This is a genomic window from Pseudomonas sp. UBA4617, assembly GCF_002386445.1.
GTDB lineage: Bacteria > Pseudomonadota > Gammaproteobacteria > Pseudomonadales > Pseudomonadaceae > Aquipseudomonas.
The window spans coordinates 225,564-281,590 of record NZ_DGIR01000021.1; the positions used below are offsets into that span (position 1 = coordinate 225,564).

54 protein-coding genes, 4 tRNA genes and 1 pseudogene (2 of these 59 cut by a window edge) are annotated in these 56,027 nt (G+C 61.3%); 22 read left to right on the forward strand and 37 right to left on the reverse strand.

The window, feature by feature from the left end; all coding sequences use genetic code 11:
• From B4L76_RS08920 to B4L76_RS08935, 4 genes are all read left to right on the forward strand, one after another.
• Positions 1–3,257, forward strand: partial view of a sensor domain-containing protein gene (locus tag B4L76_RS08920; protein WP_296231886.1) — the 3' portion only. It extends 571 nt beyond the left edge of the window; the window shows 3,257 of its 3,828 coding nt (coding positions 572–3,828); its start codon lies beyond the left edge, outside the window; it ends in the stop codon at positions 3,255–3,257.
• Between the two features lie 231 nt (positions 3,258–3,488).
• Complete coding sequence (gene glyA, locus B4L76_RS08925) at positions 3,489–4,742, forward strand: serine hydroxymethyltransferase (protein ID WP_296231888.1); 1,254 nt, start codon at positions 3,489–3,491, stop codon at positions 4,740–4,742.
• Positions 4,743–4,890: 148 nt separating this feature from the next.
• Entirely contained in the window at positions 4,891–5,478 is a 588-nt protein-coding gene (locus B4L76_RS08930; protein ID WP_296231889.1) for a hypothetical protein, read from the forward strand.
• Positions 5,479–5,761: 283 nt separating this feature from the next.
• Positions 5,762–6,709, forward strand: a complete 948-nt coding sequence (locus B4L76_RS08935; protein WP_296231890.1) for an arsenic resistance protein — start codon at positions 5,762–5,764, stop codon at positions 6,707–6,709.
• 65 nt (positions 6,710–6,774) lie between these two features.
• Here the strand turns inward: B4L76_RS08935 and B4L76_RS24235 are convergent.
• Together B4L76_RS24235 and B4L76_RS08940 are read right to left on the reverse strand one after the other, a co-directional pair.
• Positions 6,775–6,949 (reverse strand): annotated as a pseudogene (locus tag B4L76_RS24235) (RidA family protein); the annotation flags it as partial.
• A 73-nt stretch (positions 6,950–7,022) separates the two neighbouring features.
• Positions 7,023–7,907 carry a homocysteine S-methyltransferase family protein gene (locus B4L76_RS08940; protein WP_296231946.1) on the reverse strand — a complete coding sequence of 295 codons (885 nt, stop codon included), beginning with the start codon at positions 7,905–7,907 and terminating at the stop codon, positions 7,023–7,025.
• Between the two features lie 118 nt (positions 7,908–8,025).
• Between B4L76_RS08940 and B4L76_RS08945 the strand changes: the two genes are divergently transcribed.
• Positions 8,026–8,847 carry an ABC transporter substrate-binding protein gene (locus B4L76_RS08945; protein ID WP_296231891.1) on the forward strand — a complete coding sequence of 274 codons (822 nt, stop codon included), beginning with the start codon at positions 8,026–8,028 and terminating at the stop codon, positions 8,845–8,847.
• A complete protein-coding gene (locus B4L76_RS08950; protein WP_296231893.1) occupies positions 8,844–9,665 on the forward strand; it encodes an amino acid ABC transporter permease in 822 nt (273 codons plus the stop codon). The genes B4L76_RS08945 and B4L76_RS08950 overlap by 4 nt, the downstream gene beginning before the upstream one ends.
• 58 nt (positions 9,666–9,723) lie before the next feature.
• Here B4L76_RS08950 and B4L76_RS08955 read toward each other — a convergent pair whose 3' ends face one another.
• The 3 genes from B4L76_RS08955 to B4L76_RS08970 all read right to left on the reverse strand — a co-directional run bounded on the left by B4L76_RS08955 (position 9,724) and on the right by B4L76_RS08970 (position 12,144).
• Positions 9,724–10,653, reverse strand: a complete 930-nt coding sequence (locus B4L76_RS08955; RefSeq protein ID WP_296231895.1) for a malate dehydrogenase — start codon at positions 10,651–10,653, stop codon at positions 9,724–9,726.
• Positions 10,654–10,972: 319 nt separating this feature from the next.
• The gene (locus B4L76_RS08965; RefSeq protein WP_296231898.1) at positions 10,973–11,707 is read right to left on the reverse strand and encodes a TraX family protein; all 735 of its coding nucleotides are present in this window, start codon (positions 11,705–11,707) and stop codon (positions 10,973–10,975) included.
• Positions 11,704–12,144: a YqaA family protein gene (locus tag B4L76_RS08970; RefSeq protein WP_296231900.1), complete on the reverse strand. Its 441-nt coding sequence runs from the start codon at positions 12,142–12,144 to the stop codon at positions 11,704–11,706. The genes B4L76_RS08965 and B4L76_RS08970 overlap by 4 nt, the downstream gene beginning before the upstream one ends.
• 288 nt (positions 12,145–12,432) lie before the next feature.
• On the opposite strand from B4L76_RS08970, the gene chrA reads away from it, so the two are divergent.
• The 3 genes from chrA to B4L76_RS08985 all read left to right on the forward strand — a co-directional run bounded on the left by chrA (position 12,433) and on the right by B4L76_RS08985 (position 14,555).
• Positions 12,433–13,803, forward strand: coding sequence for a chromate efflux transporter (chrA, locus tag B4L76_RS08975; protein WP_296231901.1), 1,371 nt, complete (start codon positions 12,433–12,435; stop codon positions 13,801–13,803).
• An 84-nt stretch (positions 13,804–13,887) separates the two neighbouring features.
• Entirely contained in the window at positions 13,888–14,250 is a 363-nt protein-coding gene (locus B4L76_RS08980) for a hypothetical protein (RefSeq protein ID WP_296231949.1), read from the forward strand.
• 77 nt (positions 14,251–14,327) lie between these two features.
• Complete coding sequence (locus tag B4L76_RS08985) at positions 14,328–14,555, forward strand: GNAT family N-acetyltransferase (RefSeq protein WP_296231947.1); 228 nt, start codon at positions 14,328–14,330, stop codon at positions 14,553–14,555.
• Positions 14,556–14,561: 6 nt separating this feature from the next.
• Here B4L76_RS08985 and B4L76_RS08990 read toward each other — a convergent pair whose 3' ends face one another.
• From B4L76_RS08990 to B4L76_RS09010, 5 genes are all read right to left on the reverse strand, one after another.
• Positions 14,562–14,858, reverse strand: coding sequence for an Lrp/AsnC family transcriptional regulator (locus B4L76_RS08990; protein ID WP_296231902.1), 297 nt, complete (start codon positions 14,856–14,858; stop codon positions 14,562–14,564).
• A gap of 202 nt (positions 14,859–15,060) precedes the next feature.
• Positions 15,061–15,531 carry a helix-turn-helix domain-containing protein gene (locus B4L76_RS08995; protein WP_296231903.1) on the reverse strand — a complete coding sequence of 157 codons (471 nt, stop codon included), beginning with the start codon at positions 15,529–15,531 and terminating at the stop codon, positions 15,061–15,063.
• Complete coding sequence (locus B4L76_RS09000) at positions 15,528–16,883, reverse strand: type II toxin-antitoxin system HipA family toxin (protein ID WP_296231904.1); 1,356 nt, start codon at positions 16,881–16,883, stop codon at positions 15,528–15,530. The genes B4L76_RS08995 and B4L76_RS09000 overlap by 4 nt, the downstream gene beginning before the upstream one ends.
• An 826-nt stretch (positions 16,884–17,709) precedes the next feature.
• Positions 17,710–21,015, reverse strand: a complete 3,306-nt coding sequence (locus B4L76_RS09005; RefSeq protein ID WP_296231906.1) for a UvrD-helicase domain-containing protein — start codon at positions 21,013–21,015, stop codon at positions 17,710–17,712.
• A 2-nt stretch (positions 21,016–21,017) separates the two neighbouring features.
• Positions 21,018–22,094 (reverse strand): hypothetical protein, encoded by a 1,077-nt coding sequence (locus B4L76_RS09010; RefSeq protein WP_296231907.1) that lies wholly within the window; start codon positions 22,092–22,094, stop codon positions 21,018–21,020.
• 88 nt (positions 22,095–22,182) lie between these two features.
• On the opposite strand from B4L76_RS09010, the gene B4L76_RS09015 reads away from it, so the two are divergent.
• On the forward strand, positions 22,183–23,214 hold the full coding sequence (locus tag B4L76_RS09015) for a TauD/TfdA family dioxygenase (protein ID WP_296231908.1): 1,032 nt from the start codon (positions 22,183–22,185) through the stop codon (positions 23,212–23,214).
• A 66-nt stretch (positions 23,215–23,280) separates the two neighbouring features.
• Here the strand turns inward: B4L76_RS09015 and B4L76_RS09020 are convergent, their stop codons facing one another.
• Positions 23,281–24,525 (reverse strand): RES family NAD+ phosphorylase, encoded by a 1,245-nt coding sequence (locus B4L76_RS09020; RefSeq protein ID WP_296231948.1) that lies wholly within the window; start codon positions 24,523–24,525, stop codon positions 23,281–23,283.
• Between the two features lie 164 nt (positions 24,526–24,689).
• On the opposite strand from B4L76_RS09020, the gene B4L76_RS09025 reads away from it, so the two are divergent.
• The gene (locus tag B4L76_RS09025; RefSeq protein WP_296231909.1) at positions 24,690–25,433 is read left to right on the forward strand and encodes a hypothetical protein; all 744 of its coding nucleotides are present in this window, start codon (positions 24,690–24,692) and stop codon (positions 25,431–25,433) included.
• 130 nt (positions 25,434–25,563) lie between these two features.
• The gene (locus B4L76_RS09030) at positions 25,564–26,943 is read left to right on the forward strand and encodes a DUF6035 family protein (RefSeq protein ID WP_296231910.1); all 1,380 of its coding nucleotides are present in this window, start codon (positions 25,564–25,566) and stop codon (positions 26,941–26,943) included.
• 332 nt (positions 26,944–27,275) lie between these two features.
• Here the strand turns inward: B4L76_RS09030 and B4L76_RS09035 are convergent, their stop codons facing one another.
• The 8 genes from B4L76_RS09035 to B4L76_RS09070 all read right to left on the reverse strand — a co-directional run bounded on the left by B4L76_RS09035 (position 27,276) and on the right by B4L76_RS09070 (position 33,174).
• Entirely contained in the window at positions 27,276–27,821 is a 546-nt protein-coding gene (locus tag B4L76_RS09035; RefSeq protein WP_296231911.1) for a hypothetical protein, read from the reverse strand.
• Positions 27,822–27,831: 10 nt separating this feature from the next.
• Entirely contained in the window at positions 27,832–28,692 is an 861-nt protein-coding gene (locus B4L76_RS09040; RefSeq protein ID WP_296231912.1) for a GTPase domain-containing protein, read from the reverse strand.
• 278 nt (positions 28,693–28,970) lie between these two features.
• On the reverse strand, positions 28,971–29,258 hold the full coding sequence (locus B4L76_RS09045) for a hypothetical protein (RefSeq protein ID WP_296231913.1): 288 nt from the start codon (positions 29,256–29,258) through the stop codon (positions 28,971–28,973).
• Positions 29,255–30,235, reverse strand: a complete 981-nt coding sequence (locus B4L76_RS09050) for an integrase domain-containing protein (RefSeq protein WP_296231914.1) — start codon at positions 30,233–30,235, stop codon at positions 29,255–29,257. Before B4L76_RS09050 ends, B4L76_RS09045 begins: the two co-directional genes overlap by 4 nt.
• 283 nt (positions 30,236–30,518) lie before the next feature.
• Complete coding sequence (locus tag B4L76_RS09055) at positions 30,519–30,716, reverse strand: hypothetical protein (RefSeq protein WP_232857351.1); 198 nt, start codon at positions 30,714–30,716, stop codon at positions 30,519–30,521.
• A gap of 416 nt (positions 30,717–31,132) precedes the next feature.
• Complete coding sequence (locus B4L76_RS09060; protein ID WP_296231916.1) at positions 31,133–32,455, reverse strand: tyrosine-type recombinase/integrase; 1,323 nt, start codon at positions 32,453–32,455, stop codon at positions 31,133–31,135.
• 161 nt (positions 32,456–32,616) lie between these two features.
• A tRNA-Thr gene (locus tag B4L76_RS09065) sits at positions 32,617–32,692 on the reverse strand.
• A 71-nt stretch (positions 32,693–32,763) separates the two neighbouring features.
• Positions 32,764–33,174 carry a pilin gene (locus tag B4L76_RS09070; RefSeq protein ID WP_296231918.1) on the reverse strand — a complete coding sequence of 137 codons (411 nt, stop codon included), beginning with the start codon at positions 33,172–33,174 and terminating at the stop codon, positions 32,764–32,766.
• Between the two features lie 216 nt (positions 33,175–33,390).
• Here B4L76_RS09070 and B4L76_RS09075 point away from each other — a divergent pair, with 216 nt between their 5' ends.
• From B4L76_RS09075 to yacG, 4 genes are read left to right on the forward strand one after another with little or no spacing between them, the layout of a single operon-like run.
• Positions 33,391–34,599 carry a type II secretion system F family protein gene (locus B4L76_RS09075; protein WP_296231919.1) on the forward strand — a complete coding sequence of 403 codons (1,209 nt, stop codon included), beginning with the start codon at positions 33,391–33,393 and terminating at the stop codon, positions 34,597–34,599.
• A gap of 2 nt (positions 34,600–34,601) precedes the next feature.
• On the forward strand, positions 34,602–35,468 hold the full coding sequence (locus B4L76_RS09080) for a prepilin peptidase (RefSeq protein ID WP_296231920.1): 867 nt from the start codon (positions 34,602–34,604) through the stop codon (positions 35,466–35,468).
• A complete protein-coding gene (coaE, locus tag B4L76_RS09085) occupies positions 35,468–36,091 on the forward strand; it encodes a dephospho-CoA kinase (protein ID WP_296231921.1) in 624 nt (207 codons plus the stop codon). Before B4L76_RS09080 ends, coaE begins: the two co-directional genes overlap by 1 nt.
• Positions 36,088–36,288, forward strand: a complete 201-nt coding sequence (yacG, locus tag B4L76_RS09090) for a DNA gyrase inhibitor YacG (RefSeq protein WP_170028160.1) — start codon at positions 36,088–36,090, stop codon at positions 36,286–36,288. Before coaE ends, yacG begins: the two co-directional genes overlap by 4 nt.
• A 197-nt stretch (positions 36,289–36,485) precedes the next feature.
• On the opposite strand, the gene B4L76_RS09095 is transcribed toward yacG, so the two are convergent.
• Entirely contained in the window at positions 36,486–37,178 is a 693-nt protein-coding gene (locus B4L76_RS09095; RefSeq protein ID WP_296231922.1) for an energy-coupling factor ABC transporter permease, read from the reverse strand.
• 204 nt (positions 37,179–37,382) lie between these two features.
• Here B4L76_RS09095 and B4L76_RS09100 point away from each other — a divergent pair, with 204 nt between their 5' ends.
• The 3 genes from B4L76_RS09100 to B4L76_RS09110 all read left to right on the forward strand — a co-directional run bounded on the left by B4L76_RS09100 (position 37,383) and on the right by B4L76_RS09110 (position 39,699).
• The gene (locus tag B4L76_RS09100; RefSeq protein ID WP_013970766.1) at positions 37,383–38,012 is read left to right on the forward strand and encodes a DUF1780 domain-containing protein; all 630 of its coding nucleotides are present in this window, start codon (positions 37,383–37,385) and stop codon (positions 38,010–38,012) included.
• Between the two features lie 133 nt (positions 38,013–38,145).
• Positions 38,146–38,319 carry a DUF3094 family protein gene (locus B4L76_RS09105; protein WP_013970765.1) on the forward strand — a complete coding sequence of 58 codons (174 nt, stop codon included), beginning with the start codon at positions 38,146–38,148 and terminating at the stop codon, positions 38,317–38,319.
• A gap of 84 nt (positions 38,320–38,403) precedes the next feature.
• Positions 38,404–39,699: an NAD(P)/FAD-dependent oxidoreductase gene (locus tag B4L76_RS09110; protein ID WP_225780299.1), complete on the forward strand. Its 1,296-nt coding sequence runs from the start codon at positions 38,404–38,406 to the stop codon at positions 39,697–39,699.
• Positions 39,700–40,089: 390 nt separating this feature from the next.
• Here the strand turns inward: B4L76_RS09110 and B4L76_RS09115 are convergent.
• The 6 genes from B4L76_RS09115 to rluD form a co-directional block, all read right to left on the reverse strand.
• A tRNA-Lys gene (locus tag B4L76_RS09115) sits at positions 40,090–40,165 on the reverse strand.
• A gap of 6 nt (positions 40,166–40,171) precedes the next feature.
• Positions 40,172–40,248: transfer RNA gene (locus B4L76_RS09120), tRNA-Pro, on the reverse strand.
• A gap of 4 nt (positions 40,249–40,252) precedes the next feature.
• Positions 40,253–40,328 (reverse strand) — tRNA-Asn (locus B4L76_RS09125).
• Positions 40,329–40,652: 324 nt separating this feature from the next.
• Entirely contained in the window at positions 40,653–43,217 is a 2,565-nt protein-coding gene (gene clpB, locus B4L76_RS09130) for an ATP-dependent chaperone ClpB (RefSeq protein WP_296231923.1), read from the reverse strand.
• Between the two features lie 189 nt (positions 43,218–43,406).
• On the reverse strand, positions 43,407–44,147 hold the full coding sequence (pgeF, locus tag B4L76_RS09135) for a peptidoglycan editing factor PgeF (RefSeq protein ID WP_296231924.1): 741 nt from the start codon (positions 44,145–44,147) through the stop codon (positions 43,407–43,409).
• Positions 44,144–45,106: a 23S rRNA pseudouridine(1911/1915/1917) synthase RluD gene (rluD, locus tag B4L76_RS09140; protein ID WP_170028155.1), complete on the reverse strand. Its 963-nt coding sequence runs from the start codon at positions 45,104–45,106 to the stop codon at positions 44,144–44,146. Before rluD ends, pgeF begins: the two co-directional genes overlap by 4 nt.
• Positions 45,107–45,253: 147 nt before the next feature.
• Between rluD and B4L76_RS09145 the strand changes: the two genes are divergently transcribed.
• Both B4L76_RS09145 and B4L76_RS09150 read left to right on the forward strand, forming a co-directional pair.
• Positions 45,254–46,273 (forward strand): outer membrane protein assembly factor BamD, encoded by a 1,020-nt coding sequence (locus B4L76_RS09145; RefSeq protein ID WP_225780296.1) that lies wholly within the window; start codon positions 45,254–45,256, stop codon positions 46,271–46,273.
• Between the two features lie 94 nt (positions 46,274–46,367).
• Positions 46,368–46,598, forward strand: coding sequence for a PP0621 family protein (locus B4L76_RS09150; RefSeq protein ID WP_296231925.1), 231 nt, complete (start codon positions 46,368–46,370; stop codon positions 46,596–46,598).
• Between the two features lie 32 nt (positions 46,599–46,630).
• On the opposite strand, the gene thiO is transcribed toward B4L76_RS09150, so the two are convergent.
• From thiO to B4L76_RS09175, 5 genes are read right to left on the reverse strand one after another with little or no spacing between them, the layout of a single operon-like run.
• Positions 46,631–47,728: a glycine oxidase ThiO gene (thiO, locus tag B4L76_RS09155; protein WP_296231926.1), complete on the reverse strand. Its 1,098-nt coding sequence runs from the start codon at positions 47,726–47,728 to the stop codon at positions 46,631–46,633.
• Positions 47,729–47,782: 54 nt separating this feature from the next.
• A complete protein-coding gene (locus B4L76_RS09160; RefSeq protein ID WP_296231927.1) occupies positions 47,783–48,172 on the reverse strand; it encodes a type IV pilin protein in 390 nt (129 codons plus the stop codon).
• 1 nt (position 48,173) lies between these two features.
• Positions 48,174–48,638 carry a hypothetical protein gene (locus tag B4L76_RS09165; protein WP_296231928.1) on the reverse strand — a complete coding sequence of 155 codons (465 nt, stop codon included), beginning with the start codon at positions 48,636–48,638 and terminating at the stop codon, positions 48,174–48,176.
• On the reverse strand, positions 48,635–49,285 hold the full coding sequence (locus B4L76_RS09170) for a PilW family protein (protein WP_296231929.1): 651 nt from the start codon (positions 49,283–49,285) through the stop codon (positions 48,635–48,637). The genes B4L76_RS09165 and B4L76_RS09170 overlap by 4 nt, the downstream gene beginning before the upstream one ends.
• Positions 49,282–49,464, reverse strand: a complete 183-nt coding sequence (locus tag B4L76_RS09175; protein ID WP_296231931.1) for a prepilin-type N-terminal cleavage/methylation domain-containing protein — start codon at positions 49,462–49,464, stop codon at positions 49,282–49,284. Before B4L76_RS09175 ends, B4L76_RS09170 begins: the two co-directional genes overlap by 4 nt.
• 109 nt (positions 49,465–49,573) lie before the next feature.
• Between B4L76_RS09175 and B4L76_RS09180 the strand changes: the two genes are divergently transcribed.
• Positions 49,574–50,071, forward strand: coding sequence for a GspH/FimT family pseudopilin (locus B4L76_RS09180; RefSeq protein WP_296231934.1), 498 nt, complete (start codon positions 49,574–49,576; stop codon positions 50,069–50,071).
• Between the two features lie 49 nt (positions 50,072–50,120).
• Here the strand turns inward: B4L76_RS09180 and ispH are convergent, their stop codons facing one another.
• From ispH to murJ, 6 genes are all read right to left on the reverse strand, one after another.
• Entirely contained in the window at positions 50,121–51,068 is a 948-nt protein-coding gene (ispH, locus tag B4L76_RS09185) for a 4-hydroxy-3-methylbut-2-enyl diphosphate reductase (RefSeq protein WP_186674026.1), read from the reverse strand.
• 14 nt (positions 51,069–51,082) lie between these two features.
• Entirely contained in the window at positions 51,083–51,520 is a 438-nt protein-coding gene (gene fkpB / locus B4L76_RS09190) for an FKBP-type peptidyl-prolyl cis-trans isomerase (protein WP_186674028.1), read from the reverse strand.
• On the reverse strand, positions 51,513–52,028 hold the full coding sequence (gene lspA, locus B4L76_RS09195) for a signal peptidase II (protein WP_296231936.1): 516 nt from the start codon (positions 52,026–52,028) through the stop codon (positions 51,513–51,515). The genes fkpB and lspA overlap by 8 nt, the downstream gene beginning before the upstream one ends.
• Positions 52,021–54,852, reverse strand: a complete 2,832-nt coding sequence (gene ileS / locus B4L76_RS09200; protein WP_296231937.1) for an isoleucine--tRNA ligase — start codon at positions 54,850–54,852, stop codon at positions 52,021–52,023. Before ileS ends, lspA begins: the two co-directional genes overlap by 8 nt.
• Positions 54,849–55,799: a bifunctional riboflavin kinase/FAD synthetase gene (gene ribF, locus B4L76_RS09205; RefSeq protein WP_296231938.1), complete on the reverse strand. Its 951-nt coding sequence runs from the start codon at positions 55,797–55,799 to the stop codon at positions 54,849–54,851. The genes ileS and ribF overlap by 4 nt, the downstream gene beginning before the upstream one ends.
• Positions 55,800–55,917: 118 nt before the next feature.
• A protein-coding gene (gene murJ, locus B4L76_RS09210; protein ID WP_296231939.1) for a murein biosynthesis integral membrane protein MurJ crosses the window boundary here: on the reverse strand, positions 55,918–56,027 show its 3' portion. It continues 1,429 nt past the right edge of the window; 110 of the gene's 1,539 nt are visible here — the last part of the coding sequence; its start codon lies beyond the right edge, outside the window; it ends in the stop codon at positions 55,918–55,920.

A 56,027-nucleotide genomic window follows, 5' to 3' on the forward strand; every position in this document is an offset into this window, starting at 1 on the left:
ATGGCTCTGGCCGGCCGTTATGGCTGCTGGAAAACAGCCGCAGCGGCGAGATACTGCAACGCCATGCGCCAACCCCGACCAGCAACGCGCCACTGCAGAGCGTGATGCTGGCCTTCGTCGACAACAGCACCTGGCAATTGCGCGGCCTGTTCGACGCCAAGCTGGCGCGCCAGACGCTGCTGCCCGCGCTGCTGGGCAAATGCCTGTTGGTGCTGCTCTGCGCAATGCTGCCGGTTCTGGCGCTGGTCAACATGCGCCGTCGCCAACGGGCGCTGCAGGAAGACCGCCGGCGCTACCAGGAAATCTTCGAAGGCACTGGCGTGGCCTTGTGCGTGCTCGACCTGTCCAGCCTGCCCGGTCAACTCGACCGCTACCACCTGCGCAACCGCGCCGCGCTCAAGCACAGCCTGGCCCTTGACCCAAGCCTGCGCCGCTCGCTGCTGCTGGAGTTGAAGATCACCGAGATCAACCAGGTGGCACGCCAGTTGTTGAACATCGAGTGCCATGAAGGGGCCTGGCAGCGCCTGATCGAAGGCAGCGGCGACGGGCGCGACAGCGTGGGCATGCAGCTGATCGATGCGCTGATCGAGCAACGCCCGTCGCTGGAGCTGGAAGTACGCCTGGCGGCCCCGCTGGGCGGCGAGCTGCACCTGTGGCTGATGGCCCGCTTGCCGCAACAGCGCAATGATTACCAGGCAGTGATCCTCAGCATCAGCGACATCACCAGCCGCAAGCAGGTGGAGCTGTCGCTGCTGGAGCGTGAGAGTTTCTGGTCGGACGTCGTGCGCACCGTGCCCGACCAGCTGTACGTGCAAGATGTGCTCAGCCAGCGGATGATCTTCAGCAACCGTCATCTCGGCCAGACCCTGGGCTACGACCGTACCGAGCTGGCGCAGATGGGCGACCGCTTCTGGGAGTTGCTGCTGCACCCCGAAGACGCCACGCACTACCAGGCGCTGCGCCAACAACAGCGCGACAGCGGCCATGACCAGCCACTGCACTGCCAGCTGCGCTTCCGCCACCGCGATGGCGGCTGGCGCTGCTACGACATTCGCGAACAGGTGCTGACCCGTGACGCCGATGGCCAAGTCACACGCATCATTGGCGTGGGCAAGGACGTGACGGTACAGATCGAGGCCAGCCAGTCGCTGCGCGACAGCGAGCAGCGCTACCGCATGCTCGCCGAAAGCATCAGCGACGTGATCTTCTCCACCGACAACCGGCTCCAGCTCAACTACGTCAGCCCCTCGGTGCAGAACGTGCTGGGCTACCAGGCCGACTGGATCTTCACCAACGGCTGGCAGTCGATCATCGCCAACCCGGCCCAGCTCACCGGCATCTACAGCCTGATGGAGCGTGTCAGCAAGGCCATGGGCGACCCCGCGCAGCTGGCCCTGCTGCGCAGCCAGTTGCCGACCCAGCTATTCCTGTTCGACTGCCTGCGCGCCGATGGTCGCAAGATCCCCATCGAATTGCGCCTGGTGCTGGTGTGGGACGATGACCAGCACTTCGAAGGCGTGCTCGGGGTGGGCCGCGACATCAGCCAGCAACGCCGCGCCGAAAAAGACCTGCGCATGGCTGCGACGGTATTCGAGCACTCGACCTCGGCCATTATCATCACTGACCCGGCCGGCTATATCGTCCAGGCCAACGAGGCGTTCAGCCGCGTCAGTGGCTACGCCGTCAGCGAGGTGCTCGACCAGCTGCCGGGCATGCTCACCGTCGACGAGCAGCAGGAAGGCCACCTGCGCTATGTGGTCAAGCAGCTGCACCAGCGCGGCAGCTGGGAAGGTGAAGTGTGGCTCAAGCGCCGTGACGGCGACCATTACCCGGCCTGGGTCGGCATCACTGCGGTGCTCGACGACGAGGGCGACCTGGCCAGCTACGTGTGCTTCTTCACCGACATCAGCGAGCGCAAGGCCAGCGAACAGCGCATTCACCGCCTGGCCTACTACGATGCCCTCACCCACCTGCCTAACCGCACGCTGTTCCAGGACCGCCTGTACAACGCCCTGCAGCAGGCCGAGCGGCAGAAGGCCTGGGTGGTGCTGATGTTCCTCGACCTGGACCGCTTCAAGCCGATCAACGACTCCCTCGGCCACGCCGCCGGCGACCGCATGCTCAAGGACATGGCCCAACGCCTGCTGGCCTGCGTGGATGACGACGATACCGTGGCGCGCATGGGCGGCGACGAGTTCACCCTGCTGCTGCAACCGCGCGCTACCCGCGAGATGGCGCTCAACCGCGCGATTCATGTGGCCGAGAACATCCTCGCCAGCCTGGTGCGGCCGTTCGTGCTGGAGAACCGCGAGTTCTTCGTCACCGCCAGTGTCGGCATCGCCCTCAGCCCACAGGACGGCAGCGAACTGAGCCAGCTGATGAAAAACGCCGACACCGCCATGTACCACGCCAAGGAACGCGGCAAGAACAACTTCCAGTTCTACCAGGCCGAGATGAACGCCAGCGCCCTGGAGCGCCTGGAACTGGAAAGCGACCTGCGCCACGCCATGGAGCAGAACGAGTTCATCCTCTACTACCAACCGCAGTTCAGCGGCGACGGCAAGCGCCTGACCGGCGCCGAAGCCCTGCTGCGCTGGCGCCACCCGACTCGCGGCCTGGTGCCGCCGGGCGACTTCATCCCGGTGATCGAGGAACTGGGCCTGGTGGTCGACGTGGGCGACTGGGTGCTGCGTGAAGCCAGCCGCCAGCTCAATGCCTGGCACAAGGCCAAGGTGCGCGTGCCGAAGGTTTCGGTGAACATTTCCGCACGGCAGTTTTCCGACGGCCAGCTGGGTACGCGCATCGCCAGGGTCCTGGAAGAAACCGGCCTGCCACCGGCGTGCCTGGAGCTGGAACTGACTGAAAGCATCCTGATGCGCGAGGTGAATGAAGCACTGCAGATTCTGGCCGGCCTGAAAAACCTCGGCCTGAGCATTGCGGTGGACGATTTCGGCACCGGCTACTCGTCGCTGAACTACCTCAAGCAGTTCCCCATCGACGTGCTGAAGATCGACCGCACCTTCGTCGACGGCCTGCCGGAAGGCGAGCAGGATGCGCAGATTGCCCGGGCGATCATCGCCATGGCCCACAGCCTCAACCTGGCGGTGATCGCCGAAGGCGTGGAAACCCACGAGCAACTGGAATTCCTCCGCGAGCATGGCTGTGACGAGGTGCAGGGCTACCTGTTCGGGCGGCCGATGCCAGCGCATCAGTTCGAGGCGCAGTTCGCCAACGAGACGTTGTTCATGTTCAATTGAGCCTGCCCTCTCCCGGCATACCCGGGCACTTGCAGGAGCGGCCCGTGCCGCGCCTGGGACCTGGGCCTGAAAACGGACCTGAGAGTCAACTCCGACCCCCGCCCAGCCCAGACACGGCGCGGGATACAACATGAAGCCCATTGGTCCGCGACTTGATGCCACTTCATATGCCAGCGGCGAATCAATCGGTTAGAATGCCCCCCCAATTCACCCCGATCCTTGAGGACCGCCATGTTCAGCCGTGATTTGACCATTGCCAAGTACGACGCCGAGCTCTTCGAAGCCATGCAGCAAGAAGCTCTGCGCCAGGAAGAGCATATCGAGCTGATCGCTTCGGAAAACTACACCAGCCCGGCAGTCATGGAAGCCCAGGGCTCGGTCCTGACCAACAAGTACGCCGAAGGCTACCCGGGCAAGCGCTACTACGGTGGTTGCGAGTACGTCGACGTCGTCGAGCAACTGGCCATCGACCGTGCCAAGCAGCTGTTCGGCGCCGACTACGCCAACGTTCAGCCGCACGCCGGCTCCCAGGCCAACGCCGCTGTCTACCTGGCCCTGCTGTCGGCCGGTGACACCATCCTGGGCATGAGCCTGGCCCACGGTGGTCACCTGACCCACGGTGCTTCGGTCAGCTCTTCGGGCAAACTGTACAACGCCATCCAGTACGGCATCGATGCCAACGGCCTGATCGACTACGACGAAGTCGAGCGCCTGGCGGTCGAGCACAAGCCGAAGATGATCGTTGCCGGCTTCTCGGCCTACTCGCAGGTTCTGGACTTCGCCCGCTTCCGCGCCATCGCCGACAAGGTCGGTGCCTACCTGTTCGTCGACATGGCCCACGTTGCCGGCCTGGTTGCCGCTGGCGTGTACCCGAACCCGGTGCCGTTCGCCGACGTGGTCACCACCACCACCCACAAGACCCTGCGCGGCCCGCGCGGCGGCCTGATCCTCGCTCGCAAGAACGAAGAGGTCGAGAAGAAGCTGAACTCCGCCGTCTTCCCGGGCGCCCAGGGCGGCCCGCTGGAGCACGTCATCGCGGCCAAGGCCATCTGCTTCAAGGAAGCCCTGCAGCCTGAGTTCAAGGCTTACCAGCAGCAGGTGGTGAAGAACGCCCAGGCCATGGCCAGCGTGTTCATCGAGCGTGGTTTCGACGTGGTTTCCGGTGGCACCCAGAACCACCTGTTCCTGCTGTCGCTGATCAAGCAGGAAATCTCCGGCAAGGATGCTGACGCCGCACTGGGCAAGGCCTTCATCACCGTGAACAAGAACTCGGTACCGAATGACCCACGTTCCCCATTCGTCACCTCGGGCCTGCGTTTCGGCACCCCGGCCGTGACCACCCGTGGTTTCAAGGAAGCCGAGTGCCGCGAGCTGGCTGGCTGGATCTGCGACATCCTGGCTGACCTGAACAACGAAGCGGTCATCGACGCCGTACGTGAGAAGGTCAAGGCTATCTGCAAGAAGCTGCCGGTCTACGGCAACTGATTGGCACCAGCCTGAGGTAAAGAAAGCCCGGCCTTGTGCCGGGCTTTTTCATACCTGGCGCCTGACGGCGGTAGTACTTCCGAATGGGTTGGGTGAACCAGGCTGCATAACCTGCCGCTTCCTCCAATCAGCGAGCAGGAGACTGCACATGACGGCTCACGAAACCCTTTCCTTTACTGCCACGCTACTGGTTAATGGCCATCCAATTACCGTGCTCAGCGATGCAGCAGAAGGCAGTATCCAGGTGGCCCACCCCGACTCCAGCCTGGGCATGATGGATATCGATAAGGCGCTTGGCGTATTGAGCGGTCCTGATGAAGCCTGGGATGCTGCCCGAAAGGCCGGGCAGGTGGACTTCCATCTCAAAGGCGAGGTGTCTCCCACCCTCTTCTACTTCCGTCACAGCGATCAGGGCTACCACCTGTATGTGCGTGGTGGTGCGCATTACGGGCAAGCCGTGTTCAAGAGCAAATATGGCGTTGCCAACGTCGCTCCGGTAGAAGGTGCCGTCCCGTCACCTTGGCTGCTGCGTCTGGCTCATACAGGCCAAGCCATCACCCTTGCCGACCTACCCAACGACTTCGCCATGCTCAACCTCGAATGCGCCGAGAGCGCGCAACGCCTGGCCACCAACCTGATCGGCACCGGTGAAGGCGGCTATCTCATCACTCGCAGATCCGTACCTGCCACATCTTTGCGCCTGAACATCATCGAACGCGGAGTCGACTGGGCTTGACGCTGAGTTCAATCACTTTTCAACAAGGCCAGCCACGACTGACCAGATGGCACTGACCTTCCCGGGTACCTTTGAGGCCGCTCAAGCGTCGGACATTGTCCTGAGCAACGCCCGCAAACCGGGGAGGGAGTATTCCCTGACCGACGCTACGCTCGGCAGGCTCTGGAACCTGCGGGGCTGGTTGGCCGGCAACAGGCCTGCTAAAAGTGCCTGTAAATAAAACCACCACCCGCTATTACGTTACTCTGTGCCATCTTGAGCGCGATCAGACACAGGCTTAGCTTTGACCAGAGAGCAACTCGAAACCCGGCAGATCCCGATCTATTTCGTCGCCGTACTCGCCGCCGTCGCCTTCGGCCTGCTGGCCAGCGACACCGCTGGCCATTTGCAAGCCCTGATCACGCCTGCCATCGCCGTGCTGATGTATGCGATGTTCCTGCAGATTCCCTTCCTCGACCTGCGCCAAGGCCTGGGTAACCGCCGCTTCATCGCCGCCCTGCTGCTGGCCAACTTCATTCTTGTGCCGCTGCTGGTCTGGGCCATCACCCCCGGGCTGGGCGACCAGCCGGCAATCCTCGTCGGCGCACTGCTGGTGCTGCTGACCCCGTGCATCGACTATGTGGTGGTGTTCACCCACATCGGCAAAGGCGATGCACGCCTGACCCTGGCCGCCACACCTGTGCTGTTGCTGGCGCAACTGGCGCTGCTGCCGCTGTACCTGGCGCTGCTGCTGGGTGACAACGTGCCGCTCGCCATCACCCCGTTCGTGGAGGCCTTCGTGCTGCTGATCGTGCTACCGCTGGCGCTGGCCGTACTCACCAGCGCCGGCGCCCGTCGCTCACGCATGGTCGCAGCGTGGAACAGCGCCTGGGCATGGCTGCCGGTACCGGCGATGGCTTTGGTGCTGATGGTGGTGATCGCTTCGCAGATCACCGTGGTGTTCGATGACTTCGAGCGTTTGCTGCCTGTGATTCCGGTATACCTGGGTTTCATGCTTGCGGCACCGGGGCTCGGCATGCTCGCGGCGCGCCTGTTGCGCCTGCCGGCCAGCGAAGCACGCGCGGTAACCTTCAGCGCCGCCACGCGCAACTCGCTGGTGGTGCTACCGCTGGCGTTGGCGTTGCCGGACGAGATGCGCGGGTTGGCAGCGGCAGCCGTGATTACCCAGACATTGATCGAGCTGCTGAGCGAGCTCGCCTACGTACGGGTTGTACCACGTCTGGTGCGCTGACGCCGCGGGTATCGGCCACCGCCGGTCACATGCGCTCGCTACCAGACACGCTGCACCTCGGCCAGCTAGCCCTCCCCCAGGTCGGCGCCGACACAGGCCCGCGCCGGTTTGGCACAGCCCTGCAACCAGGGGTCGTACACCTCGTTGCCCCAGGTCGAAGTGCCGGTAGGCGGCGATCCACAGCTGCACCCGCGTCAACTGGTCCTTGCTTACCCTGGCTTCAGCCATCAGCCTGTCGATCTGGGGCCTGAGTGGCATTTCTTTAATGGCTGGGGCCAGGCGGGTGCGGCAGCCGTCCGGCCCCTTCATGGCTTCACAGCAGATTGCGCTTCAGCTCGGCAATGTGCTCCGGGCCGATGCCACAGCAGCCACCAACCATGCTGGCACCACGCTTGCGCCAGTCCGCGGCCCAGGCCAGGTAACCGGGCGGGTCGAGGTCTTCGCGCAGCTCATCCAGGCCGTCATTGGCGGTGGCTTCCTTCGGTTGCGGCGGGAAGGCGTTGGCATAGGCGCCGATGGCCACGTCAGCGTTGTGTCGCTCGATCACCGAGCGCGCCACATCCACTGCAGCGCCGATGACCTCGGGTTGGCTGCAGTTGAACAGCACGGCCGCCGCCCCCAGGCCAACCACAGCTTCGATGGCCTCGGCCACCGGCTCGCCGGAACGCAGGCGCGGGGTTTCGTCCACGTCCTCGTCCTGCAAGGTGAACGATACCCAGAACGGCTTGCCGTCTTCCGGCAAGTGGGCGTGGATAGCCCGTACTTCGGCAACCGAGCTCTGGGTTTCGGCCAGCCACAGGTCGACATGCGGAGCCAAGCCCTGCAACAGCGGCGACAGCACTTCCTCGACGCGCTCGGGCTGGAACAGGTCCGGGCGGTAGGAACCGAACAGCGGCGGCAGCGAACCTGCAACCTTGACCGGGTGCGCGCCAACATCGGCCGCGTGCCGCGCCAGTTGCCCTGCGATATTGGCCAGCTGGCGCCCTTCCTTGGCAAAACGCTCCTCGCCAATGTGGAAAGGCACTACCGCATAACTGTTGCTGGTAATGACCTGGGCACCTGCGGCGATGAATGCGGCGTGAACGCCAACCACCGCTTCGGGCGCCTCGCTCAGCGCCAGGGCCGACCATTCAGGCTGGCGAAACGGCGCCCCACTGCGCTGCAGTTCACGGCCCATGCCACCGTCGAGAATCACCATCGCTCGCTGTTTCATATAACTACTCTGCAGGTTCTTATGAATTAAATTCATTATGTGAGTTTGGTTTATAACTATTAAATACACTTTCTCCTCATTGGCCAACATTTCAGGTATGTACATGCGTTTTTCTACTGTGCTCGGTACGGGCCTCGTGCTGCTCGCGGCTGCTTCCCAGGCTTTTGCTGGCGCCACGCTGGAGCGGGTTGAATCGCGCAAGGAACTGGTCAACGTGCTGATGGAAAGCTACCCGCCATTCTCCTTCGTCAACGAGCAGAACCAGCTGGCTGGCTTCGACGTGGATGTGGCCAAGGCCGTGGCAGACAAGCTGGGCGTCAAGCTGCGCCTGGAGACCCCGTCGTGGGACGTGATCGCCGCTGGCCGCTGGAGTGGCCGCTATGACATCTGCATCTGCTCGATGACCCCAAGCAAGGCCCGCGCCGAAGTGTTCGACTTCCCGGTGGAGTACTACGCCTCGCCTGCAGTGATCGTGGTCAACGCCAAGGATGAGCGCATCCACGGTGCGAAGGACCTGGACGGCCGCAAGGTCGGCCTGACCAGTGCATCGAGCTACGAGAGCTACCTGAACAAGAACCTGGTGATCGAAGGCAAGGAAGAGCAGAAGATCGACTACCCCTTCGACTTCGTGCAGATCGCGCCGTACGACACCGACAACGTCGCCTTCCAGGACCTGGGCCTGGGCGCCGGCGTGCGCCTGGACGCCATCCTCACCAACCTGGTGACCGCGCAGCCGCGCCTGGACCAGGACAAGCGCTTCAAGCTGGCCGGCGCCCCGCTGTACGAAGAGCCGAACTCGGTGGCCATCGAAAAAGGCGACCCCGAGTGGGATGCCAAGGTACGCCAGGTGTTTGCCGAGCTGAAGGCTGATGGCACCCTGGCCAAGCTGTCGCAGAAATGGATCGGCGCCGATATCAGCAAATGAGCACTTTCCCCCCGCCCCTCAAGCCCGTGGTGAAAACCACGGGTGCCAGCCTGTTAGGCTTTCGTACCCGCTTGCTGTTGACCTGGTTGGCGCTGTTCGGCCTGTTCGTCGCGTTTTTCCTCAGCTTCGACCTGAAGTTCTCGATCATCCTGGAGAAGTTCCCCAACCTTGCCGGTTTCAAGCTGGGGCCAAACGGCTTTCTCCAGGGTGCGGCGCTGACCCTGTTCCTGTGCCTGTGTTCGATGCTGGCGTCGGTGCTGTTCGGCTTTGCCGCGGCCTTGGCGCGCTTGTCGAACAGTGCGGTGCTGGTGGGCATCGCCAGCTTCTACACCTCGTTCTTCCGCGGCACGCCGCTGCTGATCCAGATCCTGCTGATCTACCTGGGCCTGCCACAGCTAGGCCTGGTGCCGGGCGCCATCAGTGCCGGCATCATCGCCCTGTCGCTGAACTACGGCGCCTACCTGAGCGAGATCTTCCGCGCCGGCATCCTCGGTGTCGCCCGCGGGCAGCGTGAAGCGGCGCTGGCGCTGGGCATGCGCACGCCGCAGATCTTCTGGCACATCGTCCTGCCCCAGGCCATGCGCGTGATCATTCCACCGACGGCCAACCAGTTCATCTCGATGCTCAAGGACTCGTCGCTGATCTCGGTGATGGGCGTCTGGGAGGTGATGTTCCTGGCGCAGTCGTACGGGCGCTCGAGCTATCGCTACCTGGAGATGCTGACCACGGCAGCAGTCATCTACTGGGTGCTGTCGATACTGCTGGAACTGGTGCAGGCGCGGCTGGAGCGGCATTTTGGCCGGGCTTATCAGCGCTGAGGGCCAGGCTCGGTAGGCAGCTTGCTGTGGGAGCGGGTGCGCCCGCTCCCACAGAGAGTCACAGCGCTTTCATTTCGGCGATATCCCGCGCCACCTGATCGGCCGACTGGTCGAACATCGCCTGCTCCTGCGTATCCAACGGCAGCTCGATCACCCGCGCCAGCCCCTCCTCTGCCAGTACGCAAGGCACGCCCATGGCAATATCCTTGCGCCCATACTCGCCCTGCAGAATCGCTACTGCCGGCAAGATGCGGTTTCGCCCGTTGGCGATCGCATCCACCATCTGCGCAATGGCCACACCCGGCGCATCACAGGCGCTGCCCAGTTTCTTCAAGCCAAGGATCTCGCCGCCACCTTTGCGCGTGCGCTCGACGATCTGCTCGATCTGCTCACCGGACAGGAAGTGCGACAACGGCACCGAGCCGATCTGGCAGTAGCGCATCAGCGGCACCATGCTGTCGCCATGCCCGCCCAGCACCAGCGCGGTGATATCGCGGGCCGAGAAACCGGTCTGCTCGGCGATGAAGCACTTCATCCGCGCGGTATCCAGCACACCGGCCTGGCCGAACACCTTGTTGCGCCCTTGCCCGCTGAGGCTCCAGGCGCGGTAGGTGAGCACGTCGACCGGGTTGGACACTACCAGCACTGTAGCCGCCGGCGCATGATGCTTGATGTCCGCCATGATGCCGTCGAGGATGGGCAGGTTGGTCGCGAGTACATCCTGACGCGACTGGCCCGGCTTACGTGGCACGCCTGCGGTGATCACCACCAGCTCGGAACCCTGCAACAACTCGGCGTGGCCGCCGCCATGCACGCGGGTATCGGAACCTGATTCGACTGCCGCTTGCCACACGTCCAGCGCCTTGCCCTTGGCCATTTCACCCTGCACGTCCATCAGCACCAGTTCACGGCACAGCTCGTCCCGGGCAATGATCTGCGCCGCCGCCTCGCCGACAATGCCGGCGCCTACGATTGACAGTTTGTTCACCTGACACCTCCCAGCGGCGCGCGCCACCAGGAACACGCCTGCGTATAGAGATGAAGTATTGCCTGCCGGGGCTGAATGGCCAGTGGCGGGACGATGCACGGTAGTGACGACTGACCAGCTCAGCGCGCTCCAGCCAGCGCAGGGGCTTGCTCAACATGCGCTGGGGAGTGCCTATCATCTGCCGCTCGATGTCGGCGCGGTGCATCGTGCCGTATACCCCTGACGCACGCAGAGTCCCCAACGACCAGCAATTGCCCAGGCCGAGGCGTGGCCGACAGCCGGCGCGTTCAATGAGCGGCCTGCGATTGAGTGATAAGCGCTACAACAGCTGGCGAATGCCCGACAGCGCCAGCAGGTGACCGGGGTAGAACCAGTAGCTCCACTGCGTGACGGGCCAGACCTTGAACGGCAGGCGGGCCCGGAACAGGGCCAACCCAAGCAGCGGCGCCAGGGCTGCGGTCAGCAGCGCCAGGATCGCGAATGGCTCAAGCTGCGCAGCCCGCTCGAAGAGGTCGGTTCGCGTGTTGATCAGCACGCACAAAGCGACCGGGATGACCAGAAACCGCTCGGGGCGCTTGATTGCCAGCACCAGGGCCGCAGGGAGCAATACTCCGTAAAAACCGTACATCAACGGTTCGCTCAACACATAGCCCGCCACCATCGCAGCACCCGCCACCAGCAGGCTTTCGAGGGTGCGGTGCTGCACTCCCCAAGCGACCATGAGGCCCAGCGCCAGGGTGACCAGCACGTTGAAGGTTTCCGAACTGCCGGCCAGCCGGTAAGGCACTTCGGAAAGCGCAGCGAACAGCAGCAGAAGTGCGAGGTAGCGACCGTTGCTGCGGGTGAACAACTCGCCTTGCGGGTTTCGCGAGACATTGATCGCCACTGCCAGGCAGAACAAGGGAAAGGACAGGCGGCCGAGCACGAACAGGCCAGAGGTCGCTGGCCAGGCCAACCGCATGTGGTCGAGCACCATGGTGACCAAGGCGATCCACTTGATCAGGTCCTGGCCGGTGTGCCGCGCTGCCACCGGGCAAACGGGGTCCGGCGTCATGGCATGCCCCCGAGCACCACAAGCGTCAGCGCCAGGTAACGCCCGCCCTTGGCCAGGATGACCAGCAGCAGGAACCGCCAGAACGGTTCGCGCATGACCCCGGCCACCAGGGTGATCGGATCGCCGATCAGCGGCACCCAGCTCAGCAGCAGTGACCAGTATCCGTAGCGCCGGTACATGACCTGCGCCTTCTCCAGCTTGGCCTCGCTGACCGGGAACCAGCGCTTGTGGCGGAAATGTTCGACGCCCCGGCCAAGCACCCAGTTCACCACTGAGCCAAGCACGTTGCCGGCAGTGGCCACCGCGACCAGTAGCACCGCCAGGTAGTGCCCGGACACCAGCATCGCGACCAGCGCCGCTTCCGATTGCATGGGCAACACGGTTGCCGCTGCAAACGCGGCCAGGAACAGCCCGAGGTAGCTGGTGAGTTCGAACACGGCGCTACAGGTACCTGGTGATCTGCTTGCATTTGAGGAGCGGCCGATTGCTGTTGGGGCTCGGCCAGCGGGACGTTTCGCTGGCGATGCTAGCCCCCCTTGGGGAGAGGGTCAACGCGACATGGCCTGTACTTGCCTGAGGAGGCAACCAACCTTCCGAGGGACCGGGTATAGAGCGTATCCTCGCAAACTTGTGAGAAAGCAATGGCAATCACAGCCAACTGACTACAGTTGCCGGGGGCATCTTCGATGGGCTGCTGACGGCTTTCGCAAGTAAGGAAATCGAAAATGATTGATAGCCCCTCCGCCGCGAGCGAACAGTCAAAGCCGCACGCCGCCTTGCGGCCGGTCGGCCTGTTCGAGGCCTTCCTGTTCTGGCTCAAGCTGGGTTTCATCAGCTTTGGCGGGCCCGCCGGGCAGATTTCGATCATGCACCAGGAGCTGGTGGAGCGCCGCCGCTGGATCAGCGAAAAGCGTTTCCTGCATGCACTGAACTACTGCATGCTGCTGCCCGGCCCCGAGGCCCAGCAGCTCGCCACGTACATCGGCTGGCTGATGCACCGCACCTGGGGCGGCGTGATTGCCGGCGCGTTGTTCGTGCTGCCTTCACTGTTCATCCTGATTGGCTTGTCCTGGGTCTACATCGTCTTCGGCGATGTGCCGGTGGTCGCCGGCATCTTCTATGGCATCAAGCCGGCGGTCACCGCCATCGTCGTTCACGCGGCCCACCGGATCGGCTCGCGGGCGCTGAAGAACGCCTGGCTGTGGGCCATGGCCGCGGCCTCGTTCGTGGCCATCTTCGCGCTCAACGTGCCGTTCCCGCTGATCGTGCTGGCCGCCGCGCTGATCGGCTATGCAGGCGGCCGCTTTGCCCCGGACAAGTTCGTGATCGGTGGTGGCCATGGCGCAGCGGAGAACAGCTATGGCCCGGCGCTGATCGATGACGACACACCGACGCCCGAACATGCCCGTTTCAGCTGGGGTCACCTGCTGCGCCTGCTGCTGGTCGGTGCTGCGCTGTGGTGCCTGCCCATGGCGCTGCTGACCTTGACGTTTGGCTGGGGTGCGACCCTGACCCAGATGGGCTGGTTCTTTACCAAGGCGGCGCTGTTGACCTTTGGCGGGGCCTACGCCGTGTTGCCCTATGTCTACCAGGGCGCAGTCGGGCATTACGGCTGGCTGTCACCGGCGCAGATGATCGACGGGCTCGCCCTGGGTGAAACCACGCCAGGGCCACTGATCATGGTGGTGGCTTTCGTCGGTTTCGTTGGGGGTTACCTGCACCCGATGTTTGGCGCGGAACACCCGTTCCTCGCTGGCGCGGTCGCGGCCAGCCTGGTCACCTGGTTCACCTTCCTGCCGTCGTTCCTGTTCATTCTCGGCGGTGGGCCGCTGGTGGAATCGACGCATAACGAGGTGAAGTTCACTGCGCCGCTGACCGGGATTACGGCGGCGGTGGTCGGGGTGATCCTGAACCTGGCGATGTTCTTCGGCTATCACGTGCTTTGGCCGAAGGGGTTCGCTGGCGCGTTCGACTGGCCTTCGGCAGTGATTGCGGTTGCGGCGGCGGTGGCCTTGTTCCGCTTCAAGCGGAGGGTGATACAGGTGCTGTTTGGCTGTGCCGTGCTTGGCCTGGTGGTGCATTTGCTGCGGGTTTGAAACCAGGGGCAATTCACAGCCCCTGCTCAACGAGGAACGACCTGCCACAACTCGGAGATCACCTGGACGAACCCGAAAGTGCCGATGGCGACTGCGGAAACGGCCGAGATGATGCGCATGAAGGAAACCGGCATTTTCTTGCGCAGTGGCCACCGGACCAACCCATTGTTGACGATGAAGGTCGGCCTGGTGTTGCAGATCGCCACCTATGCCCTGTTCGCCACGGGCGTGTCCGCCGCGCCCGCACTCTGCGCGCTGAGCCTGGCGCTAGGAGTGAGCAAGGCGTTCTTCACACCTGCGGCAAAGGCCGCCCTCGTCGCCCTGACACCGGGCGACAGCCACTACCTGCTGTTTTCCTTCCGAAGCACGGTCAACAACCTCGGCGTGGCGGTGGCGGCGCTGGGGGTGCTACTGGCCGTACGCGCGCCCTCGGCGCCATCACGCTGACGCTGGACAAGACCCGCCTGGACATCCCTTACGGCCACGGCTTCCTCACCACCTCGACCTGGGCCGCCGGCATCTCCCTGTGCGACGTCTTCGTTGACGAAGCGTACCGGGGTCGGGGCCTGGGGCGGCGCCTGTCGGAAACGTTGCTCGAAGTACCCGAGGTCCGTTCGCTCCGGCGCATCCTCCTGGCCACTACCACCGCTCCCTGGTTGTATGAAAAGATCGGCTTCACGCCGGTCAACCGGCCCAACTACCTGTGGCAACTCCACCGCCCGGACGTATACGCCCAGCCTTCCACCACGTGAAATGACTCAAGCGGATATCGAGAAGATCGGCAGGTCGCTGCTGGCGCGGATCTCACGTAGGCTGACTGAAGTCTTGATCTGTTTGACGCATTTGAGCGAACGCAACGTCAGCTCGACGAACTGCGAATAGATCTCCATGTTCGGGCAGACGATGTAGACCAGGAAATCGAAGTCGCCGGTGACGTTGTACAGCGCCATCACTTCGGGCGAGGCGGTCAGCCGCTGTTCGAGGTCACGGGTGCATTCGGGGGTATGGGAATCCACCGACAGCTGGATGAATGCCGTGATGTCGAAGCCCAGCACTTGCTTGTCGAGGATCGCCTGGTAGCGCTTGATATAGCCGTCGTCTTCCAGCCGCTTGAGCCGGTTTTTGCCGTTAGATCCCGCGTTTCGAGCGCCAGAAATTAGAAGCCTTTTGATTCAACTAATGGAATATCTATAAAAAGATCAGTTAGTTATGGCTATCGACAAATAGGATGAGACTTTATTTGCATCCCAAATCAATTCACCTTTCCTGACTGCTTTTCCGGCCCCGTGGCGACGCCGGCTTCGACACTGCCTTCTTCGCGTTGGCTGCTGCAGGGCTTTTCCCTCGTTTCGGTCCGGCTACCACGGAGGAACTGGCCTGCGGCGCGGCTACAGCCATTAGCCCACCAGCCTTCAACTGGCCGACATCGTTGCCGACGACCGTAGCAGTGGGCTTCTCTTTGGCAGTCATCACCATCCCCATCCGCACGCCAAACAGACGCAGCACGGCCTCCAGAGTGCTGAGCTTTGGATTCGACTTCCCGCTTTCCAGCTCGTACAGGCTTTTCGTGGATATCTTGCACATGGCCGCGAAGGTCTCTTGGTCAAGCCCGGTGACTTCGAGCCGCAGACGGCGGATGGATGTCCCAATTGCGTCGAGCCCAGCCGCGTTGCGCCTGACGATATCCTCTACGAGCTGAGCGCGCTCTTCAGGCTGTAGTTTTCTCATCGCAGTCCCCACTCCACGAGTCGCTTATCAAGGTTGTTCACGGGTATAGAGGCTGCATTGCGCATCGATTCTGGAGCATCGGTCAGTAGATCGGGCAACGCCCTGAATTCCTCAGCCGCCTTCTTCAACCGTTGCAGTAGAACATTGGGGTCGGTGTAACCAGCCAGCTCAGCGCAGTTGTCGCTCCAATCAGAAGACCCCTTGCGCTCCGCCGCCCACTTCGTCGTCCGTGTGATGCCCTCTTCATCCAGGATCATTGGCGCGAGGTCATAGATTGGCGCCAAACGAAACTTCCCACCCACACGCATGATGGAGGTGTTGCGGCCGTGGTTATCGGTATTGCCTAGAATGCGGTTCAGCAGATCGCGCCGCACGTACTCGAACACCAGGTCGTGCACCTCATCCTGCTGGCCGTTGTCGATCCATAGACCTACCAGTCGGTGAACCACTTCGGCATGCGCCATCGGTTGCGCGTAGCCGGTAATGCCGCAGATCGAGTACACCGATTCCAGCGGTATCCGCTCCACCACGCCATCCACTATTCGGCGATCGAATCGTGGCATCCAGAGGCTTGGCTTCACTGCTTCTTCAAGGGCCAAACCATCAGAGGGAACCGTATCAAGACCGAGGGCAGCAACCGCCTTGTAGTAATGAAACTCTGTTCGCAGAATGTCTTTGTCGCGCTCGCCGCCTCGATTACGCGCAAACTTGATCAGCCAGTGACGGCACGCCTGGTCATCGGGGAGCATCGCGTCAGCATAGAGAGCACCGTCATGGGCTTCGGTCATGACCAGCTTGGGGGCTTGCCCGTTGGCACCGGTAGCACCGCCCAACGCCGCGCCGGTTTCGTAGGCGTACTCAAGAAACTCGTTCGTCCTGTCCACGACCTCGGCATGCGCGAAAGCCTCGTGCCGATCCGGCTGGAGGCCTTCCACTGACTCCTTGATGCGCAGATGCCCAACAGGGGCCGGCGTAAAGCGCTCCAGAAGGTACAGCCCCATTTCCACGCCATCGGGCTTAAGACGCCCGTAGCGGGATTCAAGAGAGTCCTTGGCAGCACCAGAGGGAATGATGTCGTAGAGGAATGCTGGATACCCTTTGACGCCATGGTGGTCCCAGTTCAACGGCAGGTTAACGCTCAGGGCCAGTTCGCAACGATCTTCCATGCGATCAATGTTCGCGATGATGTAGTCGCCGTCGTATGCGACAAGGCACCTTCCATCAGCAACGCGCTCCGGGTTCTCAACCGTGAGTGTCGCGGCATCGCTCCATGCACCATCGGAGAAAGCCTGGATCGTGACTCTGAGCGGCATGGCCATACCATTAATCAGTATTTGGATGCTGATTATCATAGTGAGCACGGCATAAACCGGCAATGGTTTGCTGATTACGAGCTCTGGCCCAGGCAAAATCGGCACCGCACTACCGGTTACGTATTCGCCGAGCGCTGGAGGGCTGGAGGTCGCTGCGCCTGGCAAGCAGAAACTGCCTGTGATTCGGCCTATGGTTTATAGGACCCAGTTTATTTGCGCTGGTCAGGTGTTGGATGGCACGGGCTTCGTCCGTGATCGCGGGAGAACCCGCTCTTACAGGGCGGGAGCTGCCTGTGAAAATGGGGCGAGTGGTGGCGCTGACCACAGGGGTTGGAACGGTTAAGTCCAATGCTCGCAGGCCTGCTGAGAAAAGACAGGCGCAAGAAAGCCCGCACTAGGCGGGCTTTTCGGGGTGTTTCGTAAACAGTCATAGACTTCTGGAAACTGGTCTCTAGTGCGGAGACAGGAATCGTACCAACACGAAAGGGTCTGAATTCAATGGGTATTATTCTTAAGGGTACAACTCTTTATCTCTAAAATTATCCCCAGCCTATTTTCAGGATCCCGGCCACTGCGAAATGGCATGACAGGATGATGGAGGACGGCTATGCAACGCGCTGACTGCGCTCATTGTGATCAATCTGCTCTTCGGTGCCGCGTCCAGTGTCACGCGAGATGATTTTGCACAGAGCTCGAAGGAACGGATGATTTCCGGCCTAGCTGAGACCTTTGGTGTCGGTATCACGATTAGCCCGGCTCGCAAAGATGAAGCTCCTGCAGAATCCGACCCTGCCATGAGCCCCACGGCCAAAATCCCCTAAAATTCTCCGGCAGAATGCGCAGCGCTGTGAGCATCAACAGGCTGTCAGGGCTTGCCGTCGCAAATACTCAGGTACGCACAGCGACTGCAGCTTCTGCCTCGGTTGGGCAACCGATCACCGGCGATAAAGCTCTTGGCCATCTTGTATACTGTCGTGCGCTCGATGCCACGCGAGGCGCCCTCTCGAATGCGCTTATCGGTGATCAACGAATAGATGGTGGCGTATCGGATGCCGGGGGCATTCATGTTCACCATCATTGGCCTGAGTTGCTTCATCGTCCCTGACAGCCCTTCGTGCGCTCGGATCCAGTGCAGTTCGCTGCCCACCGACAGCATCCACGGCAGCACGATCTGCAGTCCACCCACCTCTGATACGAGCTCCTCTACCAGGCTGCCCCGAATCTCACCGACAAGCGCAAGGCCTCGCTTTACCGCTATCACGGCATCCTCATAGAGCTGCGGATCTTCAGTTTTCGGGGGCAGGAGGCGCGCTTTCCACGCTGCCTGGAACGCTGTCTGAGGTACGGCAGCGTTCTTCAACACCTCAAAGAGCATGTCGCTGACAGCCCACCGCGCCCGGATCGACACATCAATCTCCTGCTCAGCCGTCAGGGTCAGCTCATGCCGGTAATGGTACTGAAGCGGGCAGTTCATATAGGTCTGGAACGCTTCGTAGCTCACTGTGCTCGGCGCAACGGCGCTGCCAATCGGCAATGGGGCAGGCGGTATGGCAGGCAAACGGATGCCGAACAGTGTTCGAAGCTTCTTGCCTGCCGCGTTAAGGGGCGCCGGCCTGGTGGTGTCAGCGAGCTGGTAGAGGTACAGGTGATCGCGGGCACGGGACAGCGCCACGTAGAGCAGGTTGTTCCGCTCTACCTTTTCCTCGAACGCAAAATCATCATCGGTGCTGTTGAGCACCTCGGGAGGTATCAGCTCAAGTGGACGCAGATCGTAGAAGTAGGGCCGGTTGGGCCCGTAGGCGGTATCGTCGACGTTGGTGAGATGCACCGCCGAGTACTCAAGCCCCTTGCTGGAATGCACCGTCATGACGTTGACGGCATCCAGGGCTCTTGCCTCAGGCGGTATGCCTCGATCCGCCAGCTTCTCGCCAATGCGCCGACGTAGTTCTTCTTGCAGCAAGAACTTGGTGAGGCGGGACTGACTGCCATCGCCGTCACCGTTGCGCACTGCGTAGACGAAGAGCCAGAGTGCGAGCCGGGCAGTGTGCGCCTCGATTGACGTGTCTGCCGGATTCGGGAACCCGTAGCGACGATCCAGCATTACCGTGGAAACGAACACCCACGGCTTTGTATTGCGCGTGAAACCCTGCAGCAACATGCTCAGGTTTGCTTTCGCCACCTGCCCTTGTGCCGAGAGGCCCTGGATATTGCTCCAGATCCATCGACCACGCTGAAGCGCGGTACCACTGCCCTTCTGCGTGAGTCGCATGAGCAGCTCAATGTCCTGGGCCGTCATCGGGAATCGTGGATCCTGCATCAGACCGACCAAAGACCTGGGCTGCCGCATGCAGAGCAGCTCCATCAGGCAGAACAGTCGCTGGATTTCAGGCCGCTGGCAGATGTCCCCGAGATGAAGAACCGGCACGCCCCGCTTGCTCAGCTCCTCGACAACGTGCTCCACGTTCGTGGAGCTGCGGCTCATGACCAATTGCTCGCGGTAGGGGATGCCCTGAGCCGCAAGCGCCTTGATGCACGTTTCAAGGGTGGCTGCCTGGGCGAGGTTGGAGTCGCACTGGTAGAGCCTTGGGATTTCGCCAATCGATGGCCGATAAGCCGTGACCGGCTCAAGCGGCATCAGATGACGCAGCGCGTGATACGTGCCAGCGCAGTTGAACAGGTCGAGAATCTCAGGCGTGCTTCGCCTGTTCAGATCCAGTGCATAGCGCTTGTACGTCGGCGTGATGTGCCGCAAGCTTTTGAAGGTCTTGTCGAAATCGATCAAGCTCTTGATGGAAGAGCCTCGCCAGTGATGGATCGCCTGGCGAACGTCACCGACCACCCACACCGAATTCGCATTCAGGGCCAACTGCCTGATCAGCTCGACCATGACCTCAGTGACATCCTGATATTCATCGACCAGCACATGCTCAAATTGATCGAGGTACTGCGCGACGGTGGCACGCGCGCGTCGTGCCTGGATTGACGGGTAGGCGACCAGGTCGACGTAATCGACCCAGCACTTTTCCCGCATGGCCTCTTCATAGGCCTCAAAGAGTGTCGCGATGTCCTCACGCTCATCCTGGACATCCTGATCACATGGGGGCAACGCCTTGAGCCGAGCGCGGTAGTCATCGACCGTCAGGCACTCTTCCTTCAAGCGCTTGATGTGCTCGATCACATCCGGAAGCCAATCGTAGGGGTTCTGTAGCCGCAGGTAGTATTTCAGCCTGACCTTGGCCAGGCGCCCAACCATCAACCTGACCTGCATGAGCTTGTCAGCCATGCTCACTTTCGCGCGGAGGTTGAACAGGTGGTGATGCTTACGAAGGAATTCCAGGCCGAAGGCGTGGAAGGTGCCCGCCCACACGTTTGTCGCGTTCTTGATACCTGAGGCAGCCAATCGCTCGACCAATTCAGCAGACGCCTTGTTGGTGAAGGTGAGCACCAGGATCTTGTTGGCCGGCACGCCTTGTTCAAGCAAGTACTTGATGCGGTGCACCAGGGTGGTCGTCTTCCCGGTGCCGGGGCCTGCCACCACGTTCACGAATGTTTCTTTGGCATGCGCCGCCAGGCGCTGCGAATCGGTCATTTCTGGCAATGCGCCAGGTGGTGCGGCGGGCAGGATCGGCAACAGAAGGCCGTCAAATAACTGTTGGCGAACGATCTCAATCGGTACCGTCAGTTTGAGCGAGATCTGACTCGCGCCGAGGTGCGCGAAAAACTGTTGCTGGGCGACGATACGAGGCAAGAGCAACTCGCGCGCGAACACATTGGCCTGCAGTTCAGTGCGCTCGTTTGCGCCGTACGCCTCAACCTTGACAATCGCCTCGCTGCCCTCGGAGGCGGTCATGGCCGCAAGATCCGCGTACGTGGTCTCTGGCAAATCGGCGTCCAAGTACCAGTGACCCAGTTCATGCGCGATCAGATAAGCCTTCTCGGCCTCACTGACATCCTTGCGGATGTACATGGTCTCATCGTTGCGCTTGAGTACACCATCGGTGCCACCCAGAATCGAATGGCCCGGTGGTACAAATTCGATCCCAACGCCGAGGATCACTTCAACGTTGGCAAGCAGCGTCTTGGAAGAAACTGCCTCCTGAAAGTCGGCTAACCCCACCAGCGACTCTCGGACATCCATGGCTTTCCGTCGAGCCCTGTCGAAGGGATTCATGCTCAACCCTCCAGTTTCAGCAGGCGAGCTTCCTCGTCCGGCGACAATTCCAGCTCCTTCACTGCAACGCTCCAGGATTTCCGCTGCAGATCAACTTGTGGTTTACCTGCAGTGGCCTTGAAGGCAGGTACAGGCTGACTCGTAAAACGTCGCTCCAACGCAACGGAAAACGCGTCGAAGGGAACTTGCAGATAATCCGCCATTTTGCGGATGACCCGAGCAGGCGCAAAGACAGATCCGCCCAGAATCAGGGTTGCCAGAACACGGTTGTCGCCCAAGTCAGCCTCAGCAGCAATCTGCTTGGCCTTCGGCCCCTTTACACGCTCGATGGCTTCCAAAGCCAGCGCGACGGAAGCATCGGCAATTACCGGCGCCTTTACGGCCAACGCAGCGGCCACCGGACAGTGCGACAGCGCCTCGGCCAAAAGGCCATTTACGAACGACGAGGTGGAGCGTTCGTACTCTCCCGCCGTCAACTGCGTTTTCATGACCAGTCGACGCTCAGCACGAATGCTCCAGTTTTTCGTTTGGGCACCGGCGAAGTCGTTTGCTTTTCGTTCGTACTCTGCCAGCAGCTTCGATGTGCTCTTGGTTCGGGACTCCCGATCGAAGCGAGTCAGCCCATCTTGCAGAAGGTCACGTGCGGCGATCGCACGCGAGATGCCCCTCTGCTTGGCGACCGCGTCGATCTCCTCAAGCAGCGATACCTTAGTCGTAACGCCGATCTGTTCGCGGGCTTTACGAGTAGCTTCATCCATCTGTTTAGCCTTCACCTCAGAATGCATGATCGTCTCCGTTGCCTGGGAGTTCACCGCAGGCTCTCTGGTTGAGACAGACATCTTTTCTTTCTGTTCTTCACGTGGAGCCAGTGGCATCACGTTCACAAGCGCGTGCATGAGGTTTAGCGCAACATGAGGTTCATCCTTGCCTTGCACATCCAAACAGGTGCCATCAGGGAGTGTAAGCCTGCATCTGAGTCCCTGAGCCGCTTTTGTCAGACTCATATAAGGCTTGAGGCAGGCTAGAAAACTAGCGCACCCGTTGAGATAATCGGCGAGCTTGAGGCTGGGCTTTTTCATGGATCCGAACGATCGCTAGCAAGAAGACGCGTGATGGGTCACGCTGGCGTATATCACATTTATATCACCCGCACGCGTAGGCACACAATTGATCGACGCTCATTTTTGTACTGCTTTGCGAATCGTTATCACGAACTGGAAGTCGCAGCTCAGCGTTGAGGACATGGCTCAACAGCTCAGTGATCCCGTTGCATTTGGCCATGCCTTGCTGCCAGCGCTTGATGCCGAACTGGCCAATCTGGGCTGTAAACGCAGCGACGTTCATGATCTTGCTTGGCAAATGCCGTGCCTGCATTTGCGCAGCGTGTTCGACCCCCAGAGCATTCCTGACACGCCAATCGGCTTTCGTCCGGTACCGGACTGCGTCGGCACACTGGTAGCGCGCGCCACGGCAATCATGTGCCTGGCCGGACTGGGGGCCGATACCGTGTCGTATGGTTCGGAAAACGGTGGCGACCTCTTCGTGAACCTGGTCGTGATTCCGGGTGAAGGCCGGGTTTCTGAAAAGTCGCAAGGAAAAATGAACGGCCACACCGATGGTGTTTCGTTCCCCATGCGCGGCCACCGCGACCCTGAAAACCCGCGCATTGCACCATCGCCGGACTTTGTCTGCCTGTCAGCGCTGCGCAACCCTAACGCAGTGCCGACGACCGTGATGCCGCTTGAAGCCATCTTGAGCGAGCTTGACCCCGAGCACATTCAGGAACTGCAGAAACCGCAATACATCCTGCAGTCGCAGCTCACCTTCCGCGACGGCATGGAAGAGATCCTGGGCGAAGAGCTGCTGGTCGATGACGCCCAACTGCTGTTTCGCATGCAGAGCGGATTCTGGATTCGCTACAGCCACAGCTCCACTCAGCCAGCCGATGTCGGTGAAACGCCCGCCAAGAAGGCGATGCATGCGCTGACACAGGCCTGCTTGAACTGCGTGATCCCTGTCGCCCTGGCGCCCGGGGACATTGCCATCGTCAACAACCGCATTGCGCTGCATGGCCGGACAAAGGTCGGCGAGGGACACGGCGGCGTGTCCCGCTGGATGCTGCGTACCTACGGGCTTGATACTTCCGAACTCGACGAGTCCCAACGCCACCCCAACAGCACCTTCATGCTGTTCCCCTGATAGACAGGTATCAGCCAGGCTGGGGCGTTTCTAGACGCCCGAGCCTGGTTGCAGAGGGTTCGCGCACTAAAACTCATGCATCTCAGTCATCGGCCCAAGCGAATTCTCTCGTAGCGGTTCATCGCTTGGGTCGTACACCAAGCCTCGAATCTTGTGATAGATCAAGCTGCCCGGCACATATTCGATACGCGGTGCGTCAGATGCTTTCGCACCCCTGAGCCCCATGCCACCCTTGAAGCGGAATGTCATCGACTCCGCTGCGCAGGTCACGTGCGAGAACAGCACGATGTTGGTTCCGCAGTCCTGCTGCACCGAACTGAACATCACACCGTCAATTCGGGGTTTGCAGTGCGTCGCCAGGTACTCGGCGATGACCTGGGTAGTCAGATAGTCGCGCTCCAGGCCTGGTAGAACCGGCAGAGTAATCTCGCCGTGCAGATACCTCAGAAATTCTCGCCGGCCTTCTTTGGCGAAAAACGCTGGATCGAAAAAGCTAAGCATGGGCCCCGGATCAGCCTCCTCCAGGCGCGTGAAGTCCAGCACCCTGACGTCTTTGTTCAATCTGAACTCACCGCTCACGACCGTGCCGCCCACTGGTGGCCGAAGTTCGGCGATGCAAGTCAGGCGTTCCAGCGCACCATAGAAAGCAGGGACGCCAGCGGGATTCATCCTGCCCTCGCCCGCCCTGACCTTCGGCGGCGCCCCGAGATTGCGGGCAGGATTGGCCAGGATTTCATCCACGCTTCCCGATGTCAGGCAGGTGCGGGCGCGGTAAATCGGCGGTGCGTTGTCGGGCGAGAGTACACGAACAACCGCGTGTTCACCCAATGGGGCGCAGTATTCACCCAGGTCTTCGAACAACCAGTCAAGAAAGGCCTTCGCGTTATCGTTGAAAAACCGATTGCCGTGCTTCATGCCCTCCTGGAATTCGCCCCACTGAAAGCGAATGTCGTTCGGCATCGCGGACACCCTGGAGTACGTCACACCATCGCTGTATGACGCGAGTTCACTGCACACCGCCGCAACGATAGGTTCGACGTTGTCGCAGCCAAACACTTCGCCGACCCAGAAATCGAGCGGGTTACCGTGCTGGTATTGCTCAGATTCAACACCATTCCAGCGGAAGTCGAACTCGCCCTCACAGATGTAACGATCGAGGATTGCCTTGACGAGGGTGACGATCTCAGAGAGCGGGACGCATTGGCTGTTCGAGTCACACAGGCTACAGACGGCTGAGGCGCCACTGTCCCGAATCTCCCCACCCAGATAAGGATCGACAACGCATTCGTAGCAGACGGTTTTTTGAAGCATGGCGATCACATCATCCTTTCGCTCGATGGTGGCAGAATACAGGCACGCATGCAGAGCATGATCGCCGATGATCACTCACAGTCAATACGCCGCCGTCAAAGCAGCATGGCCCAGACCGGGCCGCGATTTAAAGGCAGCACCACCGACATGGGACAGGAGGCTACATGAGTGCAAGCAAGGACGTGTTCTTCGAAATCGAGGCGCAACAATGCAGTTTATGGATTCACAACAAGTACGGCCTGGATCTCACCGCTGAAGACACAACGGGGCTCTGGGATGAGTTCTACGAAGAGTACATAGAGATGCTCGATGCGGAACAAGCCGAGTACCTGTGGCTGGAGCGACATTCGCACAAGCAGTTCTTCCATGAGTTCTCCACAGACCTGACAACCGCCTACAGCCTGCTGACGCTTGCGGGCAACCAGACTCAAGCCAATATCACCTACAAGCTGGTGTATGCCCATGCAGTGACCTTGCTTGAGGCATTAATCAGCACCGTCGTACGAAAGCTTGCTATCAGCGAGCCTCGTCTGATGCTGAACCTCGTCACCGAGTACGAAGCGTTGAGCAAGAGAACGATCTCCCTCAAGCAGGTCGCCCAGGATCCTGCGATCGTTCAGGGCATTGTGCTCAAGGTGTTATCCGAACTCAGCTTCCACAACGTGGCCACCATCCGTGAAATCTTGGGCGCGATGTTTGGTGAGCACATGAAAGGGCTTGAGATGGCAGACATTGCTCGGATCTGCATCAAGCGGCATGACATCGTCCACCGCAACGGAAAGACCGTCGACGACGAACCGATTGATCTGAGCATCGAAGACGTTCAGCAAGCCATCCACGCCATAGAAGTCTTCGCGGCAGACCTGAAGCGCCGGGTTGATGAGGCACTTGAAAAGAAAGACACGTAGGTTCAGCCATAAATCAATAGGTCTAGCGGAGCTGGATATCACCGGGTGGTAGTAAGTGTAAGCAGTTCGGTGGCAGCGCGAAGCCGCAATCGGGATTCTGGAAGCACGAGCCAAACGAAAGGAAAGCACCATGTACACCCGTGAATTCGCACAACCCACCGATACGATGCTTCTGACCGCAATCCTTGACATGGAGACCGGACTCGACGTTGACCTGCAGGTGTTTCTGAGCCGCGAGCTTGGGCTGGTGATCAAAGACCGCGCTGAACTGGTCAGCCGCTACACGCGCAATCGCGAAGCACCTTGGCTTGTCTGCCACCTGTGCACTGCACCGGTGATCCTCGTGCGCACCAAGGGGCGTCGCTTCCACTTCCGTCACCACCCCGTAGAAGAGGTCGAGCAAAAGTGCTCGATCTCCACTCGCGGCCAGCTCAGTGCTCAGCAGATCAACTGCATCAAGTACAACGCAGCAAAAGAAAGCCTGGCCCACCTGAAATTGAAGGGCATCATTCGCGACAGCCTGATCGCCGACGAGAACTGCACTGAGCCGCTGGTTGAGGTGGTCTGGAAAGGCATTCGACTGGCCGATCGGGCGCAATGGCGCAAACCGGACGTCCAGGTCGAACACGCCGGCCAGCGGATCGCTTTCGAGGTGCAGCTTTCGACGACGTACCTGACCGAGATCGTAGGCCGCCGTGAGTTTTATCGCCTGAACAACGGCGCGATAATTTGGGTCTTCCAGGACTTCGACCCCAGCCTCACGCGCACCTCCGAGGAGGACATCTTCTACCTGAACAACTACAACGTGTTCGTGGTGAATGAGGCCACACTGAAGCGCTCGCAGGAGTCGAAGCGGATGGCGATGGACTGCTGGTTCGCCACCCCGGAGGTGAAGAATGGCCAGATTTATGACAGGTGGGTCAAAGAGGAAGTGTTCCTGGATCAGCTGACCATCAACCCCAAGGATCAGAAGGTTTACTACAGGGATTACGAGTACGTACGCGCAGTGGTCGAACAGTTGCTAAGCGCTTCTGCTGCCCGTCAGTCGTTCATTGATTTCTGGTCAAGGCATGCGGCGAACGACTGCCGGGAGGCAAATGCCGCCTGGACAACTATCCGGGAAAACATGCGCATCGCGATGCCAGAACTCCTGCTGCCGGCGGATCACCGTTCTGGCAAATTCCACGGCATGGTTTCACTGATGTTGAGTGCCCGTTTTGGCTACCCGGTTGGCTACAACCTGCCACGCTTGCTGAACGTCGCCAACACCGCGTTTGATCACTACAAAGAGTACCTGTACGCGTTCGGGTGGACACTCAGGCTTTACGGCCATGAGCAGCTTTTGAAAGACCAGGACACCAAGGGCACATGGGCACGTCGTACGAAGATCATCAAAGAAGGCATGGAAAAGCACGATGAGGCTTTCCGACAGGATCCGTCGTTCAACAAGCTCTTAGCGTTCTTGGTGCCGGAAATCTGTGACAAGCTGGCTCAAGCCAGAGCTTGGTGACTTTGACCGGGCGAGCACACACTGTGCTCGCCCATAGAGCCTCGAACTCAGTGCGTTCGCGCAGCGCTTGGCGACTGAGCATCGGAATGGGAAAACTCAGCCAGGTATCGTAGACCACTTCAACGCTCGGCTCGTGCTGAACAAAAAAAGGGGACAGATTTATTTTTACCGTAGGCTCGAGTGAACAACATAACTTTGAGAACGACTCGAACATCGTCTCTTGACGTCCGTTGACGCGGGGCAGGCCCAAAATTCATGTTTCATCAGCGAGTGTCACAAAAAATAAATCTGTCCCCTTTGAATCCTCGCAGAGATGCCTAAAGAACAAAAAATCAATTTCCAAGATTTTTGAATACATACCAAAGGCTCACACCTAAACCTATCAAAGAATAAGCCACCAGAAAAAATCTCATCATCCGCCGCGAACGAACGGCTTTATCATTAGCCAAAGAACACTGATATATCAATGGAGACACCTGAAGCTCAACATCCTGATCATCCCCATAACAATACGCCATATATATATCACTAGAGCATGTGCGGAACGCATGAGCTACTTCGCGAACCCCATGGCTTGTTGCATGCCCTCGCCAAGTAAAAGCCAGCATGGAATCTCGATCATCCACTTCTGATCTGGAATCAGGCACGTACCCACCCGTGACAGTATTTAATTGCGCTGAGTGCTCAAGAAGTAGCGAGAAAGGAAAGTTTGACCTTTCGTAACTTTCGCGACTCTCTCTATGTACTGCCTTGCCAATAAGGTCCAACCCAGCATCTTCAGTGCGAGCAATTATGCGATCACGCCCTCCCACTGGACCCGAAACAACAAACTCAATAGGTGAGTTCTTTATTACAACAGCACGACCACTTACATTCATACATGAAACCTCAGTTAGTCGCCGTCTGTTTTAATTTCTCTACAAATTTAGCGACATCTGATGCATCTTCATTAGAGAACACAAGCGCCTCAATTGAAGCCGCTCGATTACCTTGCCTCCAATAAGCCAATTCCTCAGTATAGAAGTCGCTAATTATTTTCTGTTTCTCCACGGAAAGCGTTCCCCATAGGTCGTGCTTATTAATTAGAAGCCGCACCCAAATTTTGCGCGCCACTGAACCATCATCGAGATATTGCCTGATTTGCCTCGAAAACTCGCGATGTTTCTCTAGTCGCTGCGCGTCAATTTCAATATCGCTATCAGAGGCGTTATGATCTATAACAACGCAAAGGCATTGACATTGCTCTGCGAGTTTAAACTGGTGAGAGAATCGCTCTCCTCCACCATCAAGTATCGCAATATACGTTGGAGGAGCTGTTTGAAAGCTGGCGATATAAGCACTTGTATCTTGCGTTCTTATATTCGCTGAATCCGTGAAGGACAACCGATCTTTTAATGTAGTCTTACCAACCATGCTCGGGCCCACAACTGCAAGAGTCATGACCGGAGGGGATATATTACCAATTTCGGCCAGCGATATAGTTTTACCAACTAAGTCTTCAGGCTTTTTTATTGCCGGTGGTATCGAGCGCACCAGTGCAGTACCTAATGACAAAAGCACAATTAATGCTCCACCATAGGTTAATCCTGTAGCCATCACCCCTGTCGTAAACGACCATCCAGCAAGGCTAATTACACTCCCCCCGAGACCCGCCACTCCAGAAACGGTGTTGAGTTCACCTACAGCTCGCCCAGGCCATTTGGTCCAACGTCGTGCATTCAGCATTGCTTTCCCTTGCATCAAAGACACTCGCATCCCACCACTTCGGGAAACGAGCTCAATCAGGTTATTTGTCCATAGCTTAACTGAAGTAGGCTTATCTGAGCGAGTAGAACGTATATTTCGCTTGCAGCCAGACAAGGGAAGCGGAGGAGCTATTACGGTCACTCCTCATTTCACGCTCTGAGCAGAATCAAAGCTTGCTAGCGTTGGTCGATCTCTGCCTGTCGCCACCGGCAGCTTTTGGCCGTTTGCTGCCCTCCACGAACCGCCGCTGTGGGTTGAAAGCGGTCGGCCGCTACTATCAGTCAAATCCTAGCCTGGTGCTCGAAGCCCCATGGTTTTTCTAAACGACGAACTAGCAGCCGAACGGTCAGCAGGTAGTAGTACCGGGTCGCCGCGCCTCGCCCAGCTAGTCGGTGCTCAAGAAACCAAGTCAAATGTTTTCTCCGCCAAGCCCAAGGTGTTTCAAGCTGCCACCGTTCAGATATCTCCGCTTGGATGATCTTTGCTTGCCGTAAATGACGCTGCCGCGTTGCGTACGACCCCGTCAGCACCGCAGCCAAGAACAGCTCCATATCGAATGGCTTGCTCATATGCGTCCTCCAATGTAGGCCGCGACCACATCTATCCGACCGTGCCCCAACTCATAGCTGATTTGCCTTCGCGCCTCACGATCAAGGTTCCTGTCTACCTGGTAGCATTGGCCGCCGCTGATAGGTACTCGGTGTTGGGTGATTTGCTCATAGCGCTCACATGCGTACGCCGCTCTTAGCTCATGGAAGCCTTTGAGATTGTGTGCATGCAGGATGTCCCGCGCAGGGCGAATGATTTCTTGCAGAAGATCCAGGTAACTTTCGTGTGGCGCAATCAGGTTGCGGCTACTCGCAGGCGACACCTGCCGTGCAAACCCAAGTGCATCTTGAACATGGTGGTCCACCGCAATCCATCGTGGCGCCGAGGCGCCAGCTCGGCCGCCTTTGGTGCCATCCTGGATGTTGATCCTGCCTAGGTCGTTAGCCTCACGGCTCAGCCGTGGCAAGTCGGCTAGGATGGCCTCACGCAAGCGCATGCCGGTGGCTCGCGCCAACAGAACAATTGCGGCGGCCCGTTGCTGATGATCGCGGCAAAGCGCATTAACAATCTGCTTAACCTGGTCGCGGTTTTGGCCCTGAGGCACCGACTGTCGACCCCCGGTGCGCTGCATACCCAACGCCTTGCTCGGGCTTGGCACCTTTACGTACTGATCACCGCGAAGCGCCGCCATGGTCCTGTTAACGCTGGATAACCGGTTTTGCGCGGTGCTGACGGCGAGATCACCGCGCTTAACAATGTCGCGCAGATACGCCGCGTAGTCGGCCAATACCTTTCGATCAATCTGCCGCGCATCATTGATACCGGGCCCCTGTTCGGAGCGGCACCACTTTACGAATGCCAACCACCGGTCACAGTGCGCTTTGACCGTTCCGTAATGGCCACTGCCGAACATGTCTTTCAGTGCCTGCGGTCCTGCATAGCTCAATTGCCTACCGTAGCCAAAATTGCGACCGTTGCGCCTACCCACCAATCCCATGTCGGTCACCTCATCGTTCGCTCTCCGATCCTCGCCCCACGTCATCCCGCCAAGAATGCTGAGTGTTATCAGGGATCAAGGCCCCTGCGACCTGTGGGGAATGTCCTCTACGCGGGACTGGCGGCTCCTTACGTCCGGGAGCAAGGGCATCTCATGATCTGGCCTCCTGAACACCGTTACCGGTGGGCGGGTGGAGGCAGTGCTGGCTGACTAAACCAGCGCCTGAAGATCCTGAGCCAGGTGCAAGCAGCAATGCGATGACCGGGGCATGCCTGACTGTCAGTCAGGTGCAGTCCATTCCCTGGTCTGCGGCACCATCATCTACAGCGCTGTTGCTGGTGACATCGGCGTTTGTCACGCCGATTGTCACGATGGGGATTGCCGCAAAGCCTTGTGCGATCAGGGCTGCAGCAGTGTTAGAAGTGCCCGTCTCTTTCCAGAAGAAAGAGACGGGCACAGGTTGGCGCAAAAATTTGGCCAAGCGGATAGGTTGCTGCAGGGCAGCGAAGTACGGAGTATCTGGCGCACGAGCGCCATATGTATAAGAGCATCCATCACATGGGTAGTGACCGGGCGAGCTGCCGGATGCGAATCGCCCTTGGGGAGAACCACCGCCAGAGCGGCGTGACCTTTAAGGCTCGGGTCACCTGGGGTGCTGTCAACGACAGCCTTTGCACTGTCTTTTCTACGCCCGCAATCTGAGAGGGTCAAGCGACTCGCCCACTGGATTTTGCAGTTGAAAATGGCATCGGGCGTGTACGGAATCCCGTGGTTTCCAGTGGCCGATTGGGTGCTTTTGATTTTTTAGGTGAGGTCCATCCAAACAGGGCGGCTTTGCAGCCCTGTTTGGATGGACCCGCGTGGAAAGCGGATCACCGAAAATTCGAAGCCGGGCACTCACTCGACTGCGCCACGCCTTGCTCTTAGGCTAGAAACGTTTTCCCCGGTCTGATTCGCGAACTCATGTGGCGAGATATGCTCCTGCCGGTTCGCTTCGAGGTAGCGGCTCCACCAACTCATGATCATTCGCCGTTCCTCCAAGAACTCGGCCTTGTGGATGTACGCCGCCCGAACATTGTTGCGCTCCCTGTGGCTCATCTGCCGCTCGATAGCCGTCTCTGACCACAGCCCGGATTCGACCAAGGCACTGCACGCCATCGACCGGAAGCCATGCCCGCAGATTTCGGTCTTGGTGTCGTAGCCCATGTTCTGCAAAGCGCTGTTGACTGTGTTCTCGGACATAGGCCTCCACGAGCGAGCGTCACTGGTGAACACCAGGTCGAAGTACCCCGTGATCGCATGAATCTGTTCGAGCAACGCCACCGCTTGCGGTGACAGAGGGACCAGATGGATGTCGCCCGCCATCTTCGTGCCCCTGGTCGAATACGGGACGCCATCCAAAGCGGGTCGCGTATCAGGTATCTCCCAGATACCGCGCTTCAGGTCGAACTCACTCCAACGTGCGAAGCGCAATTCGCTGGAGCGGACAAACACATGCAGCGACAACATTACAGTCAGCCGAGTGAGCGTACGTCCCTTGTAGTTCTCGATGCGGTCCATCAACTCAGGCAAACGAGAGAGCGGGAGTGCAGGCCGATGCGTAACCCGTGGCGCGCTGATGAAGCCCTCAAGGTCATATGCAGGGTTCACCGTGATCAGCCGCAGCCGCTTCGCCTCACGCATGATGCTTTGCAGGTAGTTTTGTACCCTCAAAGCCACATCGATCGTGCCGCGTTTCTTGATCGCCTCAAGCGGCTGCATGAGGTCGAAAGTATCCAGATCAACGATGGCCCGTGCGCCTAGCAGCGGGAATACGTGAGTCTTCAAACGACTCAGCACAGTCCTCGAATGGCCAGGCGCCCACTTCACGGACATTTCCTTATGCCAGTCCAAGGCAACGCGCTCAAAGGTGTGCCCTCTGACAACCGCCTCGGCCTTGGCCTGCTGCTTGAACGCAATCGGATCAATGCCTTCAGCCAGCATCCGCTTAGTCTCCAGACGCTTCTGCCGAGCATCTGCGAGCCCAATCACGGGATAGTTGCCAAACGAGGTCAGCCCCTCTCGTCCATCCGGTTTCACATACCGGAAGCGCCAGCCTTTGCGGCCATTGGGGTAAACGAGGAGGTAAAGACCGTCGCCGTCGAAAAGCTTGTAGGGGCGGTCTGTAGGTTTTGCCGAGCGGCATGCGCTGTCAGTCAGGGGAGCAGTAGTACGAGCCATAAGGGTAAACCCCTTTATCGAATCGACTTTATCCCAAACGTTACCCCTAAATAGGCTGGCAGCTGTCGGATTCCGACGGAACGCCATAACGAAAAAACCCGCCAGAAGGCGGGTTTTACGGGGGATCCAAAGATTTTGGTAGCCTTCGCTGGAACCTGAACTGGTGCCGGAGACAGGAATCGAACCTGCGACCTTCGCGTTACGAGTGCGCTGCTCTACCGACTGAGCTACACCGGCGTGTAGCGCAACGTACCACTGCTCGCACCCGTTACGCAAACCCCTGTTTCGCCTACTTTATTACCCCATCCTCAAGGCGCCTTGCAGCCCTTCGGTGCCAGGTCTTCTTCAATGTCGGTCGTACACGCCCAGCCAGCCGCCGCGCGGGTCAGGGTAATGGCTTTGCCCAGCACGGTAGCCGGCGCATCCACCAGTGTACAAACGATGCTTCCGGTGCCGTCCGCCGCCTTGCCGCTGGCCGTGATCGCACAATGCGCCGTTGCCGGCTGCCCACCCAGCTCGGCCACCGCCGCGACGTCCTTGCCATCATTCAGGCGCAAGTCCATCGCTGTCTTCAGCGCGCTGATCTCCAGCAACCCGGCCGCAGCCTTCGAACGGGACTGGTGGTTGGTGTACATCGGTAAGGCGATGGTCGCCAGAATGCCGATGATCGCAACAACGATCATCATTTCGATCAGGGTGATACCGCGTTGCCCTTTCATGAACAGTTTCCTTTTTGATACGCGTACTCGTTGAGGTCTGTCTCGCCCCAACCGGCAGCGGCGCAGTAGGCCTGAACAGACACCTTTTGTCACCCCTGCCCGCTTGGGCGTCATCTTCGCTGAACTACTCTAGTGAGCATCATGGACGCGCGCCCTGGCGTGGACGCGGCAAGCTGTTTCGAAGCTTGTCGCATGGGCAGGAAAAAGGACCTTGGCATGAACCCATCGACCCCTCTCTACACCTGGCACGGCACCGACGCCAACGGCCAGCCGGTCAGCGGCCAGACGCCCGGGCGCAGCCCGGCCCACGTGCGGGCCGGGCTGATTCGTCAGGGCATCAAAGTGGCAGGTTTGCGGCCCGCTGGCGGGCTGACCTTCAGTTTGCCGAAACGCCAGGCCAAAGCCGACCCGGCGGGGTTCAGCCGGCAACTGGCGACCTTGCTCAAGGCCGGGGTACCGCTGCTGCAAGCGTTCGAGGTGATGGGGCGCAGTGGCTGCGATACGGGGCAGGCAGCCTTGCTGGACAGATTGAAACAGGATGTGGCCTCGGGCCTGGGGCTGGCGGACGCGTTGCAGCGCCATCCAGGCTGGTTCGATGCGCTGTATTGCAACCTGGTGCGGGTGGGTGAGCAATCCGGCACGCTCGACCGCCAGCTGGAACAGCTGGCGAGCATGCTGGAACAACGCCACACGCTGCGCAGGAAAGTGCGCAAGGCGATGATCTACCCACTGCTGCTGTTGCTGACCGGGTTGGGGGTATCGGCGATTCTGCTGCTGGAGGTGATACCCGAATTCGAGAACCTGTTTTCAGGCATGGGCGCGGCACTGCCTGCATTCACCCAATGGGTCATTGATCTGTCCACGGCACTGAGCCGGTTTGCGCCGCTGTTGGTGGTGCTGGGCGCTGCGCTCGGTTTCGCCATGCGCCGGCTATATCAGCAGCACGCACCGACGCGCCTGTGGCTAGCGCGGCAGGCGCTGGGCTTGCCGGTGTTTGGCAGGTTGTTGGGGCAGGCGGCACTGGCGCGCTTTGCGCGTAGCCTGGCAACAGCCTATGCCGCCGGGGTGCCGTTGCTGGATGCGTTGGGCACGGTAGCGCGGGTGAGTGGTGGCGACTTGCACGAACAGGCGGTATTGCGGCTGCGTCAGGGCATGGCCAATGGGCAGGGGCTGAACCAGGCGATGGCCGCCGAGCCGCTGTTTCCGCCGTTGCTGGTGCAACTGACGGCCATCGGTGAAACCAGCGGTACGCTGGACCAGATGCTGGAGAAAGCCGCCAGCCACTATGAGGAACAGGTCAGCCAGGCGCTGGACCAGTTGACCAGCCTGCTGGAGCCGGCCATCGTGCTGATCCTGGGCGTGCTGGTTGGCGGCCTGGTGGTAGCGATGTACCTGCCGATCTTCCAGTTGGGTAGCTTGATCTGAACATGACTTCATGGACTTTGCTGGCCGAGCAGCCAGCGTACTTCCTCACCTTGGCCACGCTGCTCGGGCTGCTGGTGGGCAGTTTCCTCAATGTGCTGGTGTACCGCCTGCCGATCATGCTGGAGCAGCAATGGCAGCGTGAGGCGCAGGAGGTGCTGGGGCTGCCGACAACGGCGCATGAGCGCTTCGACCTGTGGCTGCCGGCCTCGCGTTGCCCGCATTGCGGCCATCGAATACGCGCGTGGGAGAACATTCCGCTCATCAGCTACCTGGCCCTGCGCGGGCGCTGTTCGGCTTGCAAGGCCCGCATCAGCCCGCGTTACCCGTTGGTGGAGGTCGCCAGCGCGCTGCTTTCGCTGGTGGTGGCCTGGCACTTTGGTGCTTCGCCCGAAGCCTTGCTGGCGATGCCGCTGACCTGGTGCCTGCTGGCGCTGAGCCTGATCGATGCCAGGCACCAGCTGTTGCCAGATGTGCTGGTGCTGCCGATGCTGTGGCTGGGGCTGATCGTCAACGCGTTCGGCCTCTATGTCCCCCTGGCCAGTGCGCTGTGGGGGGCGGTGCTCGGCTACCTCTGCCTGTGGACGGTGTACTGGCTGTTCAAGCTGGCCACTGGCAAGGAAGGCATGGGCTATGGCGACTTCAAGCTGATGGCGCTGATCGGGGCCTGGGGTGGCTGGCAGGTATTGCCGTTGACGTTGCTGCTGTCGTCGCTGGTCGGGGCGCTGGTGGGGCTGTGCCTGCTGCGCTTGCGCCAGCATGCCTTGGGCACGGCGATGCCGTTTGGGCCCTATCTGGCGATTGCGGGGTGGATTGCTGTGCTCTGGGGTGATGAAATATACGCCTCATACCTGCAACTGCTTGGATTCTGATGACCACTGCGGCCTTTACCCCCTGGATTCTCGGCCTGACCGGCGGTATCGGCAGCGGCAAGAGCGCCGCTGCCGAGCGTTTCGTCGAGCTTGGCGTGCACCTCGTCGATGCCGACCAGGCGGCACGCTGGGTAGTCGAACCTGGCCGCCCGGCGCTGGCCAGCATCGTCGAGCGCTTCGGCCCTGGCGTGCTGCAAACCGACGGCCAGCTAGACCGCACGGCCCTGCGCCAGCTGATCTTCGCCGACCCGGCGCAACGCAAATGGCTGGAACAGTTGCTGCACCCGCTGATCGGCCAGGAGATCTTCACTTACCTGGCCAAGGCCGAGTCGCCGTATGCGGTGTATGTCTCGCCGCTGTTGATCGAGTCGGGGCAATACCAGAAAACCCAACGGGTGCTGGTGATCGATGCGCCGCAAGAGCTGCAGGTGGCGCGAACCCTGGCGCGGGACAACACCAGTACCGAGCAGGTGCAGGCCATACTCAAGGCCCAGCTGGCGCGTGAAGAGCGCCTGCGCCATGCCGACGATGTGGTGGTCAATGACGGCGACCTCGCCGGGTTGCATGAGCAGATTGACCGCCTGCACCACTTTTACCTGACTTTACGAGGAGGCCAGCCATGAGCCAGCCATTGACCGTCGATTGCCCGACCTGTGGCGCACCAGTGGAATGGAACGAGAAAAGCCCGTTCCGGCCGTTTTGCTCGGACCGTTGCAAGCTGATCGACCTGGGCGCCTGGGCGGCGGAGGAACACAAGATCCCGGGTTCGGACGAGTCCGAGGATGAACTGTATTCGGGGGACCTGGAGCCGCGCCACTGAGCCCACCGCACGCCGCTGGAGGCTGGGCCTTGTGTGGCGGAAGGGCCGCTACGCGGCCCCTTCCATCGCGTCATGGCAACTATTGCCGGGGCTGCTTCGCTGCCCTTTCGCGGCACAAGGCCGCTCCCACAGGAATAACGCCAGCTTTGAACATTTGAGCAAGACAGTTGCTTCCACCGGGGCATGTGGTTGCGCAGCTATCGCTCATCTTCCTTCCATGGCGCCTGCAGATACCGCGTGCGGTTGAAGGTTTCCAGCCACTCCGGGCAAAACACCACCAGCGCACTGATCACCGTGCCATTGATGAACGCCTCGGGGAACATCATCAGCCACAGGTAGCCGACAAAGTCGCTCAGCCACTCCGGCATGGCGAAGCGCCCGTTCAACCACAGCAAGCCCAACCCGGCCGACAGGCAGGCCAGCACCGTCAGCGCTGCAGGAAAAAAGCCGGAACAGAAGATATACACGAACAGGTTTCTGGGTTGGGCGCGCTCGACCCCTATCGCGCACGCCTCGGCAATCAACACCGGCAAGCCAACCAGCAACAAGCCATTGACCCCCAGCGCGGCCAGGTCCTGGCGCCCGAGCACCAGCAAGCCGAGCTGCGCCATGAAACCGCCCAGTACGGCCAGCGGCCAGTCCAGCAACAGCGTTACCGCGGTCATGCCGATGAAGTGGTACGACACGCCAGTATCGAAATCGCGCCTTACCAGCCACAGGGCAAACAGGCAGAACACCGTGCCGAACAGCAGGTGCTGGCGGCGCCGGTCGGTGAACAGCTCCACCCAGCGCACCTGGCTGGTCGCCCAGATCAGCAATGGTACGTAACCGAGCCAGCCAACGGTAAGGGTGGTGCCGGACAACACCTGCGCGCTGATCACCTGAACCATGCCCCCTGCCTTCGTGTGGATAAGGCCGAGTCTACACCTATTCTCCGCGTCATTCGGCTGCGGGCCGCAGCGCTGCGCGCCATCAACGCCGTGGCGGGCTTTGGCCTGTTGAACTCGCATGGCCGGCGGCAGTGGCCGGGGCTGCACTGATTTTTCCGCACAAACAGCATCTTACCGTCATCGATTAGGGTCTAAGCTTGCCCCATGGATGACTCAGATTACCTGCGCCTGCTTACCATCCAGGCCGAACAAGCCAATGCCTTTCTTTCCAATGCCCGCAAGTGGGAGCGGGAGCGTTGGGTGTGCCAACGCCTGTTGCAGGGGCTGAACATTCCCTACCGCAGCGAGGATTTCACCCCGGCCGGGCAGGAGCCGCCAGACGTGCTGTTCCGCGACGCCGCCTTCGAGGTGTTTTTCGTACTCGACGAGGGCCGCCGGTTGAACGATGAATGGCGCGAAGAGCTGCAACGTCGGCGCAGTGCGTTTTCCCTGGCGCAACTGGTGCGCCGCGAAGCGCGCCCGCGGCGCATCAGTGCCACCGAACTGCTTGGGCGCCTGGCGCCGACCTTGCGCAAGAAGGCACACAACTACCGCGAACGCGGGCTGGAGCTGAACGAGCTGGATATCATCGCCTTCGCCAGCCTCAAGCGCGAGGTGCTCGACCTCAACACCCACTTCCCGCCACCCACCGAATACCTGCGCCAGGGCTGGCGCTCGCTATCGCTGGTCGGGCCGACCTTCGCCCGGGTGCTGTTCGCCCACCCGGATGCGCCGGACTTCCTGCGCGGCAACTTGGGCCGCAGCATCGTGTTCGACGTGGGCATCAGTCTTTGATCCAGTGCAGCGAGTGTTTGCGATGGCGTACACTCGGCGCCGGAGATAGAAGGCATTATCATTTGTTTCAAGCGCCTGCGTGAACGCTGTAGCGTTTGCGCAGTCACAAACGTCTACCTGACGAGGCCACACCATGACCAGCCGCTTGAATCCGGAAGATCAGCGTCGTGTCGATGAGTATCTGCGAGCCCCCCAGCACCAAGTCGAGCGCAGGCCCTTCCGGCCGTGGCTGCTCCTTGTGCTGGTGGTGGCCGTGACCATCGGGTTGGGTCTCATCAGCCGCCTGCTGAGTGGGCTGGTGCTATGAGCTGCTTCGCGCTCGCCCGCCCCTCGCGCAGTTTGCGGCCGGCCCCCTGGGCCAAGAATTCCGTAAACCTTATGAGATATTCCCATGACTCATCGCATTGTGATTGTCGGCGGCGGCGCCGGCGGCCTGGAACTGGCGACCCGCCTGGGTAAAAGCCTGGGCAAGCGCAAGCAGGCCGAGATCACCCTGGTCGACGCCAACCTCACGCATATCTGGAAACCACTGCTGCACGAAGTGGCCGCAGGCTCGCTGAACTCCTCTGAAGACGAACTGAACTACGTGGCCCAGGCCAAGTGGAACCACTTCAACTTCCAGCTGGGGCGCATGAGCGGCCTGGACCGCGAGGGCAAACAGATCCAGCTGGCCGCCACCCTCGACGAGGAGGGCCGCGAGCTGCTGCCTGCGCGTACCCTGGGCTACGACACCCTGGTGATTGCCGTGGGTTCCAATACCAACGACTTCGGCACCCTGGGCGCGGCGCAGCACTGCCTGTTCCTCGATACCCGCAAGCAGGCCGAGCGTTTCCATCAGCAACTGCTCAACCACTACCTGCGTGCCCATGCCGGTGATGTGGCCAGCGAAAAAATCAGCGTGGCCATCGTCGGCGCGGGTGCCACCGGTGTGGAACTGGCGGCCGAGCTGCACCACGCAGCGCACGAACTGGCGGCCTATGGCCTGGACCGTATCCAGCCCAAGGACATGCACATCACCCTGATCGAAGCCGGCCCGCGCGTGCTGCCGGCACTGCCCGAGCGCATCAGCGTGCCGGTGCACAAGACCCTGGAAAAACTTGGGGTGAAGGTAATGACCAACGCGGCCGTCAGTGAAGTGACCGAGGATGGCCTGAAAACCAAGGATGGCGAAGTGATCCAGGCCAGCCTGAAGGTATGGGCGGCGGGTATCCGTGCGCCGGGTTTCCTCAAGGACATCGATGGCCTGGAGACCAACCGCATCAACCAGTTGGTGGTGCGCCCCACCCTGCAGACCACGCGGGACGACAACATCTTTGCCTTCGGCGACTGCGCCGCCTGCCCGCAACCTGGCAGCGATCGCAACGTGCCGCCACGGGCGCAGGCCGCGCACCAGCAGGCCTCGATGCTGGCGCAGAGCCTGAAGGCACGGCTGGAGAACAAGGCGCTGCCGACCTACGCGTACAAGGACTACGGTTCGCTGGTGTCGCTGTCGCGCTTCTCGGCGGTGGGCAACCTGATGGGTAACCTGATGGGCAGTGTGAAACTGGAAGGCTGGCTGGCGCGCATGTTCTATGTGTCGTTGTACCGGATGCACCAGATGGCGCTGTACGGTTTCTTCCGCACTGCGCTGATGATGCTGGGCAGCAAGATTGGCCGGGGTACCGAGCCGCGCCTGAAGTTGCACTGACAGGCATCTGGCTCCACCTGCAAGACCAGGCTTGCCCGTGAAGAAGGCGTCGCGGTGCTGGGCACGGGCTTTGCCCGTGTTCGCGGGGCAAGCCCGCTCCCACAGGAATAACGCCAGCTTTGAACATTTGAGCAAGACAGTTCCGCCCACAGGAAAATGCCTGGCGGTCGGCTTGGCCAGGCCGGTGCTGGGCACGGGCTTTGCCCGTGTTCGCGGGGTAAGGCAGCTCCCACAGGAATAACGCCAGCTTTGAACTTTTGAGCAAGACAGTTGCGCCCACAGGAAAATGCCTGACGGTCGGCCTGGCCAGGCCGCGTTGATGGCACATTCTTTGGGGATTAATTCGAGGCAAAAGAAAAAGGGCATCTCATTCGAGATGCCCTTTTTACATGGTGGGTCGTGTAGGATTCGAACCTACGACCAATTGGTTAAAAGCCAACTGCTCTACCAACTGAGCTAACGACCCGGAAAATGGTCGGGGTGAGGGGATTCGAACTCCTGACATCCTGCTCCCAAAGCAGGCGCGCTACCGGACTGCGCTACACCCCGAGATTGGCTCCGCGACCTGGACTCGAACCAGGGACCCAATGATTAACAGTCATTTGCTCTACCGACTGAGCTATCGCGGAACTGAACTTCGGTACAACCTTTACTACTTCGAAGCCGTGTTAGCTTCGGTCTCTTTGGCTATCCGCTTTCGCGTTGTCGCTGCTGAGGCCGGCTATTCTACATTCTTCGTTTTGCTTGTCAACCACTTTTTTTCGTTCAACTTACTGATTTGTAAGTTGTTTTGCGATCCCCGATGTTGCTGGTGATTCGCTTAGTGCCTGACAACGCGGCGTATATTAGGGGCACTCGATTTCGGATGCAAGCAAAAATTTCAAAATTTTCAGAAACTTATCACCTCACCTGCAGCGGGATGAAAAAAACCCCGCCGAAGCGGGGCTTAGGGGTCAGGCGAAGACAATCTCCTCGCCTTCCACCTTGGCGGTAATCGCCGTACCGGGCATGAACTTGCCTGCCAGGATCAGCTGCGCCAGCGGGTTCTCGATCCAGCGCTGGATGGCCCGTTTCAGCGGCCGTGCGCCATACACCGGGTCGTAACCCACGGCAATCAGCTTGTCCAGGGCTTCCGGGCTCAGGCTCAGCGACAGTTCGCGCTCCTGCAGACGGCTGCGCAGGCGGCCCAGCTGGATTTCGGTAATACCGGCAATCTGTTCACGGCCCAATGGCTCGAACACCACCACTTCGTCGATACGGTTGATGAATTCCGGGCGGAAGTGCGCACCCACCGCATCCATTACCGCTGCCCGCTGTGCCTCGCGGTCTCCCACCAGTTCCTGGATCTGCGCCGAGCCCAGGTTGGACGTCATCACGATCACCGTGTTGCGGAAGTCCACGGTGCGCCCGTGGCTGTCGGTCAGGCGGCCGTCCTCAAGCACCTGCAACAGCACGTTGAACACATCCGGGTGAGCCTTTTCCACCTCGTCCAGCAGCACCACCGAATAAGGCTTGCGCCGTACCGCCTCGGTCAGGTAACCGCCCTCTTCATAGCCCACATAGCCTGGCGGGGCACCAATCAGGCGCGCCACGGAGTGCTTCTCCATGAACTCGGACATGTCGATGCGCACCATGGCCTCTTCGGTGTCGAACAGGAACTCGGCCAGCGCCTTGCACAGCTCGGTCTTGCCCACACCGGTCGGGCCGAGGAACAGGAACGAGCCACTGGGCCGGTTCGGATCGGACAACCCGGCACGCGAGCGGCGCACGGCGTTGGACACGGCAGTAACCGCCTCGCCCTGGCCGATCACCCGCTGGTGCAGCAGCTCTTCCATCTTCAGCAGCTTCTCACGCTCACCTTCGAGCATCTTGGCCACTGGGATACCGGTCCATTTGGACACCACTTCGGCAATTTCTTCCTCGGTCACCTTGTTGCGCAGCAACTGGTTGTCGGACTTGCCGTGCTGGTCGACCATCTGCAGGCTGCGCTCCAGGTCGGGGATCACTCCGTACTGCAGCTCGGCCATGCGGCTGAGGTCGCCTTTGCGACGGGCGGCTTCCAGTTCCTGACGAGCCTGCTCGATCTTTTGCTGGATCTGCGCCGAACCCTGCACTTCGGCTTTCTCCGACGCCCAGATTTCCTCCAGGTCGGCGTATTCACGCTCCAGCCGGGTAATTTCCTCGGTCAGTTTCTCCAGGCGTTTCTTCGCAGCTTCGTCTTCCTCCTTCTTCAGCGCCTGCGATTCCACCTTGAGCTGGATCAGGCGACGGTCGAGCCGGTCGAGCACTTCCGGCTTGGAGTCGATCTCCATGCGGATGCGGCTGGCCGCTTCGTCGATCAGGTCGATGGCCTTGTCCGGCAACTGGCGGTCGGTGATGTAGCGGTGGCTGAGCTTGGCCGCGGCGATGATGGCGCCGTCAGTGATAGCGACCTTGTGGTGCACTTCATAGCGCTCCTTCAGGCCACGCAGGATGGCGATGGTATCTTCCTCGCTCGGCTCCTCGACCAGTACCTTCTGGAAACGCCGCTCCAGAGCCGCGTCCTTCTCGATGAACTGGCGGTACTCGTTGAGTGTGGTCGCGCCGACACAGTGCAGCTCGCCTCGGGCCAGGGCCGGCTTGAGCATGTTGCCGGCGTCCATGGCGCCCTCGCCCTTGCCAGCGCCGACCATGGTGTGCAGTTCGTCGATGAACAGGATGATCTGGCCTTCCTGCTTGGACAGTTCATTGAGCAGGCCTTTGAGCCGCTCTTCGAACTCGCCGCGGTACTTGGCGCCAGCGATCAGCGCGCCCATGTCCAGCGCCAGCAAGCGCTTGCCCTTGAGGCCGTCCGGTACTTCACCGTTGATGATGCGCTGCGCCAGGCCTTCGGCGATGGCGGTCTTGCCGACCCCAGGTTCGCCGATCAGCACCGGGTTGTTCTTGGTCCGGCGTTGCAATACCTGCACGGTACGGCGGATTTCGTCGTCACGGCCGATCACCGGGTCCAGCTTGCCTTCCTCGGCCCGCTTGGTCAGGTCGACGGTGTACTTGTCCAGCGCCTGGCGCGATTCCTCGGCGTTGGCGTCGTTGACTGCCGCACCGCCGCGCAGGTTGTTGATGGCGTTTTCCAGGGCCTTCTTGCTGACGCCCTGGCCGAGCAGCAACTTGCCGAGCTTGCTGTTCTCGTCCATGGCGGCCAGCAACACCAGTTCGCTGGAAATGAACTGGTCACCTTTCTGCTGGGCCAGACGGTCGGCCTGGTTGAGCAGGCGCGCCAGGTCCTGCGACATGTTCACGTCGCCGGTCGGGTTCTGGATTTTCGGCAGATGGTCGAGTTCCTTCACCAGCGCCTGGCGCAGGCTGTTGATATCGAAGCCTACCTGCATCAGCAGCGGCTTGATCGAACCACCCTGCTGCTCGAGCAGCGCCTGCAGCAGGTGCACGGGCTCGATGGCTGGGTGGTCCATGCCAACGGCCAGGGACTGGGCATCGGATATGGCAAGCTGCAGCTTGCTGGTCAAACGGTCTATTCGCATGGGATACCTTCCTTTTAAAGGGCAGGTCGGAGCGATGGACAGCGCCTGTTGATGAAGAAACCTGCCTGAGATGACCTTATAGATAAGGCTGATTGTGGAAGATTCAAGCGTAGCGGGGTTGACCGAAGTCAACCTGTTGGATTAGCGATGGGGCAGTTCGCAGGCGTGCCCGCGAAGAGGTGCTACAGGCTAGCGCGGCGCCAGCCACACAAGGGACGCAAAGCGCCCACCGTGCGGGGTGCGCCGATAGGAGAAGAACCGCTCGTCGCTGACCGTGCACCAGCCACCGCCATAAACGGCAGTCACCCCACACGCCGCCAGGCGAATGCGTGCCAGTTCATAGATGTCGGCCACCAGCTTGCCTGGCCGCTCGCCATCGACAAAGGCCCGCGCCGCTTCGGGGTGCACCGCCGTAAAGGCATCGCGCACTTCCAGGCCAACTTCGAAAGCCTGCGGCCCGATCGCCGGGCCCAGCCATACCAGCACCTCTTCAGGCGGCAAAGCCAGGCGGCCGAGCGTGGCTTCCAGTACACCCCCAGCCAGCCCGCGCCAGCCGGCATGCGCCGCGGCCACGCGGGTACCGGCACGGTCGCAGAACAGCGCCGGAAGGCAATCGGCAGTCATCACCGCGCAGGCAATGCCTGGCTGGTCGGTCCAGCTGGCGTCGGCCTCGGCGACCACGCCCGGGTCGGCATCGGCCACCACCAGGCCGTGCACCTGCTTGAGCCAGGCCGGCTGGATGGCGAGCTCATCGCTCAGACGGCGACGGTTCTCGGCCACCGCCGCCGGGTCGTCCCCAACGTGGTCGCCAAGGTTGAAGGTTTCGTAGGGCGGCACGCTGACGCCGCCCTGGCGTGTGGTGACGCAGGCGCGCACCGAGGCCGGGGCCGGCCAGTCGGGATACAGCAGCGTCTGCGTCAGGCCACTCATCCGATAAAGCTCTCGCGGTCCTGGTTCAGCAGCGACAGCAACCAGACGAAGTCATCCGGCAGTGGCGATTCCCACTTCATGACTTCACCGGTAATCGGGTGGGCCAACGCGAGGAAGCGCGCATGCAGCGCCTGACGCGGGAAGGTTTTCACCGCCTCGACCATGGTCGGGCTGGCAGCTGGTGGAATCCGGAAGCGGCCACCGTAGGTCTGGTCGCCGACCAGCGGGAACCCTACATGCGCCATGTGCACGCGGATCTGGTGGGTACGACCGGTCTCCAGCTTGACCCGCACGTGGGTGTGCGAGCGGAAGCGCTTGAGCACACGGTAGTGGCTGACCGCCGGCTTGCCGCCGTCGGTGACCGCCATGCGCTGGCGCATGCCGCCATGGCGACCGATCGGGGCATCGATCTTGCCGCCTGCGGTCACCACGCCAATCACGATGCACTCGTAGATGCGGCTGACCTTGCGCGCCTGCATCTGCTCGACCAGCCTGGTCTGCGCCTGCAAGGTCTTGGCCACCACCATCAGACCGGTGGTGTCCTTGTCCAGGCGGTGCACGATACCGGCGCGCGGTACGTTGACGATGTCCGGCACATGGTGCAGCAACGCATTGAGCAGGGTGCCACTGGCATGCCCGGCGGCCGGGTGCACAACCAGCCCGGCAGGCTTGTTGATCACCATGATGTGGTCGTCCTCGTAGACGATATCCAGTTCGATATCTTCTGCGACCCACTCACCCTGGGCCTCTTGCTCGGCCTCCAGGATAAGCTGCGAGCCACCATGGACGAGGTCTCGAGGGCGCACTACCGCGCCATCGACCGTCAGGCGGCCCTCTTTGATCCACGAAGTTAGCCGCGAACGCGAGTACTCGGCGAACAATTGGGCGGCGACCTGGTCGAGGCGTTGACCGCCCAGTTCGGACGGCACCTCTGCGCTAAGTTGAATGATCTCGGACATGCTCGATTCGGCGGGCGCACAGCCTTTGGTTTCGGCTGCGAGCTTGTGGTTAAATACGGCTTCTTTTGTCCCGGGGTTGGCCGGGGCGCTCATCATAACAGGACGGCACCGCCCAAGACAGCGGCCGTCAAAGGGACGCAAGCCGCCATGCAAGTGAAACACCTGCTGCTGATCGCCATCCTCGGGCTCACCGCGGCCTGTTCCTCCAATAAGGAAGTCATTGACGAGAACCTCAGCGAAGCCGAGCTGTACCAGCAGGCGCAGGCTGACCTGGACAACTCCAGCTACACCAGCGCCGTGAACAAGCTCAAGGCCCTGGAGTCGCGTTATCCGTTCGGCCGCTATGCCGACCAGGCGCAGCTCGAGCTGATCTACGCCAACTACAAGAACTCGGAGCCCGAAGCTGCAAAGTCGGCCGCCGAGCGCTTCATCCGGCTGCACCCGCAGCACCCGAACGTCGACTACGCCTACTACCTCAAGGGCCTGACCTCGTTCGACCAGGACCGCGGCCTGCTGGCGCGCTTCCTGCCGCTGGACATGACCAAGCGTGACCCGGGTGCCGCCCGCGACTCGTACAACGAGTTCGCCCAGCTGACCAGCCGTTTCCCCAACAGCCGCTACGCGCCTGATGCCAAGCAGCGCATGATCTACCTGCGCAACCTGCTGGCCGCATACGAAATCCATGTGGCCGACTACTACCTGAGCCGCCAGGCCTATGTGGCCGCGGCCAACCGTGGCCGCTACGTGGTGGAAAACTTCCAGGAAACCCCGTCGGTCGGTGATGGCCTGGCGGTAATGGTCGAGTCATACCAGAAGATGCACCTGGACGAATTGGCGGCCACCAGCCTGGAAACCCTCAAGCTCAACTACCCGGACCACCCGAGCCTGGTCGATGGCCAGTTCCAGCCCAAACAGACCGAGTCTGACGGCCGTGGCTGGCTGTCCAAGGCCACCCTGGGCCTGATCGAAACCGACACCCCGCTGCCGCCGGGCGAAACCCGCGCCAACCAGGATGTGGTCAAACAGTTCCAGGACGCGCGTGACGAAATGCCGCAAGAACTGCTGCCGAAAGACGAGAACGGTGACCCGATCGTGCCGGAAGGGCCGAAGGAAGCCGAGCAGGACCGCTCCTGGTTCAGCTACATGACCTTTGGTCTGTTCGACTGACCTGCTGCGGTAGGTGAAAGGGAGGCCCTGGGTCTCCCTTTTTTATTGGCCGCGCCCTAGACTGTCGGCTTCTTCAACCGACAAGCTGGACACCATGGTTCGCTTACTTTTCTGGATCGCCCTGATCGCCGCCGCGTTCTGGCTGTGGCGCAAATTCAAAGTCAGCCAACAGTCGCGCCCCGACGCCAGGCTGGATGCGCCGCTGAAGATGGTGCGCTGTGCCCATTGTGGCGTGCACCTGCCCAATGACCGGGCGCTGCAGCAGGGCAACGAGTGGTATTGCAGCCAGGCGCACCTGCAGCAAGGGCCGGGGCAATCCCGCTAGGCCCCCGGGGCTGCCGTGCAGCCCCGATGATTTCAGCCCAACCGCCCAGCCGGTGCATACGGCGCCGGGTCGATGACCGGCTCGGCCCCGGTCAGCAAATCGGTAAACAGCTGGCATGAGGCAGGCGCCAGCACCAACCCGTTACGGTAGTGCCCGCAGTTCAGCCACAACCCTTGGTGCCCCGGCACCGGCCCGATGTAGGGAATGCCTTGCGGCGAGCCCGGCCGCAGCCCGGCCCAATGCGCCACCACCTCAGCCCCTTCAAGCCCTGGCAGCAACTCCACTGCCGATGCCTTCAGGCTCTCCAACGCATCAACCGTGGGCGTCTTGTCAAACCCGGCATGCTCCAGCGTACTGCCCACCAGAATGTGGCCGTCGCGCCGCGGGATCGCATACCGACCTTTGGCCAGTACCATGCTTGGCAGGAAATCTTCGGCACACTTGAACAGGATCATCTGCCCTTTCACCGGCTCCACCGGCAGCGCCAGGCCAAGCGTACGCAGCAGCTCGCCACTCCAGGCACCGGCGCTGAGCACCACCTCATCCGCCGCCAGCACGCCGTCGCCCGTCCGCACACCGGTCACCCGGCCGTCGCGCTCGACGAAGCCGGTGATCTTGCAATGTTCACGCAAGGTCACGTTGGGCAGCGCCAGCAAGGCCGCCTTGAGGGATTTCACCAGGCGTGGATTGCGCACGTTGGCCACGCCGGCCATGTAGATGGCCCGGCGGAAGCCCGGGCCCAGGCCCGGTACCGCGTCATAGGCCGCGGAAATGTCCACCGCACTCAGCGGCCGCTGTTCGCGCACGGCCCAGGCCAGCGCTTCGGCTTCGTCGTCCAGGTCGAGCCAGTACAGCCCCGTGGTGTGTACTTCCGGGTCGACGCCAGTGCTGGCAAACAGATGCTCGCCCAGCTGTGGATAAAAGTCCTGCGACCAGTGCGCCAGCGCCGTCACTGCCGGGCTGTAGCGCCACGGGTACAGCGGCGAAACGATGCCGCCGCCGGCCCAGGACGACTCGCGGCCGACCTCGCCCTGGTCACACACCACCACCTGCCCGACTTTCGCGGCCAGGTTGAATGCCGTCAGCAGGCCGATCACCCCGCCGCCGACCACCACTACTTGCTTGCTCATCTGTCGATCCAACACCTGAAGTAATTCCGCGATGCACCCGGCACCATTCAACCTTCAGCTTCCCCAGCAGTGTGCACTGTCGCCAACGGCGCCCGGATTGCTCCTTACGCCAGCCTGGTCGAGCTGGAAGTCACCACAGCGGTCCTGCGCCATCAGTCCGCCCGGCAGCCGCCGGGCGCGCAAGGTGAAAATGTCCTTGTCGCGCTGGGCCTGCAGGTCGTAGTAGCGGTTACCAACTGGCAAGCCTGGCTCGCCTTCGGCGTACTGGCCGGTGAGCACGCGGTGGCGCTCCAGGCGCAGGGCGGCATCTTGCAGCAGGCCGACCGCCTCGCTGCGTGCAGCGCGCCGGAGCTGGTCGTGGTAACTGGGGTAGGCAATGGCTGCCAGAATGCCGATGACCGCCAGCACAATCAACAATTCAATCAGGCTAAAGCCTTGCTGCATGTCAGTCTCCTCGCAATCTTTGCCGCCAGGTAACACGGCGGGTTGTGCCGTTAACCACGGCATAGACCGCTTCCAGCACATATCGCGGCTCGGCGTGCAGGCTGACCGCAGTGACCCTGAACAGGGTGACCTGCTGCCCTTCTGGCACATGCACGGCACGGCCGCTGGTACCCAGGTTCTGTACCTGGAAAAAACCGTCCCGGGCGCGCTGCCAGGGCCCGACCAGGTCGTGCGGTCGGCCAGGCGGTAGGCACGCAGAACAAAGCTCCGGGGGAGCCCGCCGCAGCTCCCCCTCCCCTGCCAGCAAGGTTGCCTCAGCCTGCTCCAGCGCCAGCAGGCCATCGCGCAGGTAGCCGGTCAGCCGTGTCTCCACCAACGCTTCACGCAGCGCTGATGCCGCAAGCAGGCCGAGCAACAGACTGAGCACCAGGGCCAACAGCAGAACCACGCCACGCTGGCGGCTCATGGCGACGCTACCGGGTTGCGAATTGCCACGCTCAACGCGTACTGCTGGCGGATGCCCGAGGACGGCTCGTGCAACGTCAGAGCGATATCGACCCGCTCCCCCCCCGACGTTTGTATGCGTTCGATACGCATGTCCTGCACATTCTCCACGAGCGGCTGCAGGCTGCCTGCTGCCCGCTTGAACTTCAGGGTGTTGCCCTGCAGCTGGTAGACGTATCTGCTGATGGGGTAGGCCAGCGGGTAGAACTTGCCCTCGTCGCGTTCTTTTTCCACCACCACTTCCTTGGCGCAATCAGTCTGCACGAACCATTCCGGCGCCCCGGGGTGGCCGCGCATCTCTGCCACCACCAGGCGAAGTGTGGCCCCCTCGATTTCCAGGGGACGAGCAAAAGCCTGTCGTGCTGCCGGACTCCTGATATCGCCGGGCTGCAAGCGCAGGCAACCGAACATCCCTGCCATGCGTATGTCCTGAGCCATGCGCAGCAGCGCCAGACGGGCCTCACTGTGCATGCGCACCGCGGTACTTTGCAGGCGCCAGCTCTGGTGGGCAGAGACGAACAGCTGGCCGACCGCTGCCATCAGCATCAGGCCGAGGGCCAGCGCCAACGTCATCTCCAGCAGGCCGAACCCGTCCTGGCGACGCTTCACTGTCGCCCCCGTTCATGTTCGCTATGCGCGGCCATGGCCGCCTGGCCATCGCGGCGCGCGCCTTCCACGGCCTGCAATGCCTGCAGTTGCAGGCCTGCCGCAGCAAACAGGCCGACCGCCACTACCACCACCGCCAGGAGCACTTCCAGCAGTGTCATGCCTCGTTGAACTACCTGCATCCCTGCACCTCCTGAGACTTTTCCCGCAATTGCCTTGAACTCGGGCGACTGGTGCTCCTGTCCAACGACCGAGAAGCTATAGCCAAGCACTTCCATGGAGGAATGCACGGTGAAGCAACGAGGCGTAACACTGATTCAAATGTTGTCAGCGTTGGCAGTGGCGGTATTGCTGACCCAGCTCGGCATGCCGGCCTATGCCCGGTTGAGCGACGACTTGCACAGGGCGGCTGCCGCCCGCGACCTGGCGCAGGCCCTGCGCAGTGCGCGCAGCCATGCCATGTTGCAAAGCCAGCCAGTGCTGGTGCAGCCGCTGGACGGTAAGTGGGGGAACGGATGGCGGGTGCTGCTGGAACATAACCAGCAAGTGTTGCGTGAACAGCGTCTTTCACGGCCGCTGGAGATTGCAGGCAATAGTGGCGGGCAGGTGAAATTCAGCGCGCTGGGTGTTCCGCTGGGCCCGGGCAACCAGTTGCTGGCTGCCACGCTGCGTGTTTGCGAACGGGCGTCAGGCGAGAGCCGCTATAAGGTGGTGCTGGCATCGACCGGCAGAGTCAGGCTGGATACAGAGGCCGCCCCACACACCCAGTGCCCGGCCGCCCGGCCCTGAACCGGGCTCATCGCCGGCAAGCCAGCAATGAGCCCGGGACTGGGTCACGTCAAATCAGCGAACGAACCCGCAGCTCTTTGGGCATGGAGAAGGTGATGTTCTCTTCACGCCCATCCAGCTCTTCAGCGCCGGTAGCGCCCCAGGCCTTGAGCTGCTCGATCACGCCACGCACCAGCACTTCGGGGGCCGAAGCGCCGGCAGTAATGCCGATTCGCGCCTTCTGCTCGAACCAGCCGCGTTGCAGGTCTTCGGCGCCGTCGATCAGGTAGGCCGGAGTGCCCATGCGCTCGGCCAGCTCGCGCAGGCGGTTGGAGTTGGAACTGTTCGGGCTGCCAACCACCAGTACCACGTCGCACTCGTCCGCCAGTTGCTTCACCGCATCCTGGCGGTTCTGGGTGGCGTAGCAGATGTCGTCCTTGCGCGGGCCGCCGATGTTCGGGAAGCGTGCGCGCAGGGCGTCGATGACGCGGCTGGTGTCGTCCATCGACAGCGTGGTCTGGGTGACGAAGGCCAGGTGGTCCGGGTCTTTCACCTGCAGGTTGGCGACATCCTCCTCGTCCTCGACGAGATAGATTGCGCCACCGTTGCTGGCGTCGTACTGGCCCATGGTGCCCTCGACTTCCGGGTGCCCTTCGTGGCCGATAAGGATGCACTCACGGCCATCGCGGCTGTATTTGGCCACTTCGATGTGCACCTTGGTCACCAGCGGGCAAGTCGCGTCGAACACTTTCAGGCCACGGCCTGCGGCTTCCTGGCGCACGGCCTGGGAAACCCCGTGGGCACTGAAGATGACGATGACGTCGTCCGGCACCTGGTCCAGCTCCTCGACGAAGATGGCACCACGGTTGCGCAGGTCTTCCACCACGAACTTGTTGTGCACCACTTCGTGACGCACATAGATCGGCGGGCCGAAGACTTCCAGCGCGCGGTTGACGATCTCGATCGCCCGGTCGACCCCCGCGCAGAAGCCGCGAGGGTTGGCGAGTTTGATTTGCATGTTCGGCTCCAGGCTTACAGGGCCTTGACCTCGAGGATCTCCACCTCGAAGGTCAGGGTCTTGCCAGCCAGTGGGTGATTGAAGTCGATGGTCACCTGGTCGTCATCGAATGCCTTGACCACACCCGGCAGCTCGGTGTTGGCGGCGTCGTTGAAGATGATCAGCAACCCTTCGGACAGCTCCATGCCCTCGAACTGGGACCGCGGCATGACTTGCACGTTCTGCGGGTTGGGCTGGCCGAAGGCGTTCTCCGGGGCCACTACCACGTTGCGCTTGTCACCTGCCTTGAAGCCGAACAGGGCATTCTCGAACCCTGGCAGCAGGTTGCCATCGCCCACCTTGAAAGTGGCCGGGGCCTTGTCGAAGGTACTGTCGACGGTATCGCCGTTTTCCAGGTGCAGCGCGAAGTGCAGGGTGACTTCGGTGTTCTGGCCGATACGGGTGTCAGTCATGGACCGGATCCTCGGACTTCTTGCTCTTGAACATATCCAGCGCCAGCATCACCGCACCAACGGTAATGGCGCTGTCGGCCAGGTTGAAGGCCGGGAAGTAATGGCGGTTCTGCCAGTGCACCAGGATGAAGTCGACCACATGGCCGAGCACGACGCGGTCGTACAGGTTGCCGATCGCCCCACCCAGCACCAGCGCCAGCGCCACGGCCAGCCAGGTCTCGTTGCGCCCCAGGCGCTTGAGCCACACCACCAGCACGGCGCTGACCACCACGGCGATCAGGGCGAACAACCAGCGCTGCCAGCCGGAGCTTTCCGCCAGGAAGCTGAAGGCCGCGCCGGTGTTGTAGGCCAGGGTCCAGCTGAAGTAGTCGGGAATCACGACGATCTGCTGGTACATGGTCAGGGCGTTGTTGAAATACAGCTTGGTGGCCTGGTCGAGGACCACGACCAACAGGCTCAGCCAAAGCCATGCAAGGCGCCCGAAGCGCCCCGCTGCAGGGTTAGGCATAGTGGCGCACCTCACCCGAGCCGCTCAGGTTGTCGACGCAACGGCCGCAGATTTCCGGATGCTCCGGATGGCTGCCAACGTCGGCGCGGAAGTGCCAGCAACGGCCGCACTTGGCGTGGCCGGACTTGACCACCTTCAGCTTGAGGCCTTCGACTTCGGTGGCCACGGCTTCGGCCGGCGCCTGGGCGAATGGCACCACGCTGGCGGCCGAGGTGATCAGCACGAAGCGCAGTTCATCGCCCAGCTTGCCCAGGTCGGCGCTCAGGCTTTCATCGGCATACAGGGTAACTTCGGCCTGCAGGTTGCCGCCGATGACCTTGGCGGTACGCTGGTTCTCCAGCTCCTTGTTGACCGAAGCCTTCACCGCCATCACGCGGTCCCAGTAGGCGCGGTCCAGCTCGGTGCCTTCCGGCAATTCGCTCAGGCCCTCGTACCAGCCATTGAGCATCACCGACTCGTTGCGCTCGCCCGGCAGGTATTGCCAGATTTCGTCGGCGGTGAACGCCAGGATCGGGGCGATCCAGCGCACCAGCGCTTCGCTGATGTGGTATAGCGCGGTCTGGCAGGAACGGCGGGCGACACTATTGGCACCGGTAGTGTACTGGCGGTCCTTGATGATATCGAGGTAGAAGCCACCCAGTTCCTGCACGCAGAAGTTGTGCACCTTGGAGTAGACGTTCCAGAAACGGTACTCGCTGTAGTGCTCTTCCAGTTCGCGTTGCAGCAGCAGGGTGCGGTCCACCGCCCAGCGGTCCAGCGCCAGCATGTCTTGCGGGGCCAGCAGGTCCCGGGCCGGGTCGAAGCCGGACAGGTTGGACAGCAGGAAGCGTGCGGTATTGCGGATACGGCGGTAGGCGTCGGCGCTACGCTGCAGGATCTGCTCGGAAACAGCCATCTCGCCGGAGTAGTCGGTGGCGGCGACCCACAGACGCAGAATGTCGGCACCCAAGGTGTTGTTGACCTTTTCCGGCTCGATGGTGTTACCCAGCGACTTGGACATCTTGCGGCCGTTCTCGTCCACGGTGAAGCCGTGGGTCAGCAGCTCGCGATACGGCGCATGGCCGTCGATGGCGCAGCCGGTCAGCAGCGAAGAGTGGAACCAGCCGCGGTGCTGGTCGGAGCCTTCCAGGTACAGGTCGGCACGCGGGCCGGTGGCGTGACCGATGTCGTGCGAACCACGCAGTACATGCCAGTGAGTGGTACCGGAGTCGAACCAGACGTCGAGGGTGTCGGCGATCTTGTCGTACTGCTCGGCCTCGGCGCCCAGCAGCTCGGCAGCGTCCAGCTTGAACCAGGCCTCGATGCCCTGCTGCTCGACGCGCTTGGCCACTTCTTCCATCAGCTCGACGGTGCGCGGGTGCAGCTCACCGGTCTGCTTGTGCAGGAAGAACGGGATCGGCACGCCCCAGTTGCGCTGACGCGAGATGCACCAGTCCGGGCGGTTGGCGATCATCGCGTGCAGGCGCGCCTGGCCCCAGGCAGGCACGAACCTGGTGTCCTCGATGGCTTTCAGGGCACGCTCACGCAGCGGCTCGCCGGTGGACGGTTGCTTGTCCATGCCCACGAACCACTGCGCGGTGGCGCGGTAGATCAGCGGGGTCTTGTGGCGCCAGCAGTGCATGTAGCTGTGGCTGATGGTTTCGGTGTGCATCAGCGCACCGACTTCGCTCAGCTTGTCGACGATGGCCGGGTTGGCCTTCCAGATAAACTGGCCGCCGAAGAATGGCAGCGAATCCACATACACGCCGTTGCTCTGCACCGGGGTGAGGATGTCGTCGTTGACCATGCCGTAGCGCTTGCAGGTGACGAAGTCGTCTTCACCGTAGGCTGGCGAGGAGTGCACCACGCCGGTACCGGCGCCCAGTTCGACGTAGTCGGCCAGGTACACCGGCGACAGGCGATCGTAGAACGGGTGACGGAAGTTGATCAGTTCCAGTGCCGAACCCGGGGCGGTGGCGATGACCGAGCCTTCCAGGTTGTAGCGTTTCAGGCACGACTCGACCAGTTCTTCGGCCAGCACCAGCAGGCGCGCGCCTGTATCGACCAGGGCGTACTTGAACTCGGGGTGGATGTTCAGCGCCTGGTTGGCCGGGATGGTCCACGGCGTGGTGGTCCAGATCACGATGGCGGCCGGCCTGGCCAGCGCATCAAGGCCGAACGCGGCGGCCAACTTGGCCTCGTCGGCAACCGGGAAGGCGACATCGATGGTCTGCGATTTCTTGTCGGCGTACTCGACTTCGGCTTCGGCCAGCGCCGAGCCGCAATCGAAGCACCAGTTCACCGGCTTCAGGCCCTTGAACACGAAGCCTTGCTTGACCATCTCGGCCAGGGCGCGGATTTCACCGGCCTCGTTGGCAAAGTTCATGGTCTTGTACGGGTTGTCCCAGTCGCCCAGCACGCCCAGGCGGATGAACTCGGTCTTCTGCCCTTCGATCTGCTCGGCGGCATATTCGCGGCACAGCTCGCGGGTGCGGTCGGCGGACAGGTGCTTGCCGTGGGTAACCTCGACCTTGTGCTCGATCGGCAGGCCATGGCAGTCCCAGCCCGGCACGTACGGCGCATCGAAGCCGGCCAGGGTCTTGGAACGGACGATCATGTCCTTGAGGATCTTGTTCAGCGCATGACCGATGTGAATCTTGCCGTTGGCATAGGGCGGGCCGTCGTGCAGGACGAACTTGGGACGATCCTTGCCAATTTCGCGCAGCTTCTGGTACAGGCCAATGCTGTCCCAGCGCTGCAGGATCTGCGGTTCGCGCTGAGGCAGGCCGGCCTTCATGGGGAAGGCGGTGTCCGGAAGGTTTAGCGTGGCTTTGTAGTCGGTCATTTCAGGCTCTTCGTTAGCGGTTGAGCGTGCCAATGTGCACGTGCGGCGGCGATATCCGCATCGATCGCCGACTTCAGCGCCTCCAGGGAGGCGAAACGCTGCTCTTCACGCAGCTTGTGGTGGAACTTCACCGTCAGGCGCCGGCCATACAGGTCGCCGGCATAGTCCAGCAGATGAATTTCCAGGTGCGGGCGCCCGTCACCGGCAACGGTGGGACGCACGCCGATATTGCCGACACCCGGCCAGGCCTTGCCGTCGATCTCGATGCTGGCCAGGTAGACCCCGGACAGCGGCACGCGGCGGCGTTTGAGCTGGATGTTGGCAGTGGGTGTGCCGAGCTGGCGGGCCAGCTTCTGGCCGTGCAGCACGCAGCCGCTGATACTGTAGGGGCGGCCCAGCAGGTGCTCGGCAAGTTCGAAGTTGCCCTCGGACAGCGCCTTGCGCACTTCGGTGCTGCTGACCCGCAGGCCGTCCTGGACCACCGTATTGGCGGCCTCGACGCTGAAGCCGTACTGCTTGCCGGCATCGACCAGGAAGGCAAAATCGCCGGCGCGGTCGCAGCCAAAGCGGAAGTCATCGCCGACTTCGAGGTGGCGTACCCCCAGGCCGTCGACGAGGATGGTCTTGACGAAGGCATCGGCGCCGAGCTGGCTCAGGCGCTGGTTGAATGCCAGGCACAGGACCTGGTCGATGCCTTCGGCCGCCAGCAGCTCGACCTTGTCACGCAGGCGGGCCAGGCGCGCCGGCGCGGTATCGGGGGCGAAGTATTCGCGTGGTTGGGGCTCGAAGATCACCACGCAGGTTGGCAGGCCCAAGGCCTGGCCGCGCTCGCGCAGACGCCCCAGGATAGCCTGGTGGCCGCGGTGAACCCCGTCGAAGTTGCCAATGGTGGCGACACAGCCCCGGTGCTCGGGGCGCAGGTTGTGAAGACCTCGAACCAGCTGCATAACGCGCTTCTTGCTCATAAAGTGGCCGATTATAACCACACCCGGGCGCCGGTGACAGGCAGCAGCGCCCAAGGGCGGCGTGGAATGCGAAAAACCGACGCCTGACCCGCCCGATGCCTCAGTGCAAGGCCTTGCGGGCGAAATGCCGAGGCCGGAAACCGCACAGGTACAGGCAGCCGAAATAGCTCACCACCCCAGCCAGCACCAGCGCCCCCAGGCGAACCAGGC

What these genes read in the sequence shown, in the direction of transcription:
- glyA (WP_296231888.1), top strand. Translation starts at nt 3,489, where the DNA reads ATGTTCAGCCGTGATTTGACCATTGCCAAGTACGACGCCGAGCTCTTC.
- B4L76_RS08930 (WP_296231889.1), top strand. Translation starts at nt 4,891, where the DNA reads ATGACGGCTCACGAAACCCTTTCCTTTACTGCCACGCTACTGGTTAAT.
- B4L76_RS08940 (WP_296231946.1), bottom strand. Translation starts at nt 7,907, where the DNA reads ATGGTGATTCTCGACGGTGGCATGGGCCGTGAACTGCAGCGCAGTGGG.
- B4L76_RS08945 (WP_296231891.1), top strand. Translation starts at nt 8,026, where the DNA reads ATGCGTTTTTCTACTGTGCTCGGTACGGGCCTCGTGCTGCTCGCGGCT.
- B4L76_RS08950 (WP_296231893.1), top strand. Translation starts at nt 8,844, where the DNA reads ATGAGCACTTTCCCCCCGCCCCTCAAGCCCGTGGTGAAAACCACGGGT.
- B4L76_RS08965 (WP_296231898.1), bottom strand. Translation starts at nt 11,707, where the DNA reads ATGACGCCGGACCCCGTTTGCCCGGTGGCAGCGCGGCACACCGGCCAG.
- chrA (WP_296231901.1), top strand. Translation starts at nt 12,433, where the DNA reads ATGATTGATAGCCCCTCCGCCGCGAGCGAACAGTCAAAGCCGCACGCC.
- B4L76_RS08980 (WP_296231949.1), top strand. Translation starts at nt 13,888, where the DNA reads ATGGCGACTGCGGAAACGGCCGAGATGATGCGCATGAAGGAAACCGGC.
- B4L76_RS08995 (WP_296231903.1), bottom strand. Translation starts at nt 15,531, where the DNA reads ATGAGAAAACTACAGCCTGAAGAGCGCGCTCAGCTCGTAGAGGATATC.
- B4L76_RS09000 (WP_296231904.1), bottom strand. Translation starts at nt 16,883, where the DNA reads ATGATAATCAGCATCCAAATACTGATTAATGGTATGGCCATGCCGCTC.
- B4L76_RS09005 (WP_296231906.1), bottom strand. Translation starts at nt 21,015, where the DNA reads ATGAATCCCTTCGACAGGGCTCGACGGAAAGCCATGGATGTCCGAGAG.
- B4L76_RS09010 (WP_296231907.1), bottom strand. Translation starts at nt 22,094, where the DNA reads ATGAAAAAGCCCAGCCTCAAGCTCGCCGATTATCTCAACGGGTGCGCT.
- B4L76_RS09020 (WP_296231948.1), bottom strand. Translation starts at nt 24,525, where the DNA reads ATGCTTCAAAAAACCGTCTGCTACGAATGCGTTGTCGATCCTTATCTG.
- B4L76_RS09025 (WP_296231909.1), top strand. Translation starts at nt 24,690, where the DNA reads ATGAGTGCAAGCAAGGACGTGTTCTTCGAAATCGAGGCGCAACAATGC.
- B4L76_RS09030 (WP_296231910.1), top strand. Translation starts at nt 25,564, where the DNA reads ATGTACACCCGTGAATTCGCACAACCCACCGATACGATGCTTCTGACC.
- B4L76_RS09035 (WP_296231911.1), bottom strand. Translation starts at nt 27,821, where the DNA reads ATGAATGTAAGTGGTCGTGCTGTTGTAATAAAGAACTCACCTATTGAG.
- B4L76_RS09045 (WP_296231913.1), bottom strand. Translation starts at nt 29,258, where the DNA reads ATGAGCAAGCCATTCGATATGGAGCTGTTCTTGGCTGCGGTGCTGACG.
- B4L76_RS09050 (WP_296231914.1), bottom strand. Translation starts at nt 30,235, where the DNA reads ATGGGATTGGTGGGTAGGCGCAACGGTCGCAATTTTGGCTACGGTAGG.
- B4L76_RS09060 (WP_296231916.1), bottom strand. Translation starts at nt 32,455, where the DNA reads ATGGCTCGTACTACTGCTCCCCTGACTGACAGCGCATGCCGCTCGGCA.
- B4L76_RS09070 (WP_296231918.1), bottom strand. Translation starts at nt 33,174, where the DNA reads ATGAAAGGGCAACGCGGTATCACCCTGATCGAAATGATGATCGTTGTT.
- B4L76_RS09075 (WP_296231919.1), top strand. Translation starts at nt 33,391, where the DNA reads ATGAACCCATCGACCCCTCTCTACACCTGGCACGGCACCGACGCCAAC.
- B4L76_RS09080 (WP_296231920.1), top strand. Translation starts at nt 34,602, where the DNA reads ATGACTTCATGGACTTTGCTGGCCGAGCAGCCAGCGTACTTCCTCACC.
- coaE (WP_296231921.1), top strand. Translation starts at nt 35,468, where the DNA reads ATGACCACTGCGGCCTTTACCCCCTGGATTCTCGGCCTGACCGGCGGT.
- yacG (WP_170028160.1), top strand. Translation starts at nt 36,088, where the DNA reads ATGAGCCAGCCATTGACCGTCGATTGCCCGACCTGTGGCGCACCAGTG.
- B4L76_RS09095 (WP_296231922.1), bottom strand. Translation starts at nt 37,178, where the DNA reads ATGGTTCAGGTGATCAGCGCGCAGGTGTTGTCCGGCACCACCCTTACC.
- B4L76_RS09100 (WP_013970766.1), top strand. Translation starts at nt 37,383, where the DNA reads ATGGATGACTCAGATTACCTGCGCCTGCTTACCATCCAGGCCGAACAA.
- B4L76_RS09105 (WP_013970765.1), top strand. Translation starts at nt 38,146, where the DNA reads ATGACCAGCCGCTTGAATCCGGAAGATCAGCGTCGTGTCGATGAGTAT.
- B4L76_RS09110 (WP_225780299.1), top strand. Translation starts at nt 38,404, where the DNA reads ATGACTCATCGCATTGTGATTGTCGGCGGCGGCGCCGGCGGCCTGGAA.
- clpB (WP_296231923.1), bottom strand. Translation starts at nt 43,217, where the DNA reads ATGCGAATAGACCGTTTGACCAGCAAGCTGCAGCTTGCCATATCCGAT.
- pgeF (WP_296231924.1), bottom strand. Translation starts at nt 44,147, where the DNA reads ATGAGTGGCCTGACGCAGACGCTGCTGTATCCCGACTGGCCGGCCCCG.
- rluD (WP_170028155.1), bottom strand. Translation starts at nt 45,106, where the DNA reads ATGTCCGAGATCATTCAACTTAGCGCAGAGGTGCCGTCCGAACTGGGC.
- B4L76_RS09145 (WP_225780296.1), top strand. Translation starts at nt 45,254, where the DNA reads ATGCAAGTGAAACACCTGCTGCTGATCGCCATCCTCGGGCTCACCGCG.
- B4L76_RS09150 (WP_296231925.1), top strand. Translation starts at nt 46,368, where the DNA reads ATGGTTCGCTTACTTTTCTGGATCGCCCTGATCGCCGCCGCGTTCTGG.
- thiO (WP_296231926.1), bottom strand. Translation starts at nt 47,728, where the DNA reads ATGAGCAAGCAAGTAGTGGTGGTCGGCGGCGGGGTGATCGGCCTGCTG.
- B4L76_RS09160 (WP_296231927.1), bottom strand. Translation starts at nt 48,172, where the DNA reads ATGCAGCAAGGCTTTAGCCTGATTGAATTGTTGATTGTGCTGGCGGTC.
- B4L76_RS09165 (WP_296231928.1), bottom strand. Translation starts at nt 48,638, where the DNA reads ATGAGCCGCCAGCGTGGCGTGGTTCTGCTGTTGGCCCTGGTGCTCAGT.
- B4L76_RS09175 (WP_296231931.1), bottom strand. Translation starts at nt 49,464, where the DNA reads ATGCAGGTAGTTCAACGAGGCATGACACTGCTGGAAGTGCTCCTGGCG.
- ispH (WP_186674026.1), bottom strand. Translation starts at nt 51,068, where the DNA reads ATGCAAATCAAACTCGCCAACCCTCGCGGCTTCTGCGCGGGGGTCGAC.
- fkpB (WP_186674028.1), bottom strand. Translation starts at nt 51,520, where the DNA reads ATGACTGACACCCGTATCGGCCAGAACACCGAAGTCACCCTGCACTTC.
- lspA (WP_296231936.1), bottom strand. Translation starts at nt 52,028, where the DNA reads ATGCCTAACCCTGCAGCGGGGCGCTTCGGGCGCCTTGCATGGCTTTGG.
- ileS (WP_296231937.1), bottom strand. Translation starts at nt 54,852, where the DNA reads ATGACCGACTACAAAGCCACGCTAAACCTTCCGGACACCGCCTTCCCC.
- ribF (WP_296231938.1), bottom strand. Translation starts at nt 55,799, where the DNA reads ATGCAGCTGGTTCGAGGTCTTCACAACCTGCGCCCCGAGCACCGGGGC.